The organism is Gemmata algarum, from assembly GCF_034097035.1.
Lineage (GTDB): Bacteria > Planctomycetota > Planctomycetia > Gemmatales > Gemmataceae > Gemmata > Gemmata algarum.
In genome coordinates, this window is sequence record NZ_JAXBLV010000197.1 from 1 (window position 1) to 54,655 (window position 54,655).

45 protein-coding genes and 2 pseudogenes are annotated in these 54,655 nt (G+C 68.9%); 13 read left to right on the forward strand and 34 right to left on the reverse strand.

What is annotated here, in order from left to right; translation table 11 throughout:
* The coding region (locus tag R5W23_RS20900) for an FG-GAP repeat domain-containing protein (RefSeq protein WP_320687959.1) at positions 1–997 on the reverse strand (997 nt) is incomplete at its 3' end.
* A gap of 747 nt (positions 998–1,744) precedes the next feature.
* On the opposite strand from R5W23_RS20900, the gene R5W23_RS20905 reads away from it, so the two are divergent.
* Entirely contained in the window at positions 1,745–3,055 is a 1,311-nt protein-coding gene (locus R5W23_RS20905) for a glycosyltransferase family 87 protein (protein WP_320687960.1), read from the forward strand.
* On the opposite strand, the gene panD is transcribed toward R5W23_RS20905, so the two are convergent.
* Positions 3,015–3,395: an aspartate 1-decarboxylase gene (gene panD, locus R5W23_RS20910; protein ID WP_010036049.1), complete on the reverse strand. Its 381-nt coding sequence runs from the start codon at positions 3,393–3,395 to the stop codon at positions 3,015–3,017. The genes R5W23_RS20905 and panD overlap by 41 nt on opposite strands.
* Positions 3,396–3,556: 161 nt before the next feature.
* On the opposite strand from panD, the gene R5W23_RS20915 reads away from it, so the two are divergent.
* Positions 3,557–4,234, forward strand: coding sequence for a 3-keto-disaccharide hydrolase (locus R5W23_RS20915; RefSeq protein ID WP_320687961.1), 678 nt, complete (start codon positions 3,557–3,559; stop codon positions 4,232–4,234).
* An 81-nt stretch (positions 4,235–4,315) separates the two neighbouring features.
* Here R5W23_RS20915 and R5W23_RS20920 read toward each other — a convergent pair whose 3' ends face one another.
* A complete protein-coding gene (locus R5W23_RS20920; RefSeq protein ID WP_320687962.1) occupies positions 4,316–7,357 on the reverse strand; it encodes a protein kinase domain-containing protein in 3,042 nt (1,013 codons plus the stop codon).
* Between the two features lie 349 nt (positions 7,358–7,706).
* Positions 7,707–8,315, reverse strand: a complete 609-nt coding sequence (locus R5W23_RS20925; RefSeq protein ID WP_261190246.1) for a hypothetical protein — start codon at positions 8,313–8,315, stop codon at positions 7,707–7,709.
* Positions 8,316–9,222: 907 nt separating this feature from the next.
* Here R5W23_RS20925 and R5W23_RS20930 point away from each other — a divergent pair.
* On the forward strand, positions 9,223–9,630 hold the full coding sequence (locus tag R5W23_RS20930; RefSeq protein WP_261190247.1) for an Ig-like domain-containing protein: 408 nt from the start codon (positions 9,223–9,225) through the stop codon (positions 9,628–9,630).
* A 100-nt stretch (positions 9,631–9,730) separates the two neighbouring features.
* Here R5W23_RS20930 and R5W23_RS20935 read toward each other — a convergent pair whose 3' ends face one another.
* The 3 genes from R5W23_RS20935 to R5W23_RS20945 all read right to left on the reverse strand — a co-directional run bounded on the left by R5W23_RS20935 (position 9,731) and on the right by R5W23_RS20945 (position 13,606).
* Entirely contained in the window at positions 9,731–10,726 is a 996-nt protein-coding gene (locus tag R5W23_RS20935) for an ABC transporter permease subunit (protein WP_010045579.1), read from the reverse strand.
* A gap of 127 nt (positions 10,727–10,853) precedes the next feature.
* On the reverse strand, positions 10,854–11,732 hold the full coding sequence (locus R5W23_RS20940) for an ABC transporter ATP-binding protein (RefSeq protein ID WP_320687963.1): 879 nt from the start codon (positions 11,730–11,732) through the stop codon (positions 10,854–10,856).
* Between the two features lie 311 nt (positions 11,733–12,043).
* Positions 12,044–13,606 (reverse strand): RNA polymerase sigma factor RpoD/SigA, encoded by a 1,563-nt coding sequence (locus tag R5W23_RS20945; protein ID WP_320687964.1) that lies wholly within the window; start codon positions 13,604–13,606, stop codon positions 12,044–12,046.
* A gap of 862 nt (positions 13,607–14,468) precedes the next feature.
* Here R5W23_RS20945 and R5W23_RS20950 point away from each other — a divergent pair.
* Positions 14,469–14,930 carry a hypothetical protein gene (locus tag R5W23_RS20950; protein WP_320687965.1) on the forward strand — a complete coding sequence of 154 codons (462 nt, stop codon included), beginning with the start codon at positions 14,469–14,471 and terminating at the stop codon, positions 14,928–14,930.
* A gap of 60 nt (positions 14,931–14,990) precedes the next feature.
* On the opposite strand, the gene R5W23_RS20955 is transcribed toward R5W23_RS20950, so the two are convergent.
* Both R5W23_RS20955 and R5W23_RS20960 read right to left on the reverse strand, forming a co-directional pair.
* Positions 14,991–17,168, reverse strand: a complete 2,178-nt coding sequence (locus tag R5W23_RS20955) for a protein kinase domain-containing protein (RefSeq protein WP_320687966.1) — start codon at positions 17,166–17,168, stop codon at positions 14,991–14,993.
* Positions 17,169–17,405: 237 nt separating this feature from the next.
* Positions 17,406–17,990 (reverse strand): RNA polymerase sigma factor, encoded by a 585-nt coding sequence (locus tag R5W23_RS20960; RefSeq protein ID WP_261190592.1) that lies wholly within the window; start codon positions 17,988–17,990, stop codon positions 17,406–17,408.
* A gap of 233 nt (positions 17,991–18,223) precedes the next feature.
* Between R5W23_RS20960 and R5W23_RS20965 the strand changes: the two genes are divergently transcribed.
* Genes R5W23_RS20965 through R5W23_RS20975 form a run of 3 tightly spaced genes read left to right on the forward strand, consistent with a single transcriptional unit; the run spans position 18,224 to position 22,518 of the window.
* The gene (locus R5W23_RS20965) at positions 18,224–19,969 is read left to right on the forward strand and encodes a GAF domain-containing protein (RefSeq protein WP_261190591.1); all 1,746 of its coding nucleotides are present in this window, start codon (positions 18,224–18,226) and stop codon (positions 19,967–19,969) included.
* 31 nt (positions 19,970–20,000) lie between these two features.
* Entirely contained in the window at positions 20,001–20,660 is a 660-nt protein-coding gene (locus R5W23_RS20970) for a hypothetical protein (protein WP_320687967.1), read from the forward strand.
* Between the two features lie 37 nt (positions 20,661–20,697).
* Positions 20,698–22,518 carry a GspE/PulE/PilB domain-containing protein gene (locus R5W23_RS20975; protein WP_320687968.1) on the forward strand — a complete coding sequence of 607 codons (1,821 nt, stop codon included), beginning with the start codon at positions 20,698–20,700 and terminating at the stop codon, positions 22,516–22,518.
* Between the two features lie 566 nt (positions 22,519–23,084).
* Here R5W23_RS20975 and R5W23_RS20980 read toward each other — a convergent pair.
* The 6 genes from R5W23_RS20980 to R5W23_RS21005 all read right to left on the reverse strand — a co-directional run bounded on the left by R5W23_RS20980 (position 23,085) and on the right by R5W23_RS21005 (position 27,288).
* Positions 23,085–23,648, reverse strand: coding sequence for a hypothetical protein (locus R5W23_RS20980; RefSeq protein ID WP_320687969.1), 564 nt, complete (start codon positions 23,646–23,648; stop codon positions 23,085–23,087).
* 242 nt (positions 23,649–23,890) lie between these two features.
* The gene (locus R5W23_RS20985; RefSeq protein ID WP_320687970.1) at positions 23,891–24,805 is read right to left on the reverse strand and encodes a DUF1559 domain-containing protein; all 915 of its coding nucleotides are present in this window, start codon (positions 24,803–24,805) and stop codon (positions 23,891–23,893) included.
* Between the two features lie 46 nt (positions 24,806–24,851).
* Positions 24,852–25,289: a hypothetical protein gene (locus R5W23_RS20990; protein ID WP_320687971.1), complete on the reverse strand. Its 438-nt coding sequence runs from the start codon at positions 25,287–25,289 to the stop codon at positions 24,852–24,854.
* Between the two features lie 106 nt (positions 25,290–25,395).
* Positions 25,396–26,388: a hypothetical protein gene (locus R5W23_RS20995; RefSeq protein ID WP_320687972.1), complete on the reverse strand. Its 993-nt coding sequence runs from the start codon at positions 26,386–26,388 to the stop codon at positions 25,396–25,398.
* 89 nt (positions 26,389–26,477) lie between these two features.
* A complete protein-coding gene (locus R5W23_RS21000; RefSeq protein WP_320687973.1) occupies positions 26,478–26,738 on the reverse strand; it encodes a hypothetical protein in 261 nt (86 codons plus the stop codon).
* 112 nt (positions 26,739–26,850) lie between these two features.
* Positions 26,851–27,288: a hypothetical protein gene (locus R5W23_RS21005; protein ID WP_320687974.1), complete on the reverse strand. Its 438-nt coding sequence runs from the start codon at positions 27,286–27,288 to the stop codon at positions 26,851–26,853.
* A gap of 280 nt (positions 27,289–27,568) precedes the next feature.
* Between R5W23_RS21005 and R5W23_RS21010 the strand changes: the two genes are divergently transcribed.
* Positions 27,569–27,901, forward strand: coding sequence for a hypothetical protein (locus R5W23_RS21010; RefSeq protein ID WP_320687975.1), 333 nt, complete (start codon positions 27,569–27,571; stop codon positions 27,899–27,901).
* Positions 27,902–28,097: 196 nt separating this feature from the next.
* On the opposite strand, the gene clpX is transcribed toward R5W23_RS21010, so the two are convergent.
* The 4 genes from clpX to R5W23_RS21030 all read right to left on the reverse strand — a co-directional run bounded on the left by clpX (position 28,098) and on the right by R5W23_RS21030 (position 32,519).
* On the reverse strand, positions 28,098–29,399 hold the full coding sequence (gene clpX / locus R5W23_RS21015) for an ATP-dependent Clp protease ATP-binding subunit ClpX (protein ID WP_261189154.1): 1,302 nt from the start codon (positions 29,397–29,399) through the stop codon (positions 28,098–28,100).
* 219 nt (positions 29,400–29,618) lie between these two features.
* Positions 29,619–30,050 carry a hypothetical protein gene (locus tag R5W23_RS21020; RefSeq protein ID WP_320687976.1) on the reverse strand — a complete coding sequence of 144 codons (432 nt, stop codon included), beginning with the start codon at positions 30,048–30,050 and terminating at the stop codon, positions 29,619–29,621.
* 339 nt (positions 30,051–30,389) lie between these two features.
* The gene (locus tag R5W23_RS21025) at positions 30,390–31,526 is read right to left on the reverse strand and encodes a hypothetical protein (RefSeq protein WP_261189156.1); all 1,137 of its coding nucleotides are present in this window, start codon (positions 31,524–31,526) and stop codon (positions 30,390–30,392) included.
* Positions 31,527–31,754: 228 nt separating this feature from the next.
* Positions 31,755–32,519: a 3-oxoacyl-ACP reductase family protein gene (locus R5W23_RS21030; protein WP_320687977.1), complete on the reverse strand. Its 765-nt coding sequence runs from the start codon at positions 32,517–32,519 to the stop codon at positions 31,755–31,757.
* Between the two features lie 115 nt (positions 32,520–32,634).
* Here R5W23_RS21030 and R5W23_RS21035 point away from each other — a divergent pair, with 115 nt between their 5' ends.
* From R5W23_RS21035 to R5W23_RS21050, 4 genes are all read left to right on the forward strand, one after another.
* Positions 32,635–33,525, forward strand: a complete 891-nt coding sequence (locus R5W23_RS21035; RefSeq protein WP_320687978.1) for a metallophosphoesterase family protein — start codon at positions 32,635–32,637, stop codon at positions 33,523–33,525.
* A gap of 461 nt (positions 33,526–33,986) precedes the next feature.
* Positions 33,987–34,340, forward strand: coding sequence for an ArsC family (seleno)protein (locus R5W23_RS21040; protein ID WP_320687979.1), 354 nt, complete (start codon positions 33,987–33,989; stop codon positions 34,338–34,340).
* Between the two features lie 125 nt (positions 34,341–34,465).
* Positions 34,466–35,290 carry an alpha/beta hydrolase gene (locus tag R5W23_RS21045; RefSeq protein WP_320687980.1) on the forward strand — a complete coding sequence of 275 codons (825 nt, stop codon included), beginning with the start codon at positions 34,466–34,468 and terminating at the stop codon, positions 35,288–35,290.
* Between the two features lie 96 nt (positions 35,291–35,386).
* Positions 35,387–35,815, forward strand: a complete 429-nt coding sequence (locus tag R5W23_RS21050) for a hypothetical protein (protein ID WP_320687981.1) — start codon at positions 35,387–35,389, stop codon at positions 35,813–35,815.
* A gap of 28 nt (positions 35,816–35,843) precedes the next feature.
* On the opposite strand, the gene R5W23_RS21055 is transcribed toward R5W23_RS21050, so the two are convergent.
* From R5W23_RS21055 to R5W23_RS21120, 15 genes and pseudogenes are all read right to left on the reverse strand, one after another.
* Positions 35,844–37,133, reverse strand: a complete 1,290-nt coding sequence (locus tag R5W23_RS21055; RefSeq protein WP_320687983.1) for an NHL repeat-containing protein — start codon at positions 37,131–37,133, stop codon at positions 35,844–35,846.
* Positions 37,134–37,310: 177 nt separating this feature from the next.
* A complete protein-coding gene (locus tag R5W23_RS21060) occupies positions 37,311–40,547 on the reverse strand; it encodes a type 1 glutamine amidotransferase family protein (protein WP_320687984.1) in 3,237 nt (1,078 codons plus the stop codon).
* A gap of 189 nt (positions 40,548–40,736) precedes the next feature.
* Positions 40,737–42,335, reverse strand: a complete 1,599-nt coding sequence (locus R5W23_RS21065) for a WD40 repeat domain-containing protein (protein WP_320687994.1) — start codon at positions 42,333–42,335, stop codon at positions 40,737–40,739.
* Between the two features lie 248 nt (positions 42,336–42,583).
* Positions 42,584–44,056 (reverse strand): RNA polymerase sigma factor, encoded by a 1,473-nt coding sequence (locus R5W23_RS21070; protein ID WP_320687985.1) that lies wholly within the window; start codon positions 44,054–44,056, stop codon positions 42,584–42,586.
* A 121-nt stretch (positions 44,057–44,177) separates the two neighbouring features.
* A complete protein-coding gene (locus R5W23_RS21075; RefSeq protein ID WP_320687986.1) occupies positions 44,178–45,275 on the reverse strand; it encodes a mandelate racemase/muconate lactonizing enzyme family protein in 1,098 nt (365 codons plus the stop codon).
* Positions 45,276–45,502: 227 nt separating this feature from the next.
* Positions 45,503–46,222, reverse strand: coding sequence for an ABC transporter ATP-binding protein (locus tag R5W23_RS21080; RefSeq protein ID WP_261189167.1), 720 nt, complete (start codon positions 46,220–46,222; stop codon positions 45,503–45,505).
* Positions 46,219–46,773 (reverse strand): annotated as a pseudogene (locus R5W23_RS32765) (ABC transporter ATP-binding protein); the annotation flags it as partial. The pseudogene R5W23_RS32765 and the gene R5W23_RS21080, both read right to left, overlap by 4 nt.
* A 192-nt stretch (positions 46,774–46,965) precedes the next feature.
* Positions 46,966–47,376: pseudogene (locus R5W23_RS32770) on the reverse strand (ATP-binding cassette domain-containing protein); the annotation flags it as partial.
* A gap of 95 nt (positions 47,377–47,471) precedes the next feature.
* Entirely contained in the window at positions 47,472–48,614 is a 1,143-nt protein-coding gene (locus R5W23_RS21090) for a branched-chain amino acid ABC transporter permease (RefSeq protein ID WP_320687988.1), read from the reverse strand.
* A complete protein-coding gene (locus R5W23_RS21095) occupies positions 48,611–49,561 on the reverse strand; it encodes a branched-chain amino acid ABC transporter permease (RefSeq protein ID WP_261189169.1) in 951 nt (316 codons plus the stop codon). The genes R5W23_RS21090 and R5W23_RS21095 overlap by 4 nt, the downstream gene beginning before the upstream one ends.
* A 95-nt stretch (positions 49,562–49,656) precedes the next feature.
* The gene (locus R5W23_RS21100) at positions 49,657–50,931 is read right to left on the reverse strand and encodes a branched-chain amino acid ABC transporter substrate-binding protein (protein WP_320687989.1); all 1,275 of its coding nucleotides are present in this window, start codon (positions 50,929–50,931) and stop codon (positions 49,657–49,659) included.
* A 182-nt stretch (positions 50,932–51,113) separates the two neighbouring features.
* Positions 51,114–52,319 carry a branched-chain amino acid ABC transporter substrate-binding protein gene (locus R5W23_RS21105; RefSeq protein ID WP_320687990.1) on the reverse strand — a complete coding sequence of 402 codons (1,206 nt, stop codon included), beginning with the start codon at positions 52,317–52,319 and terminating at the stop codon, positions 51,114–51,116.
* A gap of 13 nt (positions 52,320–52,332) precedes the next feature.
* Positions 52,333–52,776: a D-aminoacyl-tRNA deacylase gene (dtd, locus tag R5W23_RS21110; protein WP_320687991.1), complete on the reverse strand. Its 444-nt coding sequence runs from the start codon at positions 52,774–52,776 to the stop codon at positions 52,333–52,335.
* A gap of 109 nt (positions 52,777–52,885) precedes the next feature.
* Positions 52,886–53,539 (reverse strand): TIGR02996 domain-containing protein, encoded by a 654-nt coding sequence (locus tag R5W23_RS21115; protein WP_320687992.1) that lies wholly within the window; start codon positions 53,537–53,539, stop codon positions 52,886–52,888.
* A gap of 62 nt (positions 53,540–53,601) precedes the next feature.
* Positions 53,602–54,264 carry a TIGR02996 domain-containing protein gene (locus R5W23_RS21120; RefSeq protein WP_261189174.1) on the reverse strand — a complete coding sequence of 221 codons (663 nt, stop codon included), beginning with the start codon at positions 54,262–54,264 and terminating at the stop codon, positions 53,602–53,604.
* 152 nt (positions 54,265–54,416) lie between these two features.
* Here R5W23_RS21120 and R5W23_RS21125 point away from each other — a divergent pair.
* Positions 54,417–54,655, forward strand: a 239-nt coding sequence (locus R5W23_RS21125; protein ID WP_320687993.1) for a hypothetical protein, incomplete at its 3' end; no start/stop codon positions are given.

The window sequence follows — 54,655 nt, forward strand, 5'->3', positions numbered from 1 at the left end:
TAATGTCAGCGCGGTCGTCATCGTCCGCGTATGCCAGGGCGACGCGCGCCCCGCCGGTGGCTCCAGGACCGAACGGCTCAAAGTCGTATAATCCGGCTCCGGTTGCCCCACTGAACACCCGGACCCGCGTGATACTCCCGTCGGTGCCGATTACTAGGTCCGGAACTCCATCGCCGTCTACATCGCCCGCTAACTCATCACTCGCCGCGAACACCGGCCCGTCGTAGCCGGTCCCGAACGGGGTCAGGAACCGTTCGCCGAGGCCGCCGCCCGCCAGGGTTCCAGTGAGCGGGTCGTATACCCGCACCCGGCCCCCGGACCCGCCCACCGCCACCTCCGCCTTCCCGTCCCCGCTGAAGTCGGCCGCCGCCAGCGTGATGCCGCCCGCGAACGCAGCCCCCGGGACCGCGAAGTCGCTCAGCACCGACCCGTCCACTCCACTGAACGCCTTCACCCGCGGGCCGAAGTCCGTCAGCGTCGTCGCGATCACGTCCTGGCGCCCATCCCCGTTTACGTCCCCGGACGCCACGAACACCCCGCCATTGTTCTCGGTCCCGAACGCCAGGAAGCTGCCCAGCGGGCCGTCGAGCACCCCGCCGGTGGTGCCGTCGAGCACTTTCACCTGCGGCGCCAGCCCGGCCCCGGGCGCCACAATCGCGTCCGGGATGCCGTCACCGGTGATGTCCCCGGCCGCCACCCGCACCCCGCCCTCGAACCCGTCGCCGAACACGGTCTTCGACCAACGCAGGTTCCCGGTGTCAGCATCGTATGCCTTCACCACCGCGGCATGACTCTCGCCCGATCCGGCGAATATCACAGGAAAAGGAAGGGGCCGCCCGTCCGGCACGAGCCGCTCTTCCATCGCCTCTAACCCCAACCTGGTCGGCACGGGCGCCGTCGCGCGGCGCGTGCGAATCAGCCCGGCGAGGCGATCGCGGAGGGCGAGGAGCTGGGGGAACCGAGTGAACACGGACGGGATGTGGGCGGAGCGGTTCAAGCCAAAACTCCCGGGCAAGGAACGAGCACATTTATGCGCATCGTGTGAAGAGTATGTGAGCCTAAATACACCAGCGATTTCTAGACGTTTGAGTTCTGCGGATGGAATAATCTACAGCCGCAGGGAAGTTGTCAAGCTCGTAGTGGAAAACTTTTGCCGTTGCCCGACCGCATGGGCGCACCGGGGCTCGCGTCTCCGCAGGCTTTTCGCCGCGCGCCATCCACCGCGTGCCATCTGGTATTAGGGGGCGTTTGCTCGACCACGGGCTTGCGCCCCTGGCGGCTGGCTGGTCGCCCTTCCGGGGTATCAAGGCCCTCCCTCTTCATTTGCGCGCGGGGGAGTGCCGGTTGGTAGACAGGGGCAGCGAACCGAGTTGCGGAGTTGCCCTGGCCCGCGGCTCGCACGGCGCGCTGTAACGAGGGTTACACCCCGGCACCGGCGGCCCCCGAATGGGTCACCGACAGGACATTCGCTGCCAGCCAGCTACCCATTCGCTACCGGCCCGCTGGGGTGCAGCGACCACCGAATCACACGCTTCCGAGCCCGGATACGGCTCTCGAAGCCGATCAGAACGAAAGCCGACGACTCGATATGATGCCGTGTAACGTATTGCAGTGGAAACGTTTGTGCCCGAGCCGGCTCGCACCGTTCGTTTCGGCGCGGGGAACGAAAACCGGGGTCGGTCACCACGCCAGGCGCGTGGCGGACTTCCAGAACTACCAAACTGAGTCGAATTAGGGGTGGGTAATGCCTGATCTGCCGGCTAACAGCCCCGCGAGCGGGAACGGACCTACCCGCCCCGGCCCCGATGAGAAGGGTACGGACACCTCTCGGACGGACACGGGGCCGGGTGGCGGTCTTCGGTTCGTTCCCGCGGTGCTGCTCGGCGCGCTGGGCCTGTATTTGGCGCTCGCCACGAATAACTTCCCCGACCTGTTCATTTACCGCGCCGGGGCCGCGATCGGGCTGCGCGGCGAATCGCCCTACGATCTCTCCCGCATCCGAGAACTCGCCGCGGCGCAGTTCCCGGACGAGAACCCGGAAGCCCCGGGCGAGAACAGTTTCGTCCGGAACTGCGGGTACTTCCTCCCGCCGCTGGCGATCCTCACGTTCGCCCCGTTCGCGGTGGTGCCGTGGCCAGCGGCGAAAGTGGCGTGGGGCATCGCGCTCGGGTTCGCCGCGGCCGGTATCGTCACGATCCCGGACCTCTTCCGCCGATCCGACGCGCCGGTCCGTCCGGGCGCGCGCAGGCTGGTCGTCCCGTTCCTGCTCGTGCTCAACCCGTTCGTCCTGGCGATCACCTTCGTCGGGCAAGTGACCATCGTTTCGGTCGGGTGCGTGGCGGCCGGGCTGTGGTGCTTCGCGCGGAACCGCCCGGCGCTCGGGGTGCTGCTGTGGGCGGTTCCGTTCGTGAAGCCGCACGTGGCGCTGCCACTGATACCGCTCGCGTGGTACCTGGGCGGGTGGAAACGGGCGCTGGCGCTGGCCGCTCTGGTCGCGGGGCTGAACCTGATCGGGGCGACCGTCGCCGGCGGGTCGCCGCTGTTCCTGAAGGACTACCTCGATTACCTGCCGACCGGTCACAAGGCGGTTCGGTACAACCAGGCCGAACTCAACCCGCAGATCACGAGTTGGAACCGGCTGCTCGTGTCGCTCGGCGGCCCGGTGATCGAGCTGACCGCAGTGACGACGCTCGCGGGCTACCTGGTGTGGGGCGGGTTGGTGCTGGGGCGGTGCCGCGCCGCCGGGCAGTTGCCATCAGCCGGGTGGGCGTGCGCCGCGGCGGTCGCGGGCGCCACCGTCTGCGCGCAGGTGCTGGCCTATGAAATGCTCACGCTGGCGATCGCGGTGCCGTGGGTGCGTGACCTCTTCGCCGCGCGCCGGCGCGGGTGGGGATGTGCGGCGGTGCTGCTACTGGCGGTGCAAACGATTCCGTTCGACAGTACGAACCCGGTCTTCGATTACTACCGACCGGGTGGGGTTCTGGCGTTCGCGCTGCTGGTGCTGCTCGGGCCGCTCAACCCGGAACCGCGCCCGGCACCGCCGCCAGCGCCTTGACCTGGTTCTTCGGATCGACGAACACGACGCGGGGCTGGTGCTTGCGGGCCTCGGCGTCCTCGAACTCGGCGAACGTCGCGATGATGACGATGTCGCCGGTGCGGATCAGGTGCGCCCCGGCCCCGTTGACGCAGATCACGCCGCTGCCGCGCGGCCCCTCGAGGGCGTAGGTGACGAGCCGCGTGCCGTTGGTCACGTCCCAGACGTGGATCTGCTCGTGCGGCAGGATGTCCGCCGCCTCGAGGAGGTTGGTGTCGATGGTCAGGCTGCCCTCGTACTCGACGTTCGTCTCGGTCACGGTGGCGCGGTGCAGCTTCGACTTCATCATGAATCGGCGCATGTGTTCTCCAGGCGGCCCTCTCTCCGGCTCGCTTCCTCAGGGAGGGGTGGGTGGAGAGGTTCTTCGTGCCATTCTACGCCCGGCGGGTAAGATGTCGTCGGTCCCTCCCACCATCCGAGCCGCGCGCCCGTCCCTCCGCCGCGGCACTCAGGAGTTCCCACATGAAAACTGCGTTGCGGTTCGGCGTTCTGGCGGTCGCGGTGTGCGCCGCGGTCTTGCGCGCGGACGACAAGCCCAAGCCGGCCGAAAAACCGCCGGAAGGCTTCACCGCGCTGTTCGACGGCAAGAGCCTGAGCGGGTGGAAGCCCACCGGCAAGGCCGACGCGTGGGGCGTCGAGGACGGTCTCATCGTCTGCAAGGGCGGCGGCGGCGGGTACCTGCTGACCGAGAAGGAGTACGCCAACTTCGAGTTCCGGTGCGAGTACAAGTGGGCGAAGGCCGGCGGGAACAGCGGGGTGGGCCTGCGCACGCCCGAAAAGGGCGACCCGGCGTACCAGGGCATGGAGATCCAGCTCATCGACGACGAGGGCTGGGAAGGGGTCCACAAGTCCAAGCTGGCCGACTACCAGCACACCGGCTCCATCTACGACGTGCAGCCCGCCAAGGCGGCCAAGAACAAGAAGATCGGCGAGTGGAACACGGTCAAGATCGTGTGCGACGGCCGCAAGGTGACCGTGACGCAGAACGACGTCGAGCTGGTCAACGCGAACCTGGACGATTACAAGGCGAAGGCGGACAAGAACCACCCCGGCCTGAAGCGCGAGAAGGGGCACGTCGGGTTCCAGAGCTACAACGTCCGCGTGGACTTCCGCAACGTGTACATCAAAGAGCTGAAGTAGCCGCGCGCGACACGTCGTCCGGGCGTTCCGACCGGGGCGCCCGGCCCTTCCAGCGGCCCGAACCAAAACGCGCGAACGAGATCACACCGGGACGAGGTACGTCCCGGCGATGCGGTCCTGCGGGGGCCGGGTCGGGTATCGTAGGGCGATCACCCCGTAGACCGGTAGCAGCACCACCCCGGCGAGCCACAGCCCGGCGGCCAGGTACGGGCGGTGCGGAGCGTAGATCTGTGCCGCCGCACACCCGAGCAGCAGCGCCGACAGCGGCCCCCACACCACCGCCGCCCGCAGCGCGCACTGCCACCGGCGTGCGCGCCGGCCGTCGGCCCGCACGATCGCCATGCCAGCGAGCATCATGGACGCGCCCCCGCGCAGCACCGCCGCAACCGCGACCAACCCGAGCGGGACCACCCCGAACAGCACCAGCAGCGGTTCCAGCCTGCCCCACGGCAGGTCGTCGCCGCGGTCGGTGGCGCCCGCCCACGCGAGCAGCGCCCGCGCGGCCGCGTCGTGCTCCTCCGCCGCCACACCGTGGTCGGGCAGCGCCAGCTCGCCCTGTTCCAGCATGTTCCGCTGCGGAGCGAACAGCGCGGCCCGGCGCGTGTACGCGTCCGCCCGGGCGCGTTCCAGCACCTCCTCGACCCGCCCGCGCGCGCGGGGGTCGTTCAGCGCGGTCCGGGCGTCCCCGTCGCCGGCGGACAGCTTGGCCCGTGCGTCCGGATCGGTGAACCCGGCGGCGGCCCGCTCGGCGATCTCGACGGAACTCGTCGCGAGCCAAGTCGTCATCACCGACACGACGAACGCGAACCCGAACATGGAGCCGAGCGGCACCGCCAGCAGCGGGGCCTGAATGCCCAGGTGCGCGGCCCGCATGGCCGGCGTCACCTCCGGCTTGTGCGCGTGGGTATCGGCCAATTCCTTCTGGAACTCCGCGAGCGGCGGGTCCGTCGTGAACAGCCTGTCGAGCACCGGCGCCGCGTGCGGCGGGAGCGGGGCCGCGACGGGAACCCGCGTGTGCCGGGGGTTCCCTTCCAGGACGAGCGCCGCGGCTTCGCGGAGCACCTGCAACGGCGGCCCCGGGCGCGACCGGATCGTGCCCAGCGGGAAGTCGAGCACCTGCACCCGCCCCGCGGGTTCGACCCACACGTGGTCCAGCGCGAGGCGCGACGGCACGGAGCCGTCGGCCTCTGCGGCGCGGAACTCCTCGGCGAGCTGCTCGAGCAGGAGCCGCGCATCGGCCCACGGGAGTGGGGCGCCCGGGCGCACGGCCTCGATCAGCGGGCCGCCGAGCGGGGCCGCGTAAGCGGTCCAGTCGTACACCGCTTCGCCCCACCCGACGCTGCCGGCCCCCAGGCGCCGTAACCGTGTGGTGCGCGCCGGTTCTGCGCCCGATGCGAGTCCGCCCCACGGTCGCAACCACAGGAGCACCTTGCGCCCCAGCGCGCGGTCCTCCGCGATCCAAACCTGTTCGCCAGCGGGATCGGCCGAGAGGCGGCCGTTCACCACGTACCCGCCCACCGCCTCCGGAAGGGCCTCGGGCGTGGGCGGAAGGAGCGTTTCGATCGGCGTCGGCTGCGCGACCGGGAGCCGCAGCCGACGCGCGCGGAGCGGCACTTGCGTGACCCGGCACCCGCTCGCGAAATCGTGCAGGCCGCGAAACCCGAACCGCTTCCGGAGCTGGACCGAGAGGGCCAGCGCGCCGATCCCGAACATGATCCCGCGAACCGCCCCGCCGCCCCGCGTCCCGATGAATTCGCTCACCCAGTCGGGGACGAGGAAAAAGCACGCGAGCACGGCGTGCAACACGAACGTGCGCGCGAGCGCGCGGGGCACCCCGGGCGGGTCGGTCTCACCCGTCCGGCTCACCCGCAGCCCGAACAGCATCTTCCCGGGCGTCGCCCCGAGCAGCCCCTCGAACAGCCCGAAGTACAGGAGCGTGATGCTGACGGCGAGCCACCGCAGCTCGAGCACGTCGATCTTGCTGGCCCCGGCCTCGGTCACCCAGATGCGGGCAGCTTCCGCCGGGAACACGATGAACGCCAGCAGGATGCGGTCGAGCACGTACGCGCCGACCAGCGCGCGGGGCCGCCCCGCGCGCTGGCGCTCGGGCAGCAGGTTCGCGAGCGCCTCGCGCATGTCGTCGAGCGTCTGCCAGCGGCGCGCGCGGTCCCGCTCCAGCCCCCGCAGAATGATTCGCTCGAGTTGCTCGGACACGTCGGGGCGGGTGGCGCGGATCCGCGGGGCCGGGTCCGAGATGGCCCGGGCGAGGGCGGTCGCGGCGCTGTCGTGGTGGAACGGCGCCTGCCCGCTGAGGAGGAAGTACAGCGTGGCCGCGACCGAGTACACGTCGGAGCTGTAGTCGAGCGGCTCGCCGCGGATCTGCTCGGGCGCCGCGAACAGCACCGTTCCGAGGAACGCGCCGGTCTGGGTCAGGTGGTTCGCGCCGCTCCCGGCGAGCGACTTGGACAGCCCGAAGTCCCCCACCTTCACGCGGCCGTCTTCGGTGAGAAAGCAGTTCGAGGGCTTCACGTCGCGGTGGATCATGCCCACCCGGTGCGCCTCCATCAGCCCGTCGATCACGTCGAGGATGCGGCCGATCGCCTCGTGCGGCTTCAGCGGGCCGCCCTGATCGACCAGATCCTTGAGCGTGCGGCCCGGCATCAGCTCCATGACGATGTACGGGCGGCCGTGCTCGGTGTCGGCCGCGAGCACGAACACGCACCGCGGGTGCGCGAGCTGGCTGGCGAGCCGCCCCTCCTGCCGAAAGCGCTCGACCGACGACGGACTGGACGCGAGCCGGGACGACAGCAGCTTCACCGCGGCCCGGCGCCCGGTTCCGAGCGCCTCGGCCTCGTACACGGACCCCATGCCCCCGGCCCCGAGGAGCTTCCCGATCCGGTACCCGCCGATTTCCTTCAGCGCCGGCTCCGGGGCGCCCGGGAGGTCGTCTTCGTCGGGTGCATCCGAGAGCGCGTCCGCCCCGGGCGCGAACGTCTGGGTGCGGGCGGCCGGCGGGTGGGTGCTGCCGGTGAGTTTGTGCCCACAAAACATGCAAAACTGCGGCGGCCCGTCCGCGGACACGGAGGACAGCGAGCGGTGGCAGTGCGGGCAAGTGAGGACCATGATGGCGGCGCGTGGGGAAGTTGCGCACGGACATTATCCGGACCGCAGCCCAAACCTCAAGATGCGCGGCACGCGCCGCGCCCGGCGAAGTTGGAATCGGGTAGAACTGCCGCAACGAACGTGAGGCGACTCGCGCGCCGCGCGGTCGGAAAAATGTTCGCCGCGCTCCGGCGGGAGTGGCACGCGCGGACCGAGTCGCCAACGGCTTTGAGGTGTCCATACACGGCCGATGGCACCGACCGCAATTCCGTCGCCGGTGCCCGAGATCGGGTCGGCACCGCGGGCCGACAAGGGCGGGCCGCACAGAAGCGCCGGCGCGGCCCGGGCCGCGCCGCCCGCCGAGCGGAACTCACTTCCCTTCTTCGTACTTCGTCAGTTCGAGCTTCACGACCTCGTTGGTCTGGAGGACGAACTCTTCCTTCACGATGCCCTTCCCCTTGGCGAACCACAGCCGCACGGTGGTCTTCGCCCCGGCGATGTCCAGGTCCTTGCCCTCCACGAACACCGCCTCGTACTCGGTCTCGCCGACCTTGATCTTCTCTTTGTCGTTGAGCACCTTCATGGCGCCCTTGACGGTTTGCGTGCCGACCTTGCTGTTGATGTCCCAGGTCGCGTCCTTCTTGATCGGGAGGGGCAGCACCTTCACGGCCGGGTCGAGCTTGTCGTCCTTCACCCGAACGCGGTACACGCCGTCGCCCTTGACCGTGTACCACTCGCTCGTCTTCGGGTCCTTGCCGACGACCGTGTCCACCTGATACTGCTCCTCGCCGCCGACCTTGTCCACCTTGACCACCTTGACCTCAATGGTGTTGTCGCCGACCTTGTAGGTCCACTTGGCGTTCACCTTGAGCGGGAAGTACCCTTCGGCCTGGGGCGCGTCCTTGGGCGCCTGCGCGAGCAGCGTACCGCCGAACAGAACCAGCGCCGCACCGACGAACAGACGGATCGCACGCAACATCCGCAACACTCCAGTGGTTGTGATCGAAGGGAACCGGGTGGGGCTAGTATAGCGGCTCACACGATACCCGATCAGCCGCGGCGCGAACACCCGGCTTTCGGCCTCGCTTCAGATCCGAACCCGGCCCCTTCGGACCGGCTACCCCCGCCCGATCCGGGCGGCGGCCCGCACCTTCGGCAAATCTCCACCACTATTCCCTCGTACCGAGCTTCCGGAAGTTTGTCCCGCGTCGGGCAGGTGCGACGCGGGGCGACCCGGGCCGGTTGTCGCGTGAGCAGGCGAATTGCCCGCGCGGACCGAATTGCGTGCAAGTATCTGCGGGAAAAAGCCTTGCATCGCGCCTCTTTGGACATTACCACGACCGACTCGCGTTACGCCCGGGGCGTAGGCACTCGATTTCGGAGGGTGGTAGCCACCCAGCGAATGGGTAGCGAACCGCCAGTCGAGGGCCAGCAAATGTCCCGTTGGTGCCCCAGTTGCAATCAGCCGGGCCTGTAACGGCCGTTCCGGAGACACACGCGAATACAAGCACCACCGGAAGGGCGCAGTGCGATTGAACGGACCAGATCCCCAACCGGCAGTTGTCATCACTGGCCCTACCGGCCTGCACCGCGGCCGTGACGGCGCAACTCTCCGCGCGAAGCCGCGGCCGGCACATTAGGCACTGCGGAGACCTCACGACCGCAGACACGTCCCTCCCTAAACCTGATGGCACCGGTGGCGGTCCCGCTCTTCCGTTCTGCTCCGAGCCAGCGGCACGTTCGCCGGTGAACCGATCCCGCAGGAAGCCAAGCGGGCGAATTGCTGTGTGTGAGAGGTACGCGCTGAATTGGACCGCGGGGACCGCCGTTTCAGTAGCGACCGGACCGGTCAGCGCCCCGCTGACCGGCTGGTGGAGGGCGACCACATGAATTGCACGACGGCGGTCATTGTGGCTCTGGTGTGCGGCCTCGGCGGCAGCGCCGCACGGGCGGACGAAGTGACCCTCGGTTCCGTTCCCCCGGTGGTCGTGAAGACCGTTCCCGAGGCCGGGGCCGGAGAGGTCGATCCGAAGGTGACCGAAATTCGGGTCACGTTCAGCAAGGACATGCAGGACAAGTCCTGGTCGTGGAGCACCGTTTCCGAGGAGAGCTTCCCGGCGCTGGACGGCAAACCGAAGTACCTCGCGGACAAGCGAACCTGCGTGCTGCCGGTGAAACTGGAACCCGGCAAGACGTATGCGATCTGGGTGAACAGCGAGAAGTTCGGAAACTTCAAGGACGCCGACGGCCGCTCGGCGGTCCCGTACCTGTTGGTGTTCAAGACCAAGAAGTAAGTGCGGCGAGCTGCGCGTAACCGGTACAGTGTGGAGCGTGGCCCGCCACGCTCCGGGTACCGCACAACCCTCCGGCGCGTTTGAAACGACCGGCTGCGGATCACAGCGGGGCCGGCAGGTCGCGCCGGGTGAAGGCCCGCAGCGCCAGCGCGTACCCGGCCGCCCCGACCGCCAGCAGCACCCCGACCGCCGGCACCGGCACCGGGCGGCCGAGCTCCCACGTCTTGCCCAGGTCGACGCACCACGCCCCTTCGATCATCGCGCGCTGCGGCTGGTAGTAGTAGAACAGCGTGAACGGCCGCACCCAGCCCGCCGGCTCCCACAACTGGCCGATCGTGTTCGCCAGGAACATCACGACCAGCACCAGCACCGCGTATCCGATCACCCGCCACCGGCTGCGGCCCAGGGCGGAGAGCGCCAGCGTCATCCCGCTAATGGCGAACAGCAGCCCGAGCGTATTCACCAGCCCGAGAAGTTCGCCCTGCGCGTTCACGGCGAGCGGGGTGCGGTCGAGCGGGATCAGGTCGAGCAGCGACGCGAGCTTGGGCGACTCCTTGGCGGCCTCGTCGAGCAGTGCGTAATCGGGCACGAAGTCGCCCGCCGCCCACAGCCCGAACTGCGTGCCCGCGAAGAAGCTCAGGCACAGTAATGGCAGCACCACCGCATCGACCGCGAGGTGCGCGAGGACGAGCTGGTGTCGCGGCACCGGTTGCGAGAGCAGCAGTTCCATCGTCCCCCGGTCCAACTCGCCCGCGACCGCCCCGGCCGCCCGGCCCACTCCCCACACGAGGCACACGACCAGCACCACCGGGTGCAGCAGGCCGATGGCCAGGAAATCGACCGGCTGGTTGAAGTTCACCTCGCCCCAGCCGAGCGCCGCCTGCGACACCTTACTCGGCCCGCGGACGAACACCTTCTCCAGCGTCTTCTCGTTGCCGAACGGCTGCGACACCAGTCGGGCCACCGGAACGATCTGCGTCGTGACGCGCTGGGTGATCTTCACCCAGAAGGCGGCGAACACGAACAGCAGCAGGCACACCACGATCAGGGCGGCCCGCGCGTCGCGCAGCAGCTTACGAACCAGAATGAACGTCATAGCTCCTCGCGCGACCCACAGGGGCTGAAATCACCACTTCAAGACGGCGGATACCGGGCGGTGCTGCTTTTCGTCGGTTAGCACGATCCGCCCACGCGCGGTCGTGGTTCTCAGTGTGGCCCGCACCTCACCCGTGGTACTTCTTGTAGATCGGCGTCAGCCCTTGCGGCTCGACGACGAGGTCCGTGAGCGGCTGGTTCGCGAGCCACTCCAGCAGGACCGGCAGCGGGCCGCGGAACGTGAGCTGCAACCGCCCGTCGCCGGTCAGCTCGTCGGGGCCGAGTTCCGTACCGCCGGGGCCGCGCGCCGGGGCCGGGCCGGTGAGCCGCGCGCGGACCGCGCGCCCCTCGCGCAACTCGCTCATGTGCTGCACGTGGACCAGTTCGCCCCGGCGCAGCACCGCCACCCGGTCGCACACCGCTTCCACCTCTTGCAGCACGTGCGACGAGAACAGCACCGCCTGGCCGCGCGCCTTGGCCGACTGCAACTGGTCCAACAGCTCGTCCCGCATGGTGGGGTCGAGCGTGTTGGTCGGCTCGTCTAGGATGATGAGCGGCACCCGGGGCACGAGCACCGCGAGCAGCGCGACCTTGCGCTTCATCCCGCTCGACATCTGCGTCAGCGGCCGGTCGATGTCGATGTCCAGCTTCTTGGCCAGAGCCTCGACCTCCGGCCCGGCGGTGTCGCCGCGGAGCCGGGCGAGGAACGAGACGAGCCGGCGCCCGGTCATCGTCTCGTAGAGCCGCAGCTCGCCGGGCAGGTACGCGACCCGCTTGCGCGCCTCGACGCTCTGGGACCAGCAGTCGAACCCCGCCAGCGTGGCGCGGCCCGCGGTGGGCCGGATGAAGCCGAGCATGAGCCGCAGCGCCGTGGACTTGCCGGACCCGTTCGGGCCGAGCAGCCCCACCACCTCGCCGGGCTGCACCGACAGCGTGAGGGCGCGGAGCGCGCGGAACGAGCCGTAGTCTTTGGTCAGGTTCTCGGTCGCCAGTACCGGCTCGGTCATGCCGCGTCTCTGTGTGCGTCGTGCGGGAGGAGGCATTGTCGGGCGCGACCGCACCAAAGGCGAGCGGTGCCCGAACAGCCCGGGTGGTCCGGCGGTCGTCTTTCAACTGGGCTCAAGAACCAAAAAGTAACGGGTCGAACCGCTTGCGCCAGCAGGTGTGTCGCTTGCCGCAATCGCTGACTGGAACAATTCGTCGCCCCGGCGGGCGACCTCAGGCATAAGAGCCCCGAAACGAGAGCGCGTTACGAAACGCCGCCGCCCGGCCCCTTCACGGAAGGGGCCGGGCGGCGGCGTTTCGCAGCGCGGACCGATTACTCTTCGTCGGCGTCGGCGAACTCTTCGAGCCGGCACGAGCGGGTCGGCTGGCGAAGCTTCAACAGCCCGCGGGCCTCGATCTGGCGGATGCGCTCGCGGGTGATCCCGTACTGCTTCGCCACCTCGTCGAGCGTTTTCGGGGTACCGTCCTTCAGCCCGAACCGCATTTCGATCACCTCGCGCTCGCGGGGCGCCAGGCTCTTCAGCACCTCGCCGATGCGCTCCTTCAGCAGGTTAGCGTCCACGTGCTCGCCGGGAGGGGAGATGTGGGTGTCGCTCAGGAAGTCCTCCAGCGCGCGTTCCCCATCCCCGCCGACCGAGTCGTTCAGGCTGACCGGGTGCCGGCCTACGATACGCAGGCTCCGTGCCTCCTCGGGCTTCACCCCCAGCGCCTCCGCCAGTTCCTCGGAGGTGGGCTCGCGGCCGGTCGCCACCGTCAGCTCACCCCGCAACTTCTCCATGCGCGACAGCAGGCTGATCTGGTGACACGGCACCCGCACGGTGCGGGCGTTGTCGTGCAGCGCCCGTGTAATGCCCTGGCGCACCCACCACGTCGCGTAGGTGCCGAACTTGAACTCCAGGCGCCACTCGTACTTGTCAACCGCCCGCATCAGCCCGCGGTTGCCCTCCTGGATCAGGTCCGAGAACGGCAGCCCGCGGTTGCGGTAGTTCTTCGCGATCGACACCACCAGCCGCAAGTTCGCCTCGGCCAGTTCCTTGCGCACCGCCTGATAGGCCAGCCGGCGCTTGCGCAGCACCCGGACCAGCGCCGCCAGTTCGTCGGCGGTCATGCAGGCCCGGCACTCGGCATCGCGGAGCTGCCGGCCGAGCCGGGCGCGGTCCGCAGGGGACGCAGCCGCGTGCGCGATCGCCAAATGCTTCAGCTCGTCGGCCAAGTCGTTCAGCTCGTCAGTCCAGCGCTCCAGGATCTCCGTGCGCGGCGACAGCTCGTGGACCAGCCGGCGGCACTTCGCGAGCCGCAAAAACCGGTCCCGCTGCCAGTCGCTGCGGGAGCCGCGGTACTCGTCCCGGGCGCCAGCGGCAAACACTTCGGCGTCCTGCTGGAGGAGCACGCCGAGGGTCGGCAAATCGGTCGCGAGGCGGGCGTGAATCTGTGCCCGGGTGAGCCGCAGGTCCGCCGACGAGTAAGCATCGATGTTGGGATCGATCGGCGTCTGACCGGCGGCGATCTGCTCGAACTTCTCCCGCGCCCGGTCCAGCAGCCGCGGGCACAACAGGGCCGCGGCGCGGAACCGGTTGCGGTGGTGCTCGAGCCGCTTCGCGAGCGCGAGCTCCTTCTCGCGGTTCAGCAGCGGGATCGAGCCCATCTGGCGCAGGTACAGCCCGAGCGCGTCGTCCGGGCCGCTCGCGTATTCGTCCTCCGCGGCGCCCTCTTCGTCTCCGCGGACCGGTTCGAGGGCGGTGTCCTCGTCCTCGTCGGACTCGTCGGCCAGATCGTCGTCGTCCTCGTCGCGCGCTTGAGCTTTCTCGTCGAGATCCTCGCGGGTCTCGTCGTCCGGGCGGTCGGTGAAGCCGTCGTTGTGCGTCATCCGGTTCATGTTCCTGTTCGCTCTCCACCCTCGGGGCTCGAGACCGCCTTGTGGGTCGCCAGGGGTCGTTCGCGTCGCGGTACGGGCCGCCGGAGCGTCAGCTCCGGGTTGGCACCCGTGTCAGGGTCGTTTGTGTTGTGAGGGGGTGCCCCGGGTCGGAAATTCCTGGCCGACCCGCGCGAGAAAACAGTTCCGGTCGCAAGCGGCGGGTGTCCCCGCCCTTAATTCGACGCCCTCGACAAACGAAAGGTTCGCCGCGTGCGTGAAATCCCCTTAAATCAGGGGCTCTCTATTATACCCGACCATCCGCCCCCGGGCGCGGAATCGCACGGCAAACTTTTCCGCCCTTCACCAGTTGCACTTGGGCGCAAACGGCGCCCCTCATTTTTCCGCGCAACTGGTTTCAGCCGGCGCAACTTGGCACGCTTCCGAAGTCTGGCCGGTGAGCGAATCCCCGTCCGACTCAGACGGCACTCACTAAAACGCCTCCGTGGAACGAAATCAGTCAGAAATCGGCGGATTTTCTCGGGAATGGCTCATCTTCCCGAACCGCCCGGGCGCCCCTCTCGTGGTCTTCTTGACCGGCACCGGCGGCACGGCCGAATGGGCCGATCGGGAAACGGGCTGGTCCGAACTCGCCCGCCGTGAAGGTTTTGCGCTTGCGGTACCGGAGGCACTTCCGCCCGATCCGACAGTACCTCCCACGTTCCTTACGAACCCGCCGCGGTGGAACGACGGCTCCCCGCCGCTATTCCAACAGCCACAACAAAACGACGTTGAGTTTCTGACCGCTGTTATCGATAACGCCGTTGATCGTTACGAAGTCCATCCTCGTCACGTGTTCGTAACGGGGTTCTCGAACGGCGCCGGGATGGCGTTCCGCTTTGCCGCCGAGGCCGCCGACCGGGTTGCCGCGATCGCGCCGGTCGCCGGATACTGTTGGGTCGGTGAGCTGCAACTTTCGCGCCCGGTGCCCACGCTCTACACAGTTGGGACACAGGACTTACTGATCCCGCTCCGCGGCGGGGACGTGCGTTTGCCCTGGAACCAGCGTCTCGTGCGGCGCCCACCGGTCAACGACACGCTCGACCGCTGGGCGCGGGCGCTCGGGTGCGCCGCGGCGCCGGTTGTCCGGAGCGACGATGCGGCGGTCCGGGTGGACACGTACCCCGGCCCGGTCACGTTCGATGCGGTAACGATCGAAGGGCTCGGGCACCACTGGCCCGGCGGCCGGGCGCTACTGAACCCGCGCCTCGCCGGCCCGCCCTCGACCGCGATCCGCGCCACCGAAATGATTTGGGAGTTCTTCCGGCGTTCCATGTCTGGCGCGTGAACGTTTACAGCGAAATAAGCAGTCGCGCAGCCCCGCGCGCAAACGTGGCCCTTAACCGCTTTACTTCTCGCCGATCAGTTTGAGCACGGCGTCGGCGAACTCGGCGGCCTCGCGCGGGCCGCCGGCGGTCACGATCTTGTCGTCCACCACCACCCGCCCCTTTTCACCGGTTTCCCAGTTGATGTTCAGCTTGTCCCAGGGCACGTTGGGGTACGCGCGCACGAGGGGCCAACTGTGCGCCGCGCGTTTACCCTTGAGCGTCCCGTGGGTGGCGAGTACCGCCAGCCCCGAGGCGATGGCGCCCACTGGTTTGCCCGTGGCCAGCATCCGCTGAATCACCGCGCCCGCCGCCTGCGCCCCGCGCCCGCCGGACACGTACTCGTCCACCCGGTCGCCGCAGAAGAGCACCGCGGCGTAGTCGGAGAGGTCCATATCCGCCCGGAGCGCCTTATCGACGGGAACGGGGGGAAGGGGCGGCCCGGCCGGCCGCCGTCCCGGTCGGGCCAGATCGCCCGAGAGCGACGCGGTCACAACCGTGACGCCGTTCTTCACGAGGTGGTCGCGCACCTCACCGAACTCCTTCAGGCTAACCCCGTCGCTCGGGAGCACGTATAGGACCTGCGGCCTCTTTTGCGGAGCGATCACCAGTGGAGGGGTCGGTGGCGGGGGAGCCGGTGGCTTCTCGTCCCTGGGCTTGTCGGGCTTTTCGCCCTGGTCGGTTTTGTCTGTTTTTTCGTCGCGGACATCGGGCCGGGGCTGCGCGTCGGCCGCCCGGGGCGGCGCGTCGCCCGCTGACGGTTTCAGCGCAGCGGTTGCGTCGGGAGCCGGGTCCGCCAGTTTCTTCCGAACCGTGTTGGCAACCGCGCCACCGACGAGCAGCAGCACCGCCGCCACTGTGGCGGTGACCACTGTTCCTTTGCGCCGCTTCCACCAGGACGGCTTCTTCTTGCGGGGCCGCCGCGGGCGGGGCGCCGGGGTGTCGGCCAGGGTCCGTTGGTGGGCGGCCGGGGCCGTGTCGGACAGCGGCCCCGAGGGGGCGAAGTTCGCGGCCCGCGCGGGTGCCACCACGACCGCCTCGACCACCTCGAACACGGGCTCGCCGCGGGCCGCGTCGGCGCGGGTGAACGGGAGCAGCGCGGCGGCCACCTCGGCGGCCGTCTGGTACCGCTCCTCGGGGCGCTTCGCCATCATCCGGCTCAGGATCGAGTCCAGCCCGGCGGGCACCTCGGGCCGCACGTCGCACGGCGACGGGGCCGCCTCGTGGGTGTGGGCCAGCAGCTTGTCGAGCAGGGCCTCGGCGGCCCCGAACGGGGGAACCCCAGTGAGCAGGAAGTACAGCGTGCAGCCGAGCGAGTAGATGTCGCTGCGGTGGTCCACGTCGTGCGAGTTCTTGGCCTGCTCGGGCGACAGGTAGTCCGGGGTGCCCATCAGCATGTGCGGGTTCGTCAGCCCCTCGCCGCCCAGCGCCTTACCAGCCCCGAACGGCAGCCGCCCGCCCGCCCCGCCCTCGTCGGCCTCCGAGTGCGCGAACCGGGCCAGCCCGAAGTCCAGGATCTTGAGCTGCCCCTTGCGCGTGACCATCAGGTTCTGGGGCTTGATGTCCCGGTGGACCATCCCCTTTTCGGCCGCGTGCTGGAGCCCGAGGGCCGCGGACCGGGTGAGCGCGCACGCGGTGTGGACCGGGAGCGGCCCCTTCCTGGCGACCAGCCGGTCCAGGCTGAACCCGTCCACGTACTCCATCACGAGGAACTGGCACCCGCCGGCCTCGCCGGTGTCGTGGGCGATGACCATGCGCGGGTCGTTGAGCTGGGCCGCGACCCGGATCTCCTTCCGGAACCGCTCGATCGCCGACGCCTTGGCGGTCAGGTGGGGGGACACGATCTTGATCGCGATGACCCGCCCCATCCACAGGTCTTCGGCCTTGTACACGGTGCCCATGCCGCCGGCCCCGAGCCGGCCGACGATCCGGTACCGCGGGTGGTCCGCGAACCCCTCGGGCACGCTGGCCGTCACCCCCGGCGCGATGGCCGTCGCGCCCCCCGCCGACCGGGGGACCGTGTCCGCGGCGGCGGCGGCGCGGGCCAGCCCCGCGAGCGAGTCCTCCGGCACGAACTGGAGCGCCCGGCCGCACGCCGCGCACCCGTCCACGTGGTCGGCGACCGCGGCCAGATCGTCGGGGGGCAGGTCCCCCCGAACGAAGGCGGCCAGCGTTTCCGTCGTGGGGCAGGTGGGGGGCATCGGCTCGAACCTCATCGGTCAGGGGCGCGGGCGGCGGTGACGGGCGCGGGCGGAGCTCGGCCCGGCAACCTCGAACGGTCAGGCGTTCGACGTTCGACCAAAAGATGGCACGCGATTCGGGGCACCTGTCAGCATTTCGGGAAGTCGCCCGGCGGGCGGGGGCGAATTCCGTACCGTTCGTGCGGGGCGCGAGCGAGCGCTCAGGTTCGACGCGAAATGCTGCGGGCGGCCACGAACTCACCCGAGCAGGCCGCCGGCCTCTTGCCGGAGCCGGGCCAGGACGCGCGACTTGGCGATGTACACCGCGTTCGCGGTCACCCCGGCCTCGGCGGCCACCTCCTCGGCGGGCACCCCGTCCAGCACGAACCGCCCGAACAGCTCCCAGGTGCGGCTCTCGAAGTCCGGGCGGATGCGGTCGAGCAGCTTGCGCGTCACGTACAGGTCGTGCTCCCGCTCCCACGCGCGGGCGAAGTCGTCGGTCGGGTCCTCGAGCCGGTTCAGGTAGCTCCCGAAGTCCGACCCGCCCGGGACCGTGGGGCGCACCCGGCGCGCCTTCCACATCGAGCGGGCGCAGTTCGCCGCGATCGCCCGCAGCCAGCCGCGGAACGCCCCCGGCTTCTCCGGGTGTACGAACTCCGGGAACCGCCGCACCACCACAGCCATGACCTCCTGAACCAGGTCGTCGGCGTCGGCCCCGTGCACGTTGAGCCGCTCCGCCCACACCCGTATAAGGGGGGCGTACAAATCGACGAGCCGGCCCCACGCGTCCGCGTCGCGCGGGTCGCGGAGCCGTTCCAGGAGTGTGGCCGACGTGACCGACATGGGGGTCCCCCTCACCATCAGTCTATTCTATCGGGCGCGGGAAGGGTAACCGGCGCCGGCGTTTGGCGCGGGGAAATCCGCGCCGGGCGCGAAATCCGGGCCGCCGGAGCCGCCGCGCCGGAACCGACGGCCCTGCCCCGCCGGTCGGCGCGACGAACTCGGGGGTGTCTGCTTGTGGGCGCGCGCCGCGGATCGCTATAATTCGACACCACCCGCCCGCTCCCGGAGGTGTTGTGACCGAGCGCCCCCGCCTGCTGCTGATCGGCCCGTCCGCCGTGCCACTCGACGGCGCGCTCGCGGCGACCGCCGACGTCGACCCGGTGTCGCCCGACGCCGGCGAGGTCGCCCGGCGGCTCCGCGCCGGCGGGTACGCGGCCGTCGTCGCCGCGCCGGACGTGGTCGCCGGGCTGATCGACCGGGTGCGCCGCGACGAGCTCATCATCAGCCACATCGAGCGGGGGCTCGCGATCCTCGACCCGCAGGGCGTGGTGCAGTGGGCCAACCCGGTGTTCCGGGCCGCCGCCGCGGTCGAGCCGGTCGGCCGCCCGCTGCTCGACGCGCTGGGGAGCGAGAGCGTGTCGATCGAGAACCTCGAGAGCCCGGCCGGCTCGCGGACCGTCCCCCCGGGCGCCCCGGACGACCTGGCCGACCCGCTCAGCCCGGCCCGCCGCGGGGCCGCCACCGCCCTCCGGGTCCACCGGCCCGGCCGCGCCGACCAGCCGTTCCTGGAGATCGACGTGCGCCCGGTGTTCGGCCCCGACGGCGGGGTGTCCGGGCTGACCGCGGTGGTCCGCGACGTCACCGCGATGGTGGCCCAGCAGCAGAAGCTCGACGCGCTCCACACGGCCGGCCGCGAGCTCGCCGGGCTCGACGCCGACCAGCTCACCGAGATGAACGTCGAGGCCCGGGTCGAGCTGCTCAAGGCGAACCTGCGGCGCACCATCCGCGACCTGCTCCACTACGACACGATCGAGGTGCGGCTGCTGGACCGCTCGACGGGCGAGCTGAAGCCCCTGCTGGAGGACGGGATGCTGCCGGAGGCGGCCCAGCGGGTGCTGCACGCGCGGCCCACCGGCAACGGGGTGACCGGGTTCGTCGCGGCCACCGGGGTCAGCTACCTGTGCCGCGACACCGCCCACGACCCGCACTACATCGCCGGCGCCGCCGGCGCCCGCAGCTCGATGACCATCCCCCTCAAGTTCCAGGACGAGGTGATCGGCACGCTGAACGTCGAGAGCCCGCGGGCGGACGGGTTCGGCCCCGACGACCTCCAGTTCACGGAGCTGTTCAGCAAGGAGGTGGCGGCGGCGCTGCACACGCTGGACCTGCTCAGCGCGCAGCAGTTCTGCACCGCCGGGCAGTCGATCGAGTCGGTGAACAAGGAGGTCGCGCTGCCGCTCGACGAGATCCTGACCGGGGCGAGCGTGCTGCTGGAGCGGGCCGGGGCCGCCCCCGAAGACGCGGACCGGCTGCGGCGCATCCTGACCGCGGCGCGGCGGGTGAAGGACAGCATCGCGCAGGTGGGCCGCGACATGACCGACGCGCCGGCCCCCGGGAGCCAGCCGCTGCTCGGCAAGCGGGTGCTGGTGGTGGAGTCGGACGAGCGGGTCCGGCGGGCCGCGCACCTGATGCTCGGGCGGCTCGGCGCGACCGTGGAGACGGCCGCGACCGGGGCCGACGGGGTCGCGCTGGCGGCGGACGGGCGGTACGACGCCATCTTCCAGGAGGTGAAGCCGCCGGACCTGGGCGGGTACGACTGCTACCGGCGCCTGCGGGCCGCGTCCCCCGGGGCCACGATCGCGCTCACCACCGGCTTCGGGTACGACGTGGCGCACTCCATCGTGAAGGCCCGGGCCGACGGGATGCGGCACGTGCTGTTCAAGCCGTTCCGCCAGGACCAGGTGGTCCGCGCCGTGCTCGAGGGCGACGGCGCGGACCCGTCCGCCAGCACGTTTGAAGAGATCAAGCTCCGGGTGTGACCTCTTCCACCTTCTGCACATTGGCGGCGCGATGCGCATCGACCACCGCACACACCGCCAGGGCGCGTGGAACAACTGCTGGTTCCGCGCCGCCCTCGACGGACTGGCGTTCAAGCGCCCCGAAGCCCTCACCGGAATGGTGCGAGAAGGCCCGGGCCGCGCGTTCGTGGTGACGTTCCCGAGCCGCGCGCCGCACGCGGTCGCGGCGGACCGGGCGGACGACGCGCCGTACGCGGCGGCGCTGGAGGCCGCCGCGCACGCGGAACTGGGCGACGCCCAGACGCCGCGGATGCTGTCTTACGGTCTGGGCATCGGGCTGCTGACGGGCCACAACCGCGCGGGCTACACGAACGCCCTGGGCGCCGGCTTCGCCCCGCTCTACATCGTCGCAAAGCGGCGGTGGCTGCGGCGCCAGTTGGAGAACGCGACCGCGCAGCGGCGGCTGATGGTGCTGGGCGGGTCGGACGGAAAGTGGACGACCCCGAAGCTGAGCTGGGTGCCGCCGCAGCACTGCTTCGGGCTGCTGGAGTACGAACCCGCCGCCGGGACGGCGCGGGTCCGCAACCCGTACGGCCGCGACGACGGCATCCCCGCGGAGCGCCAGCGCGACGGGTACGGGCCGGGCGAGTTCTGGGTCACGCTCGACGAGCTGGAAGGTTCGTGGTGCGGCTTGACGATTGAAGACGAGTAACGGCCGCGCGTGTTGCGGCCCGCCCCTGGCACCCGACATGATCCCCACACTGATCCAGCGCCGGGGCGCACAGCACCTCGCGGAGCAAGAGGCCACCGGGGCGCCGGCCGAAGTACCGGCCCTCTCCCCGCCGCTCGCGGTCGTGCAACTGATCCCCGAATCGGTCGCACGCGCGCACACCGTCCTGGCCGTGCGCCTCGACGGCCGCACGGTCCACGTCGCCACGGCGGACCCGTCGGACGTTCTGCTCCGGGACAAGCTGTCGTTCCTCCTGAACAAGTACATCGCGTTCGCGCAGTACCCGCGGGACGAGATCCGGGACGCCATCGACCGGCTGTACGGCCGGCCGGAAACGGAATCGGTCGACTCGTACCTGACCGAGTTCGCCGACACCGCAGTCGAAGCCACTGCATCGGCGGGGACGCGTGCGGGCGCCCGGCTTCTGCACCGGGCTCTCGACGCACCCCGGCGACTCGCGCAATCGGTCGTTAACGTCAAAAAGGGCCTGAGAGGGTCCGAGGACAGTACCGACTTCGAACTGGCGGACGTCGCCGAGATGGCGATGTGTGAGGAAATCGACGACCTCGGCCCCCGGCAGCCGGGCGAGGAGCGGGCACCGAACTTCGGGAGAAGCGGCATGTTCTGGTACACCGTCGAAGAGGGCCAGCGCGCGCTGATGATCCACAAGGACGGGCGCATGGAGGTGATCGTCGGGCCGCGGCGGGTGTGGCGGCGGGGCCGGCGGTTCGAGCGGATGCGGCACTTCGTCGCGCACCCCGGCGACTTCCTGGTGGTGCGGTTCCGGGACGGCCGCCAGGAGCACACCGCCGGCCCCACCGAGCTGTGGTTCGACCCGCGCGTCCACGAGGGCGTCTCCCGGCAGGAGGCGCTCCAACTGGCCGCCAAAGAGGCGGTCGTGGTGTACGCGAAGGCCGCCGAGAACCAGCCGATCTCGCGGCGCCTGGTCCACGGCCCGACGCAGTTCGTCCCGGCCCCCGGCGAGTGGCTCCACACGTTCGCCTGGCACGGGGCCGAGGGCGGCTCGCAGGGCGCTAAGAAGGTCTCGAAGGGGCTGGTGTTCCAGAAGCTCTGGCTGATGCCGGACCAGATGTACCACGACGTGACGGACGTGCGCACCGCCGACGACGCGGTGCTGATCGTCAAGCTGATGGTGTTCTTCGAGCTGCTCGACATCGAGCGGATGCTGGAAACCACCCACGACCCGATCGGCGACTTCATCAACGCCGCCACCTCGGACGTGGTGGACTTCCTGGGGCACCGCACGTTCGAGGAGTTCAAGAAGGAAACGGGCCGGCTCAACGAGCTTGAGGCGTACCGGCAGCTCACGGCACGCGCCACGCAGAACGGGTACCGGGTCAACAAGGTGGTGTACCGCGGGTACGACGCGCCCCCGCGGCTCCAGACGATGCACGATCAGGCCATCGAGGCCCGCACCAAACTCCAACTGGAGCGCGCCACCGAGCAGCAGGCGCAGGATCTGGAGGACTTCAAGCTCACAGCGCAGATGAACCGCGCCGCCCGCCGGCGGACCGAGCAGGCGATCGAGGTGGACACGGAGATCGACCTGACGCGCAAGCGGCAGGAGGCCGAGCGGACCCAGAAGGAGGCGGAGCGCGCGTCCCAGCGCGAGCAGCGGCGGCGGGACGCGGAGGCCGAGCAGGAGGCGCGCGCCCGGGCCGACGAGCGGCAGCGGGCGCACCTGGAGCGGCTCAAGCAGATGGGCGTGGACCTCACCGCCCTGCTGACACAGGGGCGCGCCGACCGGGTGATCGAGCTGCGCGGCGGCCAGGGGGTGAGCCCGCACCTGCACCTCGACGGCACCGACGCGAACGCGTGACGGCGTGATACCGGGAGCGGTCGTTTCCGGCTGGCGGCCCGGGCCGACCGCGGCGATGTGCCCCGCGGCGCCGGGTCAATAAGCGGTGCGGGCACGGGACGTTCGGCAACGACCGCCCGCCGTGGCCGGGGCGATCGGGGCTCGGGACATGCGCGGCCGCGGGTCGTCAGGCACGCGAGCCAAGCGACGCTGGACGGGCTCGTGACGGGGCCGCGGTTGCGAACGCGGCGGCGAACACGGACGGGCGGAAGGGTACGGCGGGTTGCCCCAGGCCGATCGGACCCATGAGCCGGTTCGTTGCGCGACGGCCAACCGCGGGTGGGTCCGGGATGACGACGGGGACGGGGCTCGTGAGACGCGCACCAACATCACGGGAGGCGCCGGCACCGGGCTCCGTAACTTCTTGCGCTTGTTCCGCGGCGTGAGTAAGTGGTTCCTGTCCCAGTATGTCGCCCAGTTCCAATGGAGACATAACCTCAGGGTCGTTATCCCCACGCATTCACGAATGATCCGAGCCGGACGGTTGAGGATGAGGTACGAGCGCAAAAAGGGATGGCGGTAGACGTTTACTGGACTTCGCAGAGGACAAAACAATTATATGCTTGTTTTCCGTCGGCCCATGATCCTTCGACTTCGATCCGGAGACTTCCTCGAAACTCTGGTTTGCTGCATAAGTCCAAGCAAATCGAAAGCAAAACCGTTTGCTCTTCTCCTCCCTCTTGCACCTGTTGGGTGACCGCCAAACAGGCGCAACTTACGCTCGGCGGCGCCAGTCGCCCGGACTGGTTCTGTACGACCGGCACTCTCAGCACGCCTTGTGCGGTTCCGCCAGCCTTAACCACCCCGAGGTGAAGCTCCGCAGGGGGATGCGGTCCGCCGGCCGTGGAGGGGCTCGTCAGCCCGACGCCGGTCGCCAGGACCGCGGCCGACAGCGAGAATACCGCCGCGGCCGCGAGGAACCGGGGACTCGCGGGCCGGGGCCGGGGTTTCAGTGCGGCCAGGGCAACCAGAGCCAACCCGTCGAACGCGGCCATGGCCGCCGGTGCGATCCGGGCGGCCCCAAAGCAGGCGCACGTCGCCTCCCCGGCGGCCGCCTTCGCCGAGGCGACAACAAAGAAGACGGTGAACATGGCGGCCGCCGCCCCCCGGGCCGTGGCGGGGGCCGCTCCCGCGGCCAGCCAAGCCCCGACACAGAGTTCGGCCGCCACGGCCCCCGCCCAAACGGCCCGTCCGCCATACGGCCCGAACCCGGCGTGCCCTTGCCAGGCCGACACGAGCTTCAAGACGGCCGCTGTAACCAGGACGGCCCCAAGGACCACCGCGACGCACCGGTAGGCCCGCCCTGTCGTCCCGCCGCGGTCCAACATCGTAGTCATTCCAGTACGACGGTTTCCCCGCCGGCTCGGGTCGAAAGGGCGTTCATGATGGGGCGGCTGTTGTACGTTAGGAACCGGACCGACCCGTCCGCGAGCAGGAAGTTCGCCCCCCCCGGGTGGGTGCTCCAGTAGTGGAACATGGCACACGGGTCTGCGGGCACGGCCGGACCGAAGGCGTGCGGGCCGGTCGGACAGTACCAGGTCCCGCGGTCCTTCACGTTCACCTCGGCGACACCCAACACGGAGTTCAGGGAGCCGGTCCCCAGTTGCCCGTAGCCCGCATACCACCACCCGAACCAGAAGTCGAAACTGGGCGGCCGCTCGCCGGCGACGAGGGTGTTCGAGGTGCCGTCGGTCACGTCTGCCGGCCGAACATTCGACCCGAGGAAAAGGATCCCGTCGAACTCGCGCAAGTCCCGCCCGGAAACGCCGACGTAGCTGGTCAGCCCCACGAGGAGGTCCTTCCGGGTGGCCTGCGCCCGACCGGCCCGATCGTCCGACGGACAGGCGAACACGGCAACCGGTTTAGACATCGGTGGGTGGGGCGGGGTCCCGAACGGGGACGAATCGGCCTCGTACGCCTGCCCGGTCTCCCGCCACAACGGGTCGAGTTCCAGATACGGCAGGAGGCGGGCCAGCCAAGTCAGGTTGGGCATTCGGTCCGGAGATCCGGCCGGAGTCAACCCCTGGGGGAAGGCTCCCCGCGCGCCGGCGTGGTTGTGGAGGGCCAGCCCCAGTTGTCGGAGGTTGTTGGTGCATCGCGTCCGGGCTGCCGCTTCCCGGACCTTCATAACCGCCGGGACCAGCAGCCCCAGCAGGACGGCAATGATGGCGATCACCACCAGCAGTTCGATGAGGGTGAAGCCGGCGGAACGGAGGAAGTACGGTCGTCGTCTCGGTGGCCGGACCATCAGAGGGCTCCTGCGGTGCTACGGTCTTACGGCTGCGCCACGGGGGTCACTCGACGGTTCCGGTCAATCGCACGGTCGTCACCAAACAGCCTGGGATGTCGGTGTAGATCTCGAAATTGCACGAGTAGGGTCCGGGCTCCCACCGCGTACACAGCAGTGCCAGCTCCAGGTGCCCACCCGGGGGCACGACGGCCGGCAGCTCGGTGGACGTTTTGACGCACCCGCCCGGGGTGCAGGTCTCCAACACCCCGACGACCTGGACCGGCTGACCCGAGGTGTTCCCAATCTGGAGTCGGACCTGCCGGGGCTCGGCGCCGGGCCAGCGGCCGAGTTCGACGGCCGCCGGGACGTCGAGGACGGGGGGCGGGGCGGCCGTCGACCCCGTCGCCCCGGCGGTGTCCCGCGGGCCGGTGCGGAAGACGAAGGCACTCGCCAGGACGCCAGCAGCAAGTACAAGCAACGCCAGACATACCTTCGTTCGCACGCTAAACCTCCGTGGGTAGTTCGGTTCGAAGAGCGACGGCCGGGCGTTGAACCGCGGCTTGGCCCCAGAACAACGATCGTCCTTGGCGCCCCGCATCAGCAAGCACTCACTTCCGTCTCAAGAAGAAGAGGCCGACCGCCCCGATCCCCAGGCTGCCTGCCAGGAAATACACCCACGCCCCGAGTCGCCCCCCCCCGGAACTCGGTGACGGGGGCGGGGGACTCGGTTCCGGAAGGTTGTAATGACTCAAGCGAAACGGCGCCTCGCCGATGCCGTCCGCCGGCCGAGCTTCCACGAGCTCGTATGTGAGTAGGTCGAAGAATTTCCCATCGTCACTTCGCGATTCAGACTTGAACAATGAGACGACCGGGATGGCATAACCGGCGGGCCGGGTGTACTCAAAGGTGGTTACGTTCTTCAATCGGGGCTTGCCCGGCCCGGTGTCGGGACGGGACGCGATCTCCCGAATCATCCACCGGTTATTCCGGTCGAACACGACGCTGTACGTGTTCCGTACCCCCGGCCCGGCTGCCTCGACAGCCGGGGTCGTCAGAGTGACTTTGGTTAGCCCTTGAGACGGGGCGTCGTCCACAACGGAGACAATTTCTGTGCCGGCGGCTGCGATGGCCTCGGGTAGCCCGACGTCCAGGAAGACCCGCCAGGGCTCAATCACGTACACATATTGGTCCGCCAGCACGCGCTGCATCTCCCCGTCTGCGGTTTTCCCCAGCCCCTGGAGCGACCACGCCTTGCCGCTCCCCCCTCGGGCGACAACGAAGCTGTAGTCGGGGTTCATCCCGTAGACTTTCCGGGCGCCGCTCGCGGCCGGCATCGTCTTCTCGGCCTCGACGACAACCCGGGCGCCAGCCCCCCTGCGGTAGACGATGTCCTGGCGGCGGATGACTTTGCCCTTGAAGGTGTCGGTGGCCGCATACACCAGGTGAGCCGGGCCGGCGTCCTTTAGGTCACGCCAGCCCCCGGCCCGGTCGATCAGGGCGCCTTTGAGATCGCCGCTCTCGTTCGCGGCTGCCCGACCGGCAGGGGACGCCATGATCGATAAGGCGGAGAAGAACGCGAGTAGTCGCATGGGTATGGCCATCGGGGCATTCACTCCGGAACCGCTACGGTCCAACAGACGGGTTGGGTGTGAGCCACCGGGCGGCGCTCCCGGTGGCTACCAGAGTCAAATTACTGACATCCGTACTTATCTTTGCCCAATTTGTAGCATGTGCATGTGCCGGTGTATACCCCCCCGCACGCCTTTCCGACCTCGTAGTTGCCGTCCCCGTCAGTCTTGCAGCTCGCGAAGAGGCAGTTGATGCCGAAAACGGGCTCGTCAGTGCTGGGATCGGGAACGGGATCGTCCGCACGAACGACCGCGAAGGTCAACATGGCCAGCGCCAGGGTGCAGAGGGTCTTGGCCGCGATCCGGTTCAGCGTGCTGCTCATCTCAGACCTCCTCAACCCCGCCTGCGCACGATGTTTTCAGACGCCCTGGGAAGCGTGCGGCTGGAGCAGGGTTGTTCTCAAATAACCTCTTCCCAGGTGCGTTTCCGAGCGGTCAGCCGCGGGAAGTTGCGCCGGCCAACTTGACCCGCAGTTGCCGAATGTGTTGCTCATCGGTGAAGAACGCCAACTTGCTGACGAACGGCCCGGGGGGAGCCGGGAAGGCTACTTCCACCGGTATGGTGATCACCCCCCCGGCCGGGATCTCAACGGGAAAGGGGGCATCGACCATCAGGCAGGTGCAGTCCTTGTAAACGCCGAGTACCCGGGCCGGAGCTGGAGAGTCGTTGACAAGTTGCACGCTGACTTTTGCGACGTGCCCCGCTTTGTGCTCGCCGAGATCGAACTCGGGGGGTGTCACGGACAGGCCGGCCGGAGTGCGCTTACCCGCCACCTGCAACACGCCAGCGACGCCGGCGTATCCGCCCCCGGCCAACAGACCCGTCAAGAGTGCCCATTTGGCAACAACCGCCCATTTCGCGTGCGAAATCATCAAAACGACCCATGTTAATATAGAAAATAATAACACGTCAATCTAACAAAATAACTATCAATAAACACTTCTAGCCGCATCTCCTGCGACCTCGTCATCATCAACGCGATGGCGAATGTTAGTCCCATTCACCTGTGCCTGTCAACGATTTTTTTTCCCGTAATTTCCGACGCCGCACGCTCCACCCCCAACAACAGACAATTTACATATCAAAATACTATTAATGCATTTATTTAATATTCTATAACTAGCTAGCCTGCACCGCTTCGACAGCCGCTGCATGCGACGAACTGCGCGCCGGCGGACCGAGCAGGCGATCGAGGTGGACACCGAGATCGACCTGACGCGCAAGCGCCAGGAGGCCGAGCGGGCCCAGAAGGAGGCGGAGCGCGCGTCCCTGCGCGAGCAGCGGCGGCGGGACGCGGAGGCCGAGCAGGAGCTGCGCGCCCGGGCCGACGAGCGGCAGCGGGCGCACCTGGAGCGGCTCAAGCAGATGGGCGTGGACCTCACCGCCCTGCTGACCCAGGGGCGCGCCGACCGGGTGATCGAGCTGCGCGGCGGCCAGGGGGTGAGCCCGCACCTGCACCTCGACGGTACCGACGCGGGCGCGTGACGGCGGCGTGATACCGGGGGCGGTCGTTTGTTGACGAGGATGGGGCGACCGAAGAAGAGCTACGACCGCCCACGCGTTCCGTTGCCTGTTCTAATGCAGTCGGTCATCGCACCGGGGCCGCGGGCGGTACCCGAAAACGAGAGCGCCCGCGGGTTCCTCCCGCGGGCGCTCGTTGGGTTCCCCCTCCCCAATTCGGTCACGCGCTCTTCTTGCCGGGCTTCTTCTCGCTCAGCTTGCGCTCGCCGCGGACGATCTCGGCGGTGATCACGTGCTTGCCCTTGTGCTCCATTTCGGGCAGGTCGTACATCACGTCGAGCATCACGTCCTCCACGATCGCCCGCAGCCCGCGGGCGCCGGTGTCGCGGGCCTTCGCCAGCCGCGCGATCTCCTTCAGCGCGTTGACCTCGAACTCGACCTCCGCGCCCTCCATCTCGAACAGCTTCTGGTACTGCCGCACCAGCGCGTTCTTCGGCTCGGTGAGGATGCGGAGCATCGCCTCCTCGTCGAGCGGGTCGAGCGGGGCCAGCACCGGGAGGCGGCCGACGAACTCGGGGATCATCCCGAACTCGATCAGGTCGTCGGCGGTCACCTGGCTCAACAGCTCGCCGAGGGTCTTCTCGCGCTGCTCCTGGTCCACCGCTCCGAACCCGATGCTCTTGCGACCCAGCCGGCGCGAGATGATGTCCTCGAGCCCGACGAACGTGCCACCACAGATGAACAGGATGTTCGACGTGTCGACCTGGATGTACTGCTGCTCGGGGTGCTTCCGCCCGCCCTGCGGGGGCACGTTGCTCACCGTCCCCTCGAGCATCTTCAGGAGCGCCTGCTGGACCCCCTCGCCCGACACGTCGCGGGTGATCGAGACGTTCTGGCTGGTCTTCGCGATCTTGTCGATCTCGTCGATGTAGATGATGCCGCGCTGGGCCGCCTCAATGTCGAAGTCGGCGGCGTGGAGCAGCTTCAGGAGCAGGTTCTCGACGTCCTCGCCGACGTAGCCGGCCTCGGTGAGGGTGGTGGCGTCGCCGATCGCGAACGGCACGTCGAGGATCTTCGCCAGCGTGCGGGCCAGCAGCGTTTTGCCGCTGCCCGTGGGGCCGACGAACAGGATGTTGCTCTTCTCGATCTCCACCTCGTGCCGGCTGGCCGGGTCCAGCGAGAGGCGCTTGTAGTGGTTGTGGACCGCGACCGACAGCACCCGCTTGGCGCGCTGCTGGCCGATCACGTAGCCGTCGAGCTTCTCCTTGATCGTCCGCGGCGTCGGGGTGTTGGACGTGGCCGTCTTCGGGCCGCCGCGGCGCTTCTTCTCCTGGTCGATGATCGACTGGCAGAGCTCGATGCACTCGCCGCAGATGTACACGTCGCCGGGGCCTTCGACGAGCGGCCCGACGTCGCGGTGGCTGCGCCGGCAGAACGAGCAGTACGCGTTGCGGTTGCGGCCGGCGGTGCCGGGGGGACGGCGTCCGCCAGATTCACCACCGGTAGTGCGGTCCGAAGCCATTGGGCTCCCCGATCTAAAAATGTCGGTTGAGGTAACGTTCGCATTGTGCGGGCCGCTCGGGCTCCGCGCACCAGGCGTTTTCGGGTCGCGACGGCGGGTCGGCCGCGACTTCAGCCTAATCATACCGTCCGGTCAGAGTCGAGGCGCGCAGGAACCGGAGAACAGGCGCAATCGCGTCCACTGGCCGGCGAGCCGCGCCGGTTGCGCCAGCGACGCCGGTTAAGCGGTTCCGGCCGGCGGGGGCAGTTCGGTCGGCACGGTGGGGGCGTCCGGATCGAGCCGCCCGCCCGCGGCCGGGGGCGCCGGGGGCGCGAGTTTCGCCGGGTCGGGTCGGCCGCTCGGGTCCGGCGCCGGCGGCTTGGCGGGGACCGGCATGTTCTTCACCTTTTCCGCCACCCGGCGGCGCAGCTCCGCGTACTCGCCGTCGGTCAACTCGCCGTGCTCGTACATGTCGCGGTAGGTGGTCAGCATGTCCGTTTCATCGACCCCGACCGGCGCGGCGGAACGCTTGCGCCACCGGTCGGCGAGCGAGATGGCAATAGCGCCGCCGAGCAGCGCGAGCACGAGGCCGGCGATACCGTACAGCAGTTCGGGCCGGCTCAGCGGGTCATCGGCCGCGCCTTCGGCCGCGAGAAATGCAAGCGCCCACATGCGAATCGCCTCGTACCGACAACAACGGGCAATCTTTGCACAGTTTACCCCGAGCGCCAGAACCCGACAATCCAAAGATCAGGGAAGGTCGATGCGGCGGATGCCGCAAAACGAACGACTGGAAGAACCGGACCCAGGGTGCAAAGGCTGTCACGAAGGAGAACAGAGAAGACGTGAGGTGCGGCATTACAGGCAAGAGGCGAAAAGTACAAAACCCGCTTCAAGGAACGCTGGGGCTGTGTCTGAGCCTCCAGCGTTCGTGATCGCCCCCGCGCGCTGTTTTCCGGATGTCCTTCGTGCTTTTGCGGTAAGCACCGTTGGCCACAGTCTAATATCAACCTAAGCGATTAGCCGGAAGCGTTTAATCTTCTCGCGGTACTTCTTGCTCTGCTCCTCGTCCGCCTGAGCGTCGAATAGCTCGGTGAGCCGGGCGATCGCCTTGAACACCTCGTCCTTGTCCTGGTTCACCACCGTTTCCACCCACAGGAACATCCACATCGCGTCGCGGGGCTTGCCAGCAGCGAGGTACAGTTCGCCCATCATCGCGTACCCCGCCGCGTGGACCGTCGGGTCCTTCGTCTTGTCCATCGCGGCCTTGATCTTGTCCACCCCGTCGAGTTGCTTGCCCTCGCCCCCGGCCTTCGCGGCCAGTTCGTAAATGGCCAAGCGCTCCTTGCGCGAGCCGGTCGCCTTTTGCATTTCCGGGTCCGCCGCCGTCAGCGCCGCGTTCGAGTACGCCTTCGCCCGGATCTGGAAGTCGATCTCCTGGAGGCCGGCCTCCAGCCGCGCGTCCGCGGGCAACTCCTTGGACCGCCGCAGGCTCCCCCAGACCGACGCCGCTTCGTCGTACTTGCCGCGCTCGGTCTGGAGCCGGGTCGCGGCCCTCGCCGCCGCCCACACCTCCCACCCCACTTTACCCGCCGCGTTGTACGTGCTTATGAAGTCCTTCCAGTCCGCGGTGACCTTGTCCGCGGCTTTGCCCCAGGCCTCTTTGCCCGCCGGGTCGGCGGCGTCCATCTCGTCCACCGGGCGCTGGTTCAGGGACACCACCTTAAAGTCCAGGTACCGTTTGGTACGGTCCGGCAGGCCGGACGCTTTGCCGAGTTCCCGGTACGCGGTCACCGCGTCCGCGTACTCCTTCGTGGCCGACTTGTTCCCTTTAACCTTGAGCGCCGCGTCCTCCTTCTCCCGTGCCGCCGCCAGCACCTCGGTCTTGATGTTGGGCAGATCGCCGACGGTGACCTTAACGATGTCGTCCGGGGCGATGGGTTCGCTGGCCTTATCGAGCTTGTCGCCAGTGAGCACCTGGAACCCGGCCGGGCTGACCTTCAGGTACCCGCGGTAGTTTTTGGTGGTGCCGTCCTTGCGGTTCCGGATCTCGATCGTATCTGGGTTGGCGTTCTGGGCGCGGGCGGTGGCCGCCGCCGCAACGACCAGACCGAACAAAGCCAGACTGCGGATGATGTGCGGTTTCATTGGAATGCCTTCGGGAGAGGGGTGCGGTCAACTTACCTTGTGCCGGCGGGTACGGCCAGAAGCCGCGACGCCCGTTTGTTGGTCGCGGGAGCCGGTCCGGGCGCTCCCGAATCCGTCGGCGCCGAAACCGCTGGGTGCGTGAATCCAAGACCGAACGAGCCGCCCGCGGCTGTGCGACGGCCTACGCTCACATGAAAACGTGACGACCGGAACCCAAGGCACCCGTCGTTACATCCACCCGCCGGTGACCGGAAGCACCTGGCCGGTGATGTACCCGCTCTCCTCGGACGCCAGGAACAGCACGGCGTTGGCGATGTCGTCCGGCTTGCCGAGCCGCCCGACGGGGATCTGCTTCAGGTACTCGGCCATCACCTCGGGCTTGATCTCGCCCAGCATCGGCGTCTGGATCACCCCGGGGGCCACGGCGTTGGCCGTGATCTGGCGCCGGGCCAGTTCCTTCGCGAGCACACGGGTGAGGCCGATCACGCCGGCCTTCGCCGCCGCGTAGTTGGTCTGCCCGTGAAAACCGACCAACCCTGCAACGGACGCGACGCTCACCACGCGCCCGCCGTCGCGCATGATTTCGGTCCCGTATTTGCAACAGTGGAACACGCCATCAAGGTTCGTCTGGATCACCGCATGCCATTCGTCGAGCGTCATCTTCTTCAGTGTGCGGTCTTTGATGATGCCCGCGTTGTTGACGAGCACGTCCAGCCCGCCGAACTGCCCTTTCACGTGCGCCATGAGTGCCTCGACCTGCGCGGCATCGCGCACGTCGGCCGGGAAGGGGTGAACTGCCGGTTTGCTTTCGAGCCCGCGCAGCTCGGCGGCGAGCGCCTCGGCGTCTTTCTGGTTCGCGCCGTCCGGGTCGGCCCAGTAGTGGAGCACGCACGTCGCCCCGGCCCGGGCGAACGCCGACAGCACCCCCGCGCCGATCCCGCGCGAGCTGCCGGTGACCAGAACCACTTTCCCCGGGAAGCTGTAGGTAATCATGGGAGAAACGGGGCGTGCAGAATCGTGAATGCGGTATCGTAAGACAGCAGCACCACCGCCGCGCTCGCCGCATGTGGCGAATTTTATCCCCTATTCCCGAGTTCCGCACCCCGCAATGGTGAGACTGGCCCACTTCAGTGACATCCACCTGACCGCCCAACCGCTTGGGTGGCGGGTGAGGGACACGTTCAACAAGCGGAGCGTCGGCTGGGTGAACGTCCGGTTCCTGGGCCGGGGCGCCCGGTTCCGGTACGCCAGCGACGTGGCCACCGTGCTCCGCCGCGAGTTCGCGACCCGCGGGTTCGATCAGCTCGTGTTCTCCGGGGACGCGAGCACGATGGGCTTCGCCGCGGAGCTGCGTGAAGCCGCGACCCGGATCGGCGTCGGGGACGACTCGCTGCCGCCGGGGCTCGCCGTACCGGGGAACCACGACCTGTACACCGGCCGCGCCATCCGCGACCGGTACTTTGAGGACGCGTTCGCCCCGTGGCAGCACGGCCAGCGCGTCGGCAACGAGGTGTACCCCTTCGCGCGGAAGGTGGGGCACGTGTGGTTGATCGCCCTGAACTCCGCGAAGCCGAACTTCCTGTTCTGGGACGCGACCGGCCGGGTCGGGCACGCGCAGTTGGACCGGTTCCGCAGGCTGTGCAAGTCGCTCGACGACGGCCCACGCATTGTGGTCAGCCACTACCCACTTCTTAAGGAAGGGCACACGGTAGAACCGCGGTGGCACCGGCTGCACGACTGGCACGCCGCCCGCGACGCCGCAGCCGAGTGCGGGGTGAGCCTGTGGCTGCACGGGCACCGTCACCACTGGTACGTTCTGCCGGTCGCGCCGAACCTGCCGTTCCCGACCATTTGCACCGGCAGCTCGACGCAGACGAAGCGCTGGGGCTACCACGACTACACCATCGACGGCCGACGCCTGACGGGCGCACGCCGGGTGTACGACTTCGCAACCGGCGCGTTCCTGGACGCGGAACGGTTCGAGTTGGAGTTGCCGTAAGAACCCACCCCCAACCCCTCCCTGCAGGGAGGGGAGCAAGAGACAAGCGCGACATTCGAACGCGTCCGTCTTTTCCACGCCTTGCTCCCCTCCCTGCAGGGAGGGGTTGGGGGTGGGTTGCCTTTTCGCACCCGCGCGCCTTAAAACGCCAGCAACCGGTTCGGTCGGTTTAGCTCGCTCCTTTGGGGCAGGACGATGTTGCGTCGTCCGGGCTTTTTCCGATGCGTGCTCCGCGGGGAGCGCTGTTCCAGCACCGCTATCGTCGAGAAGTCGCCGTCGATATCGACGGTCTGGAACAACCCCGCCGGTCGTCGTTCCGTCGATATCGACGGCGACTTCTCGACGGCGGTGCCGTGAGCGCTCCGCGCCACAGGTTAAGAAGTAGACGGCCGACCGGTTACTACGAAAGCCCGCGAACGTGGTTCGCGGGCTTTCCGTTTCCCTCACAGGTAGGTGACGCGATGGCGAAGCAAATCGACTGGCTGTACGAGCGGCGCGGGTGAATGACGTGCCAGAAAGCCCAGGGGTTCCTTGGGTCCGAATCTGTGCCCGTTACCGAAGCCGTCAACGCCGCCAAGGTCCGCTACGGGGCCGACGCGGCCCTCGCGCTGCTCGACGGCGTTGAAACCCTCGTCGCCGCGAAGGGTAAGAAGGTGGAGACGTTCGACCTGACGACCGACCGCCCCGACGACGCGACGCTGCTCGCGCGGATGATGGGGCCGACCGGGAACCTCCGCGCCCCGACCGCCCGCGTCGGGCGGACGCTCGTGATCGGGTTCAACGAGGAGATGTACGCGCAGGTTCTGGGCGGGTGACCGCGAATCCACTCGCGGGGGGCGGGCTCTAACTCTCGTGCCCGTCTTCCCGCGAGGGTTTTGTGAATTACAATCGTTATCTCCGGCTCTTTTCCCAACTCGATCTCAACGACGACGAGGCCGCGATGAATCTGTTGTCGCTGCTGGTGGCGGTCGGTGTCGCCGCGCCGGCCGAGGGCAAGCCCGAGGCGCACGAGAAACACGCCGACATCGCGTACCGCACGGATAAGGACGCCGACAAGGAGCGACACGTCCTCGACGTGTACACGCCGAAGGGCAAGAAGGACTTCCCGACCGTGCTGTTCGTCCACGGCGGCTCGTGGAAGTCCGGCAACAAGAACCTGTACGAGGTGCTCGGGAAGTCGCTCGCGGCCGACGGCATCGGGTGCGTGATCTGCAACTACCGACTCTCGCCCAAGGTGCAGCACCCGGCGCACATCGAGGATGTCGCGAAGGCGTTCGCCTGGACCCGCGACAACATCGGCAAGTACGGCGGTAAGAAGGACCAGTTGTTCCTGTGCGGGCACTCGGCCGGCGGGCACCTCGTCTCGCTCCTGGCGACCGACCCGCAGTACCTGAAGGCCGAGCGGTGCAGCGCGGCGGACATCCGGGGCGTGGCGTCGCTGAGCGGCGTGTACAAGATCCTGCACACGGAGCGGGTGTTCGAGGTGCCGTTCGGCAAGGACGAGAAGGTCTGCACGCTGGCGTCCCCGCTGGCGCACGCGACCGGGAAGTGCCCGCCGTTCTTCATCGCCTATGCGGACGCCGATTTCCCGCTGCTCGACAAGATGGCCGAGGACATGGGCGCGGCGCTGAAGAAGGCCGGCAGCCCGTTCGAGCTGATGAAGTGCAAAGATCGCGACCACTACACCATCATCGTCCAGTTCGTAAGTAACGCGGACCCGCTGAACAAGTCATTCCGCGAGTTCGTGCAGAAGAACAGCAAGTAGCGCCCGAGCGCGGCCGCCACGGACTCACCGCGAACTCATTCGCTTCTCCCGCCGGGCGTGGTTATTCTGCGCGTGTTTGCTCACAAGGAGAACACCATGCGCGTATTTACCATCGTCGCCCTGGTCGCGGCTCATTGGCTCATCCTCCCTTCTCACACCGCCTTTGCACAAGAGAAGGCGGTCCCGAAGTGGGAGTACGCCGAGCTGTCGTTCCGGGGCTCCCCCGCACGCCCGGCCGGGAAAGACAAAGACGGCAACGAGGTTCCCGCGGTCGAGGGCACACTGAACCTTCGTTGGGCCGCGGGAACCGAAGAGTTCGCTGTCAAAGAGTGGAGCGAACTGGCCGAGAAGTTGAAGCTCACGATCAAGAAAGATTCGTCGCCGACGAGCCAAAGGATGCAGGTGCTCAACGGCCTCGGTGCGGCCGGGTGGGAACTGCTGGACCGACAGGTTCCGACACCCGGTGCGGCGGGACGTGCGGGTACGCCGGTTACCAACATGCTGTTCAAACGGCGCGTGCCGTGAGGCCAGCGCCACGGCACGCGCCGTCGCTTCACTTCAAGTCCTTCGGTTCAAGTTTCAGCAGCGTGAACGGGTAAATGACGGTCGCATAGAACGTGCCGTCCTTCGTCTGGATTAGCGCCATGTGCGCGTGAAGCGGCGTGTGCGTGCCGTCGGGCAGTTTGTGGAACCCGTGGGTCCAGGGCTTCGGCTTCCCGTCCGGTCCGGGGCCGAAGTCGAACCAGTCCGGGTTCTTCACCCCCAGCACCCCGCGGTCCGTCGGCGTCTTGGTCACCGGATCGTAAGTAACCAAATGGTGCAGATAACCGGTGCCGAACTTCGTGTCGTTATCGACGCGATAGAGCGCGTGGACCTTCCCGTCCGTGCCGACGATCAGTGACCCGCGCGAATCGAACCCTTTCCCCTCAATCAACCGCCCCAAGTCCGCGACCGGCACCGTTGCCCCCTCGGCCGCGAGGTCGAGCCGGAACAGCCGCGCGTCCGACATGCGCACCAGGTAGGCGCTCTTGGCGTCCGCGGTCAGCGCCCAGCACGCCGGGCCGAGCTTGTCATCGGCCGAGCCGACTGATTTCCCGTCCGACGCCAGTTCGAGCACCACGAGTTTGCTGGTCGCGGGGTCGAAGCGCGCCAGCTTGAAGTCGCGCGTAAGAACCACCGCGCGCCCTTTGCCGTCGATCAGCGTCTGGGCGTAAGGGGCGACGCGCAGGTTCGGGTCCGGCTCGCGGTACTTCTTGGTCTTCAGGTCGAGGACCATCCAGTGGTGGTCCTCACACGTCACCACGTATGCAAGGCCGGCGGCCTCGTCGACGGTCACGTCGTTGACGCCCTCGCCCTTGAGCGGCATTCCGAAGTTGTCGGTTTTGCCGGTTTCGGGATCGTAGGCCATGACGTAGCCGCCGGGGTAGTCCGCGGTGTCGTCCTTGCCACGCCGGTAGCCCTGCTTGCTGCCCACGTAGATCTTGCCCGACGGCGCGACGAAGTTCCGCGTATGGATCTTCGACTGTGCCGCATAGGTCGGGGTCTTCGGCGTCGGCAGCCCGCACACCTGGTTCACGTCAACGACGACGCGCTGCTTGCCGGTTTTCGGGTCGAACTCGACGAGGTATGCGTTGAGCCCGTAAGCTGCGGTGCCCACGTAGACCTTGCCGTTCTTCCCCTCGCACAGCGAGAAGTAGCCCGACTCGTCGGTGTGCGTGCCCGGGAGGATGTGGTACGCAGTCCCCATCGCGTAGCGGAACGGCGCCTTCGGCGCCTCCTTGGGCTGTGCCCGACACGTCGCGGCGAAGAGGACGAGCGCGACGAGCGGGAGAGCGGTTCGCATGGTCACAACCTCGAAGGGGGCGAGCGCGGTGTTTGGTGTGAAGGCGGCCCCTGGGACCGCGGCCGTCCCGGCCGCTGCTCTGCCCGCGAAACAGCCTGGCGGTCTGTCGCCGAGCGGCGCCAAACGCAGAGCAGCGGCCGGGACGGCCGCGGTCCCAGGGGGCAGACAACGACCGTTTCACCGGTCGATCAGCAGCATGTCCGCGACGTTCAGTGGCATCACAATTTGGATGCCGCCCTTCACCTGCGTGTACTTGATCTCGCCGCGCTCAACGCTGCGCACCCGGCTCACCTTGTCGAGCCCGCGGACCGTGATGGTGAGCGAACTCGCCTCCGCGCCGGCCCAGTTGATGAGCGGGATCGCCAGCCGCGCGGGTGCGTCGCCCTTCGCCGGGGTGTCGATGCAGGTGGTCTCGACCAGCCCGTCGGTGGTCACCACCGGTTTGGCGTCGCGGCCGGCGGCCCCGAGGAGGTCGTCGGTGAGCCGGGGCAGCAGGTGCAGGCGCATCCCGGTGGGCAGGAAGTGCGCGAAGCTGTCCGCGGTCGCGCCGCGGTCGACCGGCCGCACCGGCAGCGCGCTCTGGAGGTACGCCTGCCCGGGCAGGAACCCGAACAGTATCGAGCGGCCCCGGCCGTGCGCCTTCACCACCACCGCGGGCGAGCCGTCCTTGAACTTCCCGATCGTCGTGCCGTCGGTCACCGTGAGCGGCTGCTTCCACACGAGCACCGGCACGTTGAACACGTGGTTCGGGCTCGGGTTCGGGTCCGGGTCCTGCTTCGACAGCCCGCCGATGTGCCACTGCGCCATGTCGAGCGGCTCGCACTGCGGCAGATCGTGTTTCGTCAGAAGCGGCACGTTGTCCTTCAGAAGGTACTTGGACACGAGCTTCGGGTCGGCGTTGATCGTGCTTCCCGTGGCGCCGTAGAACTTCGGCGCCGCGGGGTTCTCCTTCTGGAACTCGTTCCAGTACCCGCCGCCGGCCATCGCCACGACCGTGCCGCCCGCCTCGCACCACTTCTGGAGCGCGTCCAGGCACTTCGAGTGGACGTACTGCTGGGTGAGGTAGATGAGCTTGTAGTCCTTCGCGCGGCCCTCGGTCACGTCGTCCTCGGAGAGGAAATCGACCGGCACCTGCGCGTGCCGCAGGGCGTAGTACAGGGCCTTGCGCTCGTTGTTGTGGACCGCCAGCGAGAAGTTGTTCACGCCGGTAATGAGTTCGTCCGTGCTCGAAAGCAGGAGCCCCACCTTCGCGGGCCGCACCTTCCCGTCGACGACGTAGTCCTCGAAGACGCCGGCCTCGTGCGTGCAGGTGTAGATCTCCTTCCACATCTTGAGGTCGTAGCTGTCCACGTAGTTCTCGGTGGCCCCCACCGCGGACGGGGTCGCGCAGAAGTAGTTGATCATCTTCGCGCCGTGGGCGATCGAGGCGTAGAAGCTCTGCCGGAACTCGGTGGGGATCTGCCCGGGCGAGTGCGGCATCACGTACATGTGGATCGGCAGGTCGTCGTACTTGGCGCCGGCCCGCAGCCCGCTCGCGAGGTACCCGACGACCTGGGGGCTGAACTCCGCGATCTGCCACGCGTAGTCCTCGGTCCACGGCATCGACATGGCCCTGAGCTTGAAGGGGCGGATGTAGTCGAGCTCGGTGACGAGGTAGTTCGCGTGCGGCGAGTAGTTGGCGCCGGTCAGCACGCCCTTCGACTTGTAGTAGGCGGTGCCCGGAGCGTACTTCGCGGCGCCCTTCTCCTTGGCCGCGATCTGCGAGTAGTAGTAGAGCGGGGCCTTCCGGTCGGTGGTGTACTTCACCGGCCCTTCGACCGCGACGCCCTTCTCCTTCAGCCACGCGGCCAGCTCGTCGTCCGTGAGCGGGACCGCGGGCAGGTGGATCTCGTCGCCGTAGCTCACGACGGCGAGGTCGTCGAACCCGCCCTTGCGCGAGGCCTCCTGCTTCTTGATCCACTCGACGGACGGGTCGCCCCAGTGGGCCACCAGCTCGCGCTTTTTGCCCGCGGCGTTCACGGCGGTGTTGTCGCCCAGCGCGAGCGCGAGCTGCTTCGCCTCGGGGAACGCGTCGAGCGCGCCGCCGAACCCCATGATGTTGTAAACCGGCAGCCGCTTCGGCACGCTTCCCACCTTCGGGAACTTCGCGACCTGGGCGTTGAGGTAGTCGAGCACCTCTTTCTGCGTGCGGATGTCCGGCTTCCAGTACCGCTTCAGCAGCGCGAGCAGGTGGTCCTGGTTGGGGTTCACGCACCCAGGGATGTCGAAGCACGCGGGCGAGAGGTTCTGGGCCGGCCCTTTTACGGTCACGTCTTTGACGACCTTGACGCCCCCTCGTCCGTCCGGAATCCCGAACTCGACGCGCAAATACACCCCGTCCGCCTTGGCCTTCGAGACGACCTTCGGGAACCACTGCGAGTAGTTGAGCGCGTCGAGCGACTGCCCGATCGGCACCCACCCCGACGTGTCACCGGGGCGGAGGAACTCGCCGTCGGGGATGTCGCCTTTAGGCAGGTCGACCACTTTCGCCAGTGATTCGGGCTTCACCTTCGTCGAGCGCGGCCCCGCGTTGACGAACGCCGTTTCGCTAACCGCGCGCCCGCTCTTGAGGACGTGCTGCGTGGGCCAGTCGCGGACGTGGACGTGGTACGGCGAGTGCTGCCCCTGATCGAACGGGGCGACGACGGGCACCACCGGGGCCGGCGCGTCCTTCGGGTTGGTGAAGCGGACGAACACGTCGCCGTCCTGCACCAGCCAGCCGTCGAACTCGAGGTAGCGGGTCTTCTCCTGGGCCTTCATCCCGGCCTTATCGTTCGTGAGGCACACCACGTCGATGTTGCGCTTCGCGGCGTTGACGCGGGGCTTGTCGCCGTCCTTCTGCTCGGCCGCGATGAGGCGCAACTTCGCCGGCCCGGCGTCGAGCTTCACGCTCCCGGGCTGTTGCCACACGATGTTGTCGGTGCCGCCCCACGGGTACCGCTCCATCGGCACCCGCTTGTGGTCGTTGAACGCCCAGACCTTCGGGTCGGTCAGGCGCCCGCACGGGAAGCTCGCCAGCACCTTGCCCCCCTGTTCCACCTCGACGGTGAACTCCGCGGCGAACTGGAACGGCTGCTCGTACCGCACCATCACCTCGAAGGCGTCGGCGTAGGGGATCGTGACGGTTTGTTCGGCGACCGCCTTCCGGTCCGGGCCGATCTCCTCGGGCGCGCTGAGGCACGCCATGCGCGAGAGGAAGGTGATCGCGAACGTGCCCGCGTAGTAGTTCTCGCGGAACGGCAGCACCTTCCAGCCGGACGAGGTGACGGTGAAGTCCTCGGCCTCGGCGAAGAGCCGCACCGGTTTCTTCTCTTGGGCGGTGAGTGACAGGGGCGCGGCAATGGCAAACAGTGCGACGAGCAAAAGGCGCGTCATGTTGGGTTTCCGCGGGGCCGAACGAAACCGGGGCGGGCTGCTGATGGTACCCCGGAGCGCCCGCGGGCGGTAGCGAAAACGGCGCGCGCGTGGGGCGCACAGGTCTCCCGCCCTGTGCGCCCCACGCGGGCACGAATGCGGATCGACCGCGGCCCCGACTTGACGCGGCCGGATTTGGTATCACGTGCGTCAGCGCTTCGACTCGTTCTGACCCCTGGGCGTAGCACCACCCGCCTCGAGCCGCGCGAGGGCGGCCCCCGCCGCCTCGGTTAGTTCCGCCCCGCGCGCCCCACCCGCCCACGCCCGCAGCGCCGCACGCGCGTCCGCCGTGCCCACGCGCTCCAGCACCTCCACCGCCCGTACCGCTTGGAGCCGTGGGCCGGCCCGGGGCGGCCCGCCCAGCGGGGCCAGCAGTTTCGTCAGCCGCTGACGCGACTCCGCATCGGTCGCCCGCGCCAGCTCAGCCCGCAGTGCGTCCGCCGCACCCTCGCCCAGCGCCACCAGTTCCTTCTCCGACTGCTCGCGCGTCACGAAGTCCTCGCTCCCCAGCTTCTCGACCAGACCCGCCACCACCTTCGGGTCCGCCGCCGGCACCGGGCGCACGCCCTTCGCGAGCGCCACCGCGTCCACCGGGCGGGCCGACAGGTACCGCACCGCCGCGAACCCGGCTGCCGCGTCCCGGTCCGCCAGCCGCACCCAGGCATCCGCCGCGTCCTTCGGCTGGTGCTTCGGGTCGATCGGCATCCCTGCGCCGGTCGCGTCCCACGTCACCACCGACCGGTCGTCGCTCCCGGACGCCAGCCGCGCACCGTCGGGGGAATACGCGAGCGCCCAAACGCCTCCGCGGTGCCCGGCTAACCGGAACCGCTCGCTCCCGGTCGCCAGTTCCCACACCCGCACGACACCGTCGGCCGCTCCTGTTGCGAGCAGCCGTCCGTCCGGGGAAAATGAAAGATCATACACGCGGTTACTTAAATAGGCACGTTCGTCGGCACAGCCGTTCATGTTCACCTCGTGCGTCGGCTTGCCGGTGCGCAGGTCGAACACCCGGATGTGCCCCTCGCTGTTGCCCACCGCCATCAGCCGCCCGTCGGTCGAGAACGCTTTTTGAGCGCACAAGCTCTGCTCACCGAAGTCCAACGTGAGCAACTGCTTGTCAGCGGCCCAGTCCCACACGACCAGAGTCGCATGATCGCCCGTTCGCTGAAACACGAGCCACCGCCCATCCTGTGAGAATTGGGTCAGATATGTGGTCTCGCCGACCGCGATCGTTCGACGGAGGCGGCCGGTGCCGGCGTCAAACACCTGGATACCGGGTTTGCCCCCGCCGACGACGAACTCCTTACCGTCGGGGTGTAACTGAACGGAGAACAAGGGCTCTCGGTCCGGAGCAACAACATGCAGTTCGTTGAGCTGGCCGGGGGACCACAGCCGGAGCTTTTGGTCCGTGCCGGTGGTGACGATCCGCTTTCCGTCTCGGGAGGTGTCCAGGTACGAGCTGCCGTTGTATTTCCGTTCGCCAAGTTTACGTCCGGTTCGCGGATCCCACTCGATCACGGCCTCCCCGCCGTAAGTCAGCAACCGGCCGTCCGGGGTGAATCGGACCCGCCACACGGTGCCGTTGTGTCCGCCGAAGTCGTGAACCGGCTTCCCGGTGACCACATCGAGTACGTTCACGCGGTCGTTCCGTCCGATAGCGATTCGCTTGCCGTCTGGTGTGAACGCGGCCCCCCAGGCGCGGTCCTCGTGGTAGTCGCGCACCTTCTGCCCGGTCATCACATCCCACACACGCAACACCGGTCCGTGAGGGCACGCAACGACGATTTGCTTACCGTCTGGCGAGAAACAATGAACCGTCATCCATTTGCCGAGCGGCTCCGCGGGGGCCGGACGTTGTTTCCGGGTCGCAGTGTCCCAAAGCTCCAACGTCTCATTCGGATGCACTACTGCCAACGTTTTCCCGTCAGGGGAGAGCGTCCCGCAAGGGCAATCGTCGTCCATTGGGGGTGCGTTCCGCTTGGCCGGCACCTTCAACTTCATTGTCCGTGTTCGCAGATCCACACCTGACAGGAGTCACTGAACGAGAATGAGGCGGCCCGCCCGTCGGCCGAGACGGTCGTGTATTGGCTACTATCATCGAACTCCAGCCGCTTCACCATTTGGGGGGAGGCCGCGGTCAGGTCTGCGGTCTCAACAATTTGTTTCCCCTTTCCCGGCCCGTTTGGGGCTTGAGACCAGTAAGTGCGGAACACCCACTTTCCGTCTGCCGTGACCGTCTGCCGCTCGCTCCCGTCGGCGTCGGTCGGGTGTTTGAGAACGCGGGCGACCTCCGCCCCGGTAATCGCGTCCCGCAGTTGTAGGTACGTTTGCTTCGCGGCCCGCACCTCAAACAGTGCCACAAGCCGGTCGCCGGCCGGGCCAATACCACCATCCCGGAGGACGTAGTCCTTTCCCACCCATTCGGAGCGACGGGTGGCGTTTGATAACCAGTCCGGAACGTGCTCCCGTCCGGTCGCCAAATCCCAAATGTGGCAATCTTGTATTCCTTCAGAAACAACCCACTTGCCGTCCGGTGATACCGTCAGTCGCTGAACGTTCGACCCGTGGTGGAACCGCGACGACCCCATCCGCACCAGCGCCCCGACCGGGAGCGGGTCGCCGGCCGCGTCGGTCTTCGCGCCCGGCTCGCCCTTCTCGGGCCGCGCGGCCCCTTTCACCGCGAGTGGGGACGGCTCGGGCGGCGCACCGGGCGCGCGGAACGCCGACAGCCCGGCCCCGGCCACCGCCCCGGCAACGAGCACCAGCGCGGCCCACTTCACCCATCCGCCAACGGTCCGGGTGGCACCCCGTACCGCCGCCAGGGTGGACGCCCGCAGACCCGCGCCCACGGCCGGAGCCGGCGCCCCAGCCGCCACCAGCGCCGCCGGCAGCCCCCACCGCCCGAGCCGCCCGCGCAACAGCTCGCGGCCACGCTCCAGCCGCCCCCGCAGCGCGCCCGCCGAGCACCCCAGCCGCCGCGCCGCGTCCGCGTAGCTGAGCCCCTGCACGTAGCACAGCAGCAGCGGCACCCGGTACGCCTCCGGGAGCCGCGCCAGCTCCGCGTCGATCCGCTCCCGCAGCTCCGCCCACAGCGTGTCATCGGCCGGTGAAGGGGCGGGCCGCTCGCGGTTCGCGCCCTCGCGCTTCTGGCGCCGGGCGGCCCCGCGCCGGATGTTCCGCGCCGACCGCACCGCGGCCGTGTGCAGCCACCCGGCCACGGACGCGGCCCGGGTCAGCCCGGCGGCGTGCCGGGCCAGCAGGATGAACGCCGACTGGAACGCGTCGTCGGCGTCGGCCGGGTTGTGGAGCACGTTGCGGCACGCGCGCAGCACCAGCGGGCCGTTGCGCCGCACCAGCTCGGCGAACGCCGACTCGTCGCGGCCCTCGGCGTACCGGCGCAGCAGTTCCCCGTCCGGCACCGGCGGGCCGGACACCGGCAGGTGACGGAACAGCAGTCGCGGAGCGGACATGGCGGACCTCGTGGCGGTTCGACTTCCCGCCAACATAACACCGCCCGCGCCGCCCCCGGCGCGCCAATCCCAACGGGCCGGGCACGCCGAACATCACCCACGCGCTTCGGACCGGAGGGCGTCACACGCGGTACTTGGCCGCGGACTCTTCGTTCAGCGTGAGCCCCAGACCCGGTACGGCGTGGGGCACCATCTTTCCGGCCTCGAAGCCGGGGCCGCCGGTGAACACGTCGCGGAACCACGACACGCAGTCCACGTGCGGCACCGACGCCAGCCCGCACGCGAGGTGAACGCCCACCTCGGTCATGCGCACCGGCGACACCGCGACGTGGTACGCCTCCGCCACCGCCGCCACCTTCAGCAGCGGGGTGACGCCGCCGAGCCGGCACACGTCGGGGCGAACCGTTCGCACGGTGCCCGCGCGGATCACCTGGAAGAACGCCTCGCGGGTGTCGAACGTCGCGCCGACCGCGATGGGCACCTCCGCGATCCGGGCGAGCTTCTCGTAGCCGGCCGCGTCGGCCGTCGGGATGGGGTCCTCGAACACGTCAACGCCCACGTCCTCGAAGAAGTGCGTGAGCGCCAGCGCGGTGCCCAGGTCGAACCGGCACTCGGCGGTCACGGCGACCCAGCCGTTTTCGCCCAGGCCGCCCTGGATCTCGCGCACCCGCTCGGCGTCGGCCTGCACGTCGCCGCCGCCGATCTCGATGCGCACGCCCATCGCGCCGTGCTTCAGGTGCGGCTTGAGCGCCTTCAGCGCCTCGGCCGAGTCGCGCCCGACCGTCGCGGCGTCGGACACCACGAACGCCGCCCCCGGCTTCGCGTTGCCGAGCAGCTTCGCCAGCGGGACGTTCGCGGCCTTCGCCTTCGCGTCCCAGAGGGCGGTGTCGATCGCGGAGTACGCCCGCGCCGCGAGCCCGCCGAACCCCGCGGCCCGGAACCGCGCTTCGGCGCGGGCGAAGAGGCGGTCCGTGTCGCGCGGGTCCTCGTTGAGGACGACCGGCGCCAGCTCGGTGTCGATCAGCGACCGCAGCGCCGCGGCGCCCGCGCCGAGCAGGTAGGTGAACCCCAGCCCGCTGACGCCGGCGTCGGTTTCGAGCTGAACGAGGACGAGTTCGACCGCGTCGGGCGCGGCCGGCTTCGGGTCGGTGAGCGAAACCCGGGAGGGCTTTCCGAGCGGAACGCGCAGGCGGTCGGTGGAGAGGCGGGTGATTTTCATGGGGCTCGTTTTACGAGCCGGCCCCGCGCGCGTGAGCGCGCAAGCGATTCGCGTAACAGCGCTCGCCGGCCGGGGAAGAACCTACCCCCCGGCCCCCTCCCTGAAGGGAGGGGGTGGCGCCGATAGAGACGAACGAGTGGCCCACCAACACGCCGGAGTGCTTCGGGAACGGCGTTGTCGGCCCCTCACTCCCTTCAGGGAGGGGGCCGGGGGTAGGTTCTTCCCGGCTACTCGCCCAGGTACGCTTCGCGGATGCGGGGGTCGTGGAGCAGCACGTCGGCGCGGTCGGTGCAGGTGATGCGGCCCGTCTCCAGCACGTACCCGCGGTGCGCCACCTTCAGCGCCATGCGGGCGTTCTGCTCCACCAGCAGCACCGACATCCCCTGCTCGCGGTTCAGGGTGCGGATCACGTCGAAGATCTGCACCACGATCTGCGGGGCCAGCCCGAGCGACGGCTCGTCCAGCAGCAGCAGCTTGGGCCGGGACATGAGCGCGCGGGCGATGGCCAGCATCTGCTGCTCGCCGCCGGAGAGCAGCCCGCCCGGCTGGGCCTGGCGCTTCTCCAGGATCGGGAACATCGCGTAGGCCTTCTTGATGTCGGCCCGGACCCCGTCGGCGTCGGCGCGGGTAAACGCGCCCATCTCGAGGTTCTCGCGCACCGTCAGCCGGGCGAAGATCTTGCGGCCCTCGGGCGACTGCGCGAGCCCCAGCCGCACGATGTTGTGCGCCGGCACCCCGGCGAGCGGCTTCCCGTCGAACGTGACGCTCCCGGCCCGCGTCTTCACGACGCCGGAGACGGCGTTGAGGGTGGTGGTCTTGCCGGCGCCGTTGGCGCCGATCATGGTCACGATCTCGCCGGGGTTCACCGTCAGCGAGAGCCGGTGCAGCACGTTGATCGGGCCGTACCCGGCTTCGAGGTCGCGCACTTCGAGCAGCGGGGCACTCACGACACTTCCTCCGACCCGAGGTACGCTTCGATGACTTTGGGGTCGCGGGCGATCTCGGCGGGCGTCCCCTCCGCGATCTTGACCCCGAAGTTGAGCACCGCGATGCGGTCCGAGATGCCCATGACGAGGTTCATGTGGTGCTCGATCAGGAGCACCGTCACCCCGGTGTCGCGGATGCGGCGGATGAGCCCCATGAGGTCGACGGTCTCGCTCGGGTTCATGCCCGCGGCGGGCTCGTCGAGCAGCAGGAGCCGCGGGGCGGTGGCCAGCGCGCGGGCGATCTCCAGCCGCCGCTGGTCGCCGTAGGGGAGGTTCTTGGCCAGCTCGTTGTGCTTGCCCGCCAGCCCGACGAACGCGAGCAGCTCGGCCGCCCGCCGCTCGGCCGCGGACTCCGCGCGCCGCGCCGCGCCGGCCCCGCACGCGGCCAGCACCGGGCTGCCGGGGATCGCGCGGGTCATGCCGACGAGGACGTTCTCCAGCACCGTCATCGAGTGGAACAGCCGGATGTTCTGGAACGTGCGGGCGATGCCGTTCTGCGAGATCACGTCCGGCGACCGCCGGGACCGGCGCCACGTGACGAGCACGCCGGCGGTCCCGATCAGCGTGCCGAGCCCGAAGGCCAGCCCCGCCGTGAGCGGCCGGTCGGCGACGTGCGCCCGCGCCGCCCGGACCGCGTCGCCCCAGGGGAACGGGAACGCCGCGACCGCCGCCTTCTTCCGGGCCTCCTCGACCTTTTGCAGTTCCGCGTCGGTGAGCCGGGCGTCGGCGTCGGCGTTCTTTTCGGTCTCCTCGACGACCCGCAGGCCGATCTTCTCCTGCCGGGCGGCCTCCACCGCCCGGACCGACCGCTTCCAGAGCGTGTCCGCGTTGACCGCGAACAGCGTCAGCACGAGCCCCACCGCCAGCCCGGTGAGCACGGCTCCGGTCGCGACCCGCCAGGTGAACGGCCGGACGAGCGATCGGCCCTCGAACTCGATCGCCCCCGCGGTCGGCTCGTAGATGCCGGTGACCGCGTTGAACACGGTCGTCTTCCCGGCGCCGTTCGGGCCGATCACGGAGAAGATGTGCCCCCGCTCGATGTCCAGATCGACGCCGTTGACGGCGGTGATCCCGCCGAACCGCATCATCAGCTTCGTAACCTTCAAGAGGGCCATAGGCTCAGGGGGCAGGAGGCAGGAATAATCGAGCGTCGGGAAGCCGGCCAGAGATCAGGTGAGGGGCGCGAAGGGGCGCCGCGCCCCGAAACGGTTCACGCGCGGGCGGCCCCGCCGGCCTCGTGCCCCGCGACCTCCGCCCGCGCGGCGGCCTCGCCGGCGGCCTCGTCCCGTTCGGGGTGCAGTTCGCGCTTCTGGCGCGCGGACGGGAGCAGCCCTTCGGGGCGCAGCCGCATCATCAGGATGAGCGCCAGCCCGAAGATGCACAGCCGCCACCCGCTCACCTTCAGGTACTCTTTGCCGTTCGGGTTCAGCTTCTGCGCTTGCAGCCAGTTGTCCAGCAGCGGGGTGAGGATCTGGTCGTAGCCCACCAGCAGCACTACGCCGAGGATCACCCCGGGCCGGTTGCCGAGCCCGCCGAGGATCACGCAGCACAGGGCGATCATGGACCGCTCGAACCCGTACGCCTTCGGCTCCGTGGTGCCGTTCTGCGACACCGCGAACAGCGCCCCGGCCAGCCCGGCCAGTCCGGCGCCCAGTGCGATCGCCGAGAGCTTCAGCCGGGCCGGGTTGAGCCCCATGCACGACGCCGCGAGTTCGTCCTCGCGCAGCGCGACCCACGCGCGGCCCAGGCGGCTCCGCTCCAGGTTCCGCAGGAAGACCACCACCACCGCCAGGAGGCCGAGGCACAGGTAGTACAGGTACGGGTACTTGCGCCAACTGTTGTTCCACCCGGGCCGCGACTTCGGCAGCACCGGGTCGTCGATGCCCGGGAAGAAGTCCGGCGCCACGGGCGTGAGGCCCTGCGTCCCGTCGGTGATCGCGGCTAGGTTGCGGATCACGTAAATGGTGATGAGCCCGAACCCGAGGGTGACCAGCGCGAGGTAGTCGCCGCGCAGGCGCAGCGTGGGCGCGGTGGTGGCCACGCCCACCGCCGCCGCGGTCAGCGCGGACGCGACCGCGACCACCACGAAACTGGAGCCGAAGGGGAACGCGGTGGTGGTGAGCACGCCGGCGGTGTACGCGCCGATGCCGAAGAACGCCGCGATTCCGAGGTGCAGCAGGCCGGTGTACCCGACCACCACGTTCAGGCCCAGCGCCAGGATCACGAAGCACAGCACCGGGATGGCCTGGGTGCCGTAGATCGGGGCGTCCCGGTACGGCAAGAACGGCACCGCCGCCAGCAGCACGAACCCCGCGACCATCCAGTACCCGAGCGCGCCGCGCACCAGACTCATACCTTCTCCCGCGTGCGGGCCCCGAGGATGCCGTTGGGCCGGAAAATCAGGATCACGATCAGGATCGCGAAGATGAGCGCCTCGCTCCACTGCTCGCCGACGTAGGCGCTGCCGAGCGAGCGGACGAGGCCGATGATGATGCCGCCGAGCACCGCACCGGGGATGTTGCCGATCCCGCCGAGCACCGCCGCGGTGAACGCGTACAGCCCGGTCTGGAAACCCATCATGTATCCGACGGTGTTGTTGTACAGCCCGTACACCACCGCCGCGACCCCGCCGAGCCCGCCGCCGATCGCGAACGTCGCGGCGATCACGCGGTCCACGTTGATGCCCATGAGCTGGGCCGCGGTCGGGTTCTGGGCGGTCGCCCGCATCGCCTTCCCGAGGGACGTGTACCGCACGAACACGGTCAGCGCGACCATCACCGGGAGGGTCACCGCGAGCACCATGATGTGCTTGTAGTTCAGCGCGATCCGGGCGTCGGGGGTCAGGTTGTCCTGCGGGACCAGTTTGGGGAAGTTCAGGTCGTAGGTGCCCATCCAGAACACGCCGATGTTCATGAAAATGAAGCTGACCCCGATGGCGGACACCAGCGGGGCCAGCTTCGGCGCGTTCCGCAGCGGCTTGTAGACGACCCGGTCCACGGCCACGTTGAGCCCGGCGCAGAACAGCGGCGCCGCGACCAGCATCAGTATGATGGTGGGCAGCGCGGCGGCGCCGGTGGCCTCGCCGGTGGCGGTCGCGGCCCCGACCCAGATGGCGACCTGGAGCGCCAGGAACGAGCCCAGCATGAACAGGTCGCCGTGGGCGAAGTTGATCAGCTCGATGATGCCGTACACCATCGTGTAGCCGAGCGCGATGAGCGCGTACAGCAGGCCGGTCACCAGCCCGATGAGCAGGTACTGGTAGAACGCGGGGCCGAGGGCAGTGGCGAGCGAGTCGAGCATCGGAACTCGTGGCGGGCGTGGTCTCTGCGGGCGGGGGGCGCGCGCCCCCCGGCGCGTGGGTCCGTTCGGCCGCGGGGGTGCGCCCCGCGGGCCGGCTACTTGGTGACGGTCTTCTTGGGCACGAACTTGCCGTTCTCCACGACGCTGATCGTCACCTGCCGCAGGGTGGTGTCGCCGTTGTTGTCGAAGCCCCAGCCCTCGGCCCCGCCCACCGCCCCGGCGGTGAAGTTCTTGGTCGCGAGCACTTCCTTCAGGATCGCCTCGCGGTCCTTCTTGTTCACCTTCTTGATCGCCTCCAGCACCACCTTCGCGCACTCGTAGCCGTACAGCGCGAACGCCTCCGGGGCCGTCTTGTACTTCTCGTTGTACCGCTTGACGAACTCGGCCCCCTTGCCGGTCAGCTGCGACGGGTCGAGGCCCACGATGCTCACGTAGGCGCGGCCGTTCAGGTTCGCGGCCCCGGCGCTGTCGATGAACGCCTGCTCGTAGCACCCGTCCGGGGCGAGGATCGGGCACGTCAGCCCCGCGCCGACCATGTCCTTCGCGACCTGCCCGCCCTTGCTCTGGGTGGTGCCGCCGAAGTACACGAGGTCCGGGTTCAGCCCCTTGATCTTGGTCATCAGCCCGCCGAACTCGATGCTCGTGGTGTTGATGCCCTCGTCGCCGACGACCTCCAGCTTCAGCTCCTCGCACCGCTGGCGGAACAGCTTGGCGAGCCCCTCGCCGTACAGCTCCTTGTCGTTGAGGATGTAAACCCGCTTGGCCTTCAGCACCTCGGCGGCGAAGTCGGCCGCCAGCGGCCCTTGCAGGTCGTCGGTGGTACACACGCGGCAGAAGTTCTTCTTCTTGGCGGGCCGGTACTTCTCCGGCTCGTCCGGGGCGACGCCCTTGATCTTCTTGGTCAGCCCCGGCCAGGTGACGGCCGGCGAGACCTGCAACAGGCCGGCCTCGTTCAGCTCCGGCATGCTGACCTTGGCCGCGTTCGAGTTGTACGGGCCGATGTACGCCATCACGTCCGGGTCCGCGACCGCCTTCTGCGCGTTGGCCTTCTCGGTCGGGCCGTCCCACGACCCGGACGCGGCGGTGGCGTCGTCCCAGTCCGAGTACTCGATCTTGAAGTCGCCGATCTTCCCGCCGTAGTCCTCGATCGCCATCTGGATGCCGTTGACGATCGTGTTCGTTTGGCCCTTGGCGCTGCCGGTGCGTGGCAGGCTGGAGACGATGCGGATCACGCCCGGGGTGCCCGGGACGGCCCCGCCCCCTCCCCCGCCGCCCTTCCCGTCGTCGGTGGAGCCGCCCCCGCCGCACCCGGTGACCAGGGCGGGCACGGCCGCCGCGGCGGCCGCGCCGAGGAACTTGCGGCGGTTCATGTTCGGCCCGGCTGCGCGGTTTTCCATTTCGGTGAACCTGTGGTGGTGTTTCGGGGTCCGTATCAAGCCAGAATGTAGGCTCGCGGCCGGCCCGTGTCTAGCGCCTTCCCCGGGACCGCGGCCGCCCCGGCCCTGCGGCCCGCCTTCGCGACCGCTCGCACCGCGCCTCACGGGCGGGCCGCTCACTCCGTCCCGAGCACCTTCACGGCCCGGAACGTCCCCTTCTCGACCGTCGCAACGGTGAGCGGCTGGAGCGTCGTGTCGCCGTCGGCGTCGAAGCCCCACGTGCCCAGCACGCCCTTGTCGAAGTCCTTCGTGGCGGCGACGGCCTTGCGCACCGCCTCGCGGTCCTTTTTGCCGGCCGTCCGGAGCGCCTCCAGCACCACCGCCGCCGCCTCATACCCGTACACCGCGGCCGCCTCGGGCGCCTTGCCGTACTTCGCCGTGTACCGCTTGACGAACGCGGCGCCCGCCCCTTTCAGGTGCGCCGGCGCGATGCCGCCGATCGTGACGAACACCTTCATTTCGTCCAGCACGTCGGCCCCGACGGCTTCGACGAACGCCTGCTCGTAGCACCCGTCCGGGAGCAGGAGCGGGCAGTTCACCTTTTCCGCGTGCAGGGCGCGTGCGAGCCGCGGCGCGCCGGTCTGGCTGGTGCCGCCGAAGTACACGAGGTCCGGGTTCGCCGTCTTGATCCGCTCGGCCAGCGTCTGGAAACCGGTGCCCCGTGCGCCGGCGCCCTCGTCGCCCACCACCTTGACCTTCAGCGCCTCGCACCGCTTCTTGAACCCGCACGCCAAAGACGCCCCATACAGCTCCTTGTCATTCAGCACGTACACGCTCTTCGCCTTCAAATCGTTTGCGGCAAAGTCGGCCGACAGCGGCCCCTGGCTGGCGTCGTGCGGGCACACGCGGAAGAAGGTGACTTCCTTCCCGGGGCGGTACCGCCCCGGCTCGTCCGCGTCGGCCCCGGGGGCGCTCTTGGTCAACCCGGGCCACGACGCCGACGGCGTGACCTGCGCCAGCCCGGCGCGGTTCAGGATCGGGGCCGAGACCCGGGCGGCGCCGGAGCTGAACGGCCCGATGACCGCCATCACGTCCTTGTCCGCGACCGCCTTCTCCGCGTTCGCCTTTGCCTGCTCGGGGTCCAACGTCCCCTGCTGGGGTGTCGTGTCGTCCAGGTCCTCGTAGCCCACCGCGAACGGCACGACCTTCTCGAAGTCGGCGATCGCCATCTTGATGGCGTTCACGATGCCGTCCGTCTGGCCCTTCGCGCTGCCGATCCGCGGCAGGCTCGACACGAGCTTGACCTTATCCTTCGGCTGGACCGCGAGGAGCGGGGCGGCGCTCGATGCGACAGCGGCGGCGAGGAACGCGCGGCGGTTCATGGGAGAGGGTCCGTCAAACCGGGACATCGAGCACAAAGGTCACCGGGCCGTCGTTCGCCAGTTCCACCAGCATGTCAGCGCCGAACCGCCCGGTCGCGACCGGCACCCCGAGCATCTTCAGTGCCGTCGCGAACGCCTCGTACAGCGGCTCCGCGACCGCGGGCGGGGCCGCGCCCGTGAAGCTCGGCCGGCGCCCCTTCAGGCAGTCGCCGTACAGTGTGAACTGGCTGACGACCAGCACGCCGCCACTCACGTCCTGTACGGACAGGTTCATCTTGCCGGCGGCGTCCTCGAACGCACGCAGGTTGGCGACTTTATCGGCCAGCCAGTCGACCGACTTTTGCGTATCGCCGGGTCCGACCCCGAGGAGCACCAGCCACCCGCGGGATATTTCGCCGGTCGGTTCGTCGCCGACGGTCACCCGGGCGTGGCGGACACGTTGCAGGACGGCGCGCATCGCGGCGACCTGTGAGGTTGGTGTGGGAGAGGTGTGCAGTTGAAGTTAGCAACCGGGGGCGTCGGCGCCAGCGCCCCCGGGGCAGATTCCGGACGTTTTCCTGCGGGCTTCAGCCCGCCGCGTCGGCCGCGCCCGGCCGCTTGCCCGCCGCGCGGGCTTCCGACACCGGGTCGAGCTTCCATCGCTCTTCTTCTTTGCGAGCGGCTTCCGCGCTGGGGCGCCCGACCCAGTACCGGCGCGGGGCGAGGTCGTCTTCGCGCCGGACGATCCCCAGATCGACCGCGACGCAGTGCCCTTCGTCGGCGTGCTCGCGTGCGTCCGTGATCGTGGCACAGTAGTGAACGTCCTTGCCGCACTGCGCGCAGCGCCGGACGGTCGGCTCACCGGTCGGGGCCATGTCGTCCCAGCCCTGATCGCACACGAACTGGAACAGGCCGCCGAGATGGATGCCGAGACGGAGACCGCCTTGGACCAGGGGCGGGGGCGGCGCCGGGGCCTTCGCCGGGCACCCTTCGACCTTCAGGCTGCTCACCAACCCGAGCCACTCCGGCGGCAGCGCCGCGGCCAGCGGTTGTAGCTCGGCCTGCTGGTACTCGTCGGTGCGACCGCTCTGCCGGAACCGGACCGTGAGCCGCAGGAACCGGGCCTTGGCGGCGCTCTCCGGGTCGCCGCGCTCGGTGAGCCAGTCGGCGTACACGAGCCGCGTCGTGTCGTCGGCCGGGGTTTCAAGCAGCGCGCGCAGGAAGCCGGCTTCGTCGTTCATGGGTCGTCTCGCATTCAGGTCCGAGGAACAGGGACGCCCGTCGGGGCGCCCCTCGCCGGCGGTCATTCCAACTCCTCCCAGTTCTCGCGTTCGATGCGGCGGGGCCGCCGGGCCTGCCGGCGGGGCGGAGCCGCCCGGGGCGGCTCGCGGGTCTCGTCCGCGCCCGCGTTCGGCGGGTCCGGCCGCGGCACGTTCCCGGTTCGCGACAGCCGCTTGCGTTCGAGCAGGGCCGGCCGCTCCCAGCGCGCGTTCCAGAGCAGCCGGCTCGGCGGGATGTCGCCGGGCTCGCGCACCACCCCGAGCGAGACAACGACCGGGTTCCGGTCGCGCACGTGGGGCTGAGCGTCCGCGAGGGACCGAACGTAGTGAACCGTTTTCAGACAGGAGCCGCACGTCCGGGCGTTCAGCTCGCTCGGGACCAACCGGGACCAGGCGCCGGGGCACTCGTGGTCCAGGCGCCCCCGACAGTTCTCGACGGGCGGGCGGCTGACGACGGCCAGCCAGTCGGAGTTCAGTCCCGCGGCCAGTTGCCGGAGGTGCGCGGTCAGGGCGGGGTAATCGTCCACCGGTTCGGTGGTGAGTCGCGTTTCGAGGCGGATGAACTCCGCCTTCGCTCGGCAGTCCGGGTCGGACCGCTCGTCGAGCCAGTCGGCGTAGGCGAGGCGGGTCGTGTCCTCGGCGGGCGCAAGGCCGATCGCCGCGAGGAAGCCGGCTTCTTCGTCCATCAAGGCTCCGGGTCGCGAGAGAGCACGCCAAACGGACACGCGCCCCGCGAAACGGTTCGCTCCCGGGCACGCTTACAACCGACAACGCGGCTCGACAGTGGCTCGCTACCGTTTGGAGTTCGTACCGGGAAAGCACATACGTGCTGATATGGTTGGAACAGAACGTCGGGAGCTGGGGCGTTAAAGCCGCCCGGGCGGCGGTCGGCGTGCTTGCGGTTCTTTTCGGGTTGTGGTGGATCGTCGATGGCTGCGGCGTGCGGCGCGGTATTCCACCGGCGAAGATCGGAGGCGAGCGTAAGCGCCCTATCCAGCCGCCGGCGCGAGCAGTTCGTGCCCCCTCCGTCGCCCGATACACGAACCGACTGTTGGTGTCCGGCTTGGTTTTTGTCTT

What these genes read in the sequence shown, in the direction of transcription:
- R5W23_RS20905 (WP_320687960.1), top strand. Translation starts at nt 1,745, where the DNA reads ATGCCTGATCTGCCGGCTAACAGCCCCGCGAGCGGGAACGGACCTACC.
- panD (WP_010036049.1), bottom strand. Translation starts at nt 3,395, where the DNA reads ATGCGCCGATTCATGATGAAGTCGAAGCTGCACCGCGCCACCGTGACC.
- R5W23_RS20915 (WP_320687961.1), top strand. Translation starts at nt 3,557, where the DNA reads ATGAAAACTGCGTTGCGGTTCGGCGTTCTGGCGGTCGCGGTGTGCGCC.
- R5W23_RS20920 (WP_320687962.1), bottom strand. Translation starts at nt 7,357, where the DNA reads ATGGTCCTCACTTGCCCGCACTGCCACCGCTCGCTGTCCTCCGTGTCC.
- R5W23_RS20925 (WP_261190246.1), bottom strand. Translation starts at nt 8,315, where the DNA reads ATGTTGCGTGCGATCCGTCTGTTCGTCGGTGCGGCGCTGGTTCTGTTC.
- R5W23_RS20930 (WP_261190247.1), top strand. Translation starts at nt 9,223, where the DNA reads ATGAATTGCACGACGGCGGTCATTGTGGCTCTGGTGTGCGGCCTCGGC.
- R5W23_RS20935 (WP_010045579.1), bottom strand. Translation starts at nt 10,726, where the DNA reads ATGACGTTCATTCTGGTTCGTAAGCTGCTGCGCGACGCGCGGGCCGCC.
- R5W23_RS20940 (WP_320687963.1), bottom strand. Translation starts at nt 11,732, where the DNA reads ATGACCGAGCCGGTACTGGCGACCGAGAACCTGACCAAAGACTACGGC.
- R5W23_RS20945 (WP_320687964.1), bottom strand. Translation starts at nt 13,606, where the DNA reads ATGAACCGGATGACGCACAACGACGGCTTCACCGACCGCCCGGACGAC.
- R5W23_RS20950 (WP_320687965.1), top strand. Translation starts at nt 14,469, where the DNA reads ATGGCGTTCCGCTTTGCCGCCGAGGCCGCCGACCGGGTTGCCGCGATC.
- R5W23_RS20955 (WP_320687966.1), bottom strand. Translation starts at nt 17,168, where the DNA reads ATGCCCCCCACCTGCCCCACGACGGAAACGCTGGCCGCCTTCGTTCGG.
- R5W23_RS20960 (WP_261190592.1), bottom strand. Translation starts at nt 17,990, where the DNA reads ATGTCGGTCACGTCGGCCACACTCCTGGAACGGCTCCGCGACCCGCGC.
- R5W23_RS20970 (WP_320687967.1), top strand. Translation starts at nt 20,001, where the DNA reads ATGCGCATCGACCACCGCACACACCGCCAGGGCGCGTGGAACAACTGC.
- R5W23_RS20975 (WP_320687968.1), top strand. Translation starts at nt 20,698, where the DNA reads ATGATCCCCACACTGATCCAGCGCCGGGGCGCACAGCACCTCGCGGAG.
- R5W23_RS20980 (WP_320687969.1), bottom strand. Translation starts at nt 23,648, where the DNA reads ATGTTCACCGTCTTCTTTGTTGTCGCCTCGGCGAAGGCGGCCGCCGGG.
- R5W23_RS20985 (WP_320687970.1), bottom strand. Translation starts at nt 24,805, where the DNA reads ATGGTCCGGCCACCGAGACGACGACCGTACTTCCTCCGTTCCGCCGGC.
- R5W23_RS20995 (WP_320687972.1), bottom strand. Translation starts at nt 26,388, where the DNA reads ATGGCCATACCCATGCGACTACTCGCGTTCTTCTCCGCCTTATCGATC.
- R5W23_RS21000 (WP_320687973.1), bottom strand. Translation starts at nt 26,738, where the DNA reads ATGAGCAGCACGCTGAACCGGATCGCGGCCAAGACCCTCTGCACCCTG.
- R5W23_RS21005 (WP_320687974.1), bottom strand. Translation starts at nt 27,288, where the DNA reads ATGATTTCGCACGCGAAATGGGCGGTTGTTGCCAAATGGGCACTCTTG.
- R5W23_RS21010 (WP_320687975.1), top strand. Translation starts at nt 27,569, where the DNA reads ATGCGACGAACTGCGCGCCGGCGGACCGAGCAGGCGATCGAGGTGGAC.
- clpX (WP_261189154.1), bottom strand. Translation starts at nt 29,399, where the DNA reads ATGGCTTCGGACCGCACTACCGGTGGTGAATCTGGCGGACGCCGTCCC.
- R5W23_RS21020 (WP_320687976.1), bottom strand. Translation starts at nt 30,050, where the DNA reads ATGTGGGCGCTTGCATTTCTCGCGGCCGAAGGCGCGGCCGATGACCCG.
- R5W23_RS21025 (WP_261189156.1), bottom strand. Translation starts at nt 31,526, where the DNA reads ATGAAACCGCACATCATCCGCAGTCTGGCTTTGTTCGGTCTGGTCGTT.
- R5W23_RS21030 (WP_320687977.1), bottom strand. Translation starts at nt 32,519, where the DNA reads ATGATTACCTACAGCTTCCCGGGGAAAGTGGTTCTGGTCACCGGCAGC.
- R5W23_RS21035 (WP_320687978.1), top strand. Translation starts at nt 32,635, where the DNA reads ATGGTGAGACTGGCCCACTTCAGTGACATCCACCTGACCGCCCAACCG.
- R5W23_RS21045 (WP_320687980.1), top strand. Translation starts at nt 34,466, where the DNA reads ATGAATCTGTTGTCGCTGCTGGTGGCGGTCGGTGTCGCCGCGCCGGCC.
- R5W23_RS21050 (WP_320687981.1), top strand. Translation starts at nt 35,387, where the DNA reads ATGCGCGTATTTACCATCGTCGCCCTGGTCGCGGCTCATTGGCTCATC.
- R5W23_RS21055 (WP_320687983.1), bottom strand. Translation starts at nt 37,133, where the DNA reads ATGCGAACCGCTCTCCCGCTCGTCGCGCTCGTCCTCTTCGCCGCGACG.
- R5W23_RS21060 (WP_320687984.1), bottom strand. Translation starts at nt 40,547, where the DNA reads ATGACGCGCCTTTTGCTCGTCGCACTGTTTGCCATTGCCGCGCCCCTG.
- R5W23_RS21070 (WP_320687985.1), bottom strand. Translation starts at nt 44,056, where the DNA reads ATGTCCGCTCCGCGACTGCTGTTCCGTCACCTGCCGGTGTCCGGCCCG.
- R5W23_RS21075 (WP_320687986.1), bottom strand. Translation starts at nt 45,275, where the DNA reads ATGAAAATCACCCGCCTCTCCACCGACCGCCTGCGCGTTCCGCTCGGA.
- R5W23_RS21090 (WP_320687988.1), bottom strand. Translation starts at nt 48,614, where the DNA reads ATGAGTCTGGTGCGCGGCGCGCTCGGGTACTGGATGGTCGCGGGGTTC.
- R5W23_RS21095 (WP_261189169.1), bottom strand. Translation starts at nt 49,561, where the DNA reads ATGCTCGACTCGCTCGCCACTGCCCTCGGCCCCGCGTTCTACCAGTAC.
- R5W23_RS21100 (WP_320687989.1), bottom strand. Translation starts at nt 50,931, where the DNA reads ATGAACCGCCGCAAGTTCCTCGGCGCGGCCGCCGCGGCGGCCGTGCCC.
- R5W23_RS21105 (WP_320687990.1), bottom strand. Translation starts at nt 52,319, where the DNA reads ATGAACCGCCGCGCGTTCCTCGCCGCCGCTGTCGCATCGAGCGCCGCC.
- dtd (WP_320687991.1), bottom strand. Translation starts at nt 52,776, where the DNA reads ATGCGCGCCGTCCTGCAACGTGTCCGCCACGCCCGGGTGACCGTCGGC.
- R5W23_RS21115 (WP_320687992.1), bottom strand. Translation starts at nt 53,539, where the DNA reads ATGAACGACGAAGCCGGCTTCCTGCGCGCGCTGCTTGAAACCCCGGCC.
- R5W23_RS21120 (WP_261189174.1), bottom strand. Translation starts at nt 54,264, where the DNA reads ATGGACGAAGAAGCCGGCTTCCTCGCGGCGATCGGCCTTGCGCCCGCC.